Source organism: Mesorhizobium sp. M0968 (assembly GCF_040319065.1).
GTDB lineage: Bacteria > Pseudomonadota > Alphaproteobacteria > Rhizobiales > Rhizobiaceae > Mesorhizobium.
Genome location: NZ_JAMYNL010000028.1, coordinates 1 through 54,259, shown reverse-complemented (window position 1 = coordinate 54,259; position 54,259 = coordinate 1). Strand labels below are relative to the sequence as shown.

43 protein-coding genes are annotated in these 54,259 nt (G+C 59.9%); 20 read left to right on the top strand and 23 right to left on the bottom strand.

What is annotated here, in order from left to right; all coding sequences use genetic code 11:
• Nucleotides 1-409, bottom strand: a 409-nt coding sequence (locus NKH67_RS29020) for an ArsR/SmtB family transcription factor (RefSeq protein WP_353032327.1), incomplete at its 3' end; no start/stop codon positions are given.
• Nucleotides 410-658: 249 nt separating this feature from the next.
• Here NKH67_RS29020 and NKH67_RS29015 point away from each other — a divergent pair.
• From NKH67_RS29015 to NKH67_RS29000, 4 genes are read left to right on the top strand one after another with little or no spacing between them, the layout of a single operon-like run.
• A complete protein-coding gene (locus NKH67_RS29015; protein ID WP_352501364.1) occupies nt 659-1,537 on the top strand; it encodes an ABC transporter permease in 879 nt (292 codons plus the stop codon).
• Nucleotides 1,534-2,355 carry an ABC transporter permease gene (locus NKH67_RS29010; RefSeq protein WP_352501365.1) on the top strand — a complete coding sequence of 274 codons (822 nt, stop codon included), beginning with the start codon at nt 1,534-1,536 and terminating at the stop codon, nt 2,353-2,355. Before NKH67_RS29015 ends, NKH67_RS29010 begins: the two co-directional genes overlap by 4 nt.
• Before the next feature lie 22 nt (nt 2,356-2,377).
• Complete coding sequence (locus NKH67_RS29005; protein WP_352501366.1) at nt 2,378-3,520, top strand: extracellular solute-binding protein; 1,143 nt, start codon at nt 2,378-2,380, stop codon at nt 3,518-3,520.
• Nucleotides 3,513-4,688: an ABC transporter ATP-binding protein gene (locus NKH67_RS29000; RefSeq protein ID WP_352501367.1), complete on the top strand. Its 1,176-nt coding sequence runs from the start codon at nt 3,513-3,515 to the stop codon at nt 4,686-4,688. Before NKH67_RS29005 ends, NKH67_RS29000 begins: the two co-directional genes overlap by 8 nt.
• 19 nt (nt 4,689-4,707) lie before the next feature.
• On the opposite strand, the gene NKH67_RS28995 is transcribed toward NKH67_RS29000, so the two are convergent.
• The 10 genes from NKH67_RS28995 to NKH67_RS28950 all read right to left on the bottom strand — a co-directional run bounded on the left by NKH67_RS28995 (nt 4,708) and on the right by NKH67_RS28950 (nt 15,377).
• Nucleotides 4,708-5,685 carry a branched-chain amino acid ABC transporter permease gene (locus NKH67_RS28995; protein WP_352501368.1) on the bottom strand — a complete coding sequence of 326 codons (978 nt, stop codon included), beginning with the start codon at nt 5,683-5,685 and terminating at the stop codon, nt 4,708-4,710.
• Nucleotide 5,686: 1 nt separating this feature from the next.
• Entirely contained in the window at nt 5,687-6,574 is an 888-nt protein-coding gene (locus NKH67_RS28990) for a branched-chain amino acid ABC transporter permease (RefSeq protein WP_352501369.1), read from the bottom strand.
• A gap of 7 nt (nt 6,575-6,581) precedes the next feature.
• The gene (locus tag NKH67_RS28985) at nt 6,582-7,292 is read right to left on the bottom strand and encodes an ABC transporter ATP-binding protein (protein WP_353032324.1); all 711 of its coding nucleotides are present in this window, start codon (nt 7,290-7,292) and stop codon (nt 6,582-6,584) included.
• The gene (locus tag NKH67_RS28980; RefSeq protein ID WP_352501371.1) at nt 7,285-8,058 is read right to left on the bottom strand and encodes an ABC transporter ATP-binding protein; all 774 of its coding nucleotides are present in this window, start codon (nt 8,056-8,058) and stop codon (nt 7,285-7,287) included. Before NKH67_RS28980 ends, NKH67_RS28985 begins: the two co-directional genes overlap by 8 nt.
• A gap of 11 nt (nt 8,059-8,069) precedes the next feature.
• The gene (locus NKH67_RS28975; protein WP_352501372.1) at nt 8,070-9,278 is read right to left on the bottom strand and encodes an ABC transporter substrate-binding protein; all 1,209 of its coding nucleotides are present in this window, start codon (nt 9,276-9,278) and stop codon (nt 8,070-8,072) included.
• A 311-nt stretch (nt 9,279-9,589) separates the two neighbouring features.
• On the bottom strand, nt 9,590-10,582 hold the full coding sequence (locus NKH67_RS28970) for an ABC transporter ATP-binding protein (protein WP_352472483.1): 993 nt from the start codon (nt 10,580-10,582) through the stop codon (nt 9,590-9,592).
• Nucleotides 10,579-11,604 (bottom strand): ABC transporter ATP-binding protein, encoded by a 1,026-nt coding sequence (locus NKH67_RS28965; RefSeq protein ID WP_352472482.1) that lies wholly within the window; start codon nt 11,602-11,604, stop codon nt 10,579-10,581. The genes NKH67_RS28970 and NKH67_RS28965 overlap by 4 nt, the downstream gene beginning before the upstream one ends.
• A complete protein-coding gene (locus tag NKH67_RS28960) occupies nt 11,594-12,568 on the bottom strand; it encodes an ABC transporter permease (RefSeq protein ID WP_352501373.1) in 975 nt (324 codons plus the stop codon). Before NKH67_RS28960 ends, NKH67_RS28965 begins: the two co-directional genes overlap by 11 nt.
• Nucleotides 12,568-13,596, bottom strand: coding sequence for an ABC transporter permease (locus NKH67_RS28955; RefSeq protein WP_352501374.1), 1,029 nt, complete (start codon nt 13,594-13,596; stop codon nt 12,568-12,570). Before NKH67_RS28955 ends, NKH67_RS28960 begins: the two co-directional genes overlap by 1 nt.
• 107 nt (nt 13,597-13,703) lie before the next feature.
• Complete coding sequence (locus NKH67_RS28950) at nt 13,704-15,377, bottom strand: ABC transporter substrate-binding protein (protein WP_352501375.1); 1,674 nt, start codon at nt 15,375-15,377, stop codon at nt 13,704-13,706.
• Nucleotides 15,378-15,675: 298 nt separating this feature from the next.
• On the opposite strand from NKH67_RS28950, the gene NKH67_RS28945 reads away from it, so the two are divergent.
• From NKH67_RS28945 to NKH67_RS28910, 8 genes are all read left to right on the top strand, one after another.
• Nucleotides 15,676-16,401, top strand: coding sequence for a LuxR family transcriptional regulator (locus NKH67_RS28945; protein ID WP_352501376.1), 726 nt, complete (start codon nt 15,676-15,678; stop codon nt 16,399-16,401).
• Between the two features lie 173 nt (nt 16,402-16,574).
• On the top strand, nt 16,575-17,474 hold the full coding sequence (locus NKH67_RS28940) for a proline iminopeptidase-family hydrolase (RefSeq protein WP_352501377.1): 900 nt from the start codon (nt 16,575-16,577) through the stop codon (nt 17,472-17,474).
• 501 nt (nt 17,475-17,975) lie between these two features.
• On the top strand, nt 17,976-18,224 hold the full coding sequence (locus tag NKH67_RS28935) for a hypothetical protein (protein ID WP_352501378.1): 249 nt from the start codon (nt 17,976-17,978) through the stop codon (nt 18,222-18,224).
• 252 nt (nt 18,225-18,476) lie between these two features.
• A complete protein-coding gene (locus NKH67_RS28930; protein ID WP_502893824.1) occupies nt 18,477-21,215 on the top strand; it encodes an AMP-binding protein in 2,739 nt (912 codons plus the stop codon).
• Nucleotides 21,212-22,195, top strand: a complete 984-nt coding sequence (nadE, locus tag NKH67_RS28925; protein WP_352501441.1) for an NAD(+) synthase — start codon at nt 21,212-21,214, stop codon at nt 22,193-22,195. The genes NKH67_RS28930 and nadE overlap by 4 nt, the downstream gene beginning before the upstream one ends.
• Before the next feature lie 3 nt (nt 22,196-22,198).
• On the top strand, nt 22,199-24,220 hold the full coding sequence (asnB, locus tag NKH67_RS28920; RefSeq protein WP_352501380.1) for an asparagine synthase (glutamine-hydrolyzing): 2,022 nt from the start codon (nt 22,199-22,201) through the stop codon (nt 24,218-24,220).
• Nucleotides 24,217-25,773, top strand: coding sequence for a class I adenylate-forming enzyme family protein (locus NKH67_RS28915; RefSeq protein WP_352501381.1), 1,557 nt, complete (start codon nt 24,217-24,219; stop codon nt 25,771-25,773). The genes asnB (NKH67_RS28920) and NKH67_RS28915 overlap by 4 nt, the downstream gene beginning before the upstream one ends.
• Before the next feature lie 56 nt (nt 25,774-25,829).
• Nucleotides 25,830-26,096, top strand: a complete 267-nt coding sequence (locus NKH67_RS28910) for an acyl carrier protein (RefSeq protein ID WP_023675628.1) — start codon at nt 25,830-25,832, stop codon at nt 26,094-26,096.
• A 99-nt stretch (nt 26,097-26,195) separates the two neighbouring features.
• Here NKH67_RS28910 and NKH67_RS28905 read toward each other — a convergent pair whose 3' ends face one another.
• The gene (locus tag NKH67_RS28905) at nt 26,196-26,888 is read right to left on the bottom strand and encodes a N5-glutamine methyltransferase family protein (protein WP_352472474.1); all 693 of its coding nucleotides are present in this window, start codon (nt 26,886-26,888) and stop codon (nt 26,196-26,198) included.
• Between the two features lie 399 nt (nt 26,889-27,287).
• Between NKH67_RS28905 and NKH67_RS28900 the strand changes: the two genes are divergently transcribed.
• Together NKH67_RS28900 and NKH67_RS28895 are read left to right on the top strand one after the other, a co-directional pair.
• Entirely contained in the window at nt 27,288-29,039 is a 1,752-nt protein-coding gene (locus NKH67_RS28900) for a type I secretion system permease/ATPase (protein WP_352472473.1), read from the top strand.
• Nucleotides 29,040-29,278: 239 nt separating this feature from the next.
• The gene (locus tag NKH67_RS28895; RefSeq protein ID WP_352472472.1) at nt 29,279-30,577 is read left to right on the top strand and encodes an HlyD family type I secretion periplasmic adaptor subunit; all 1,299 of its coding nucleotides are present in this window, start codon (nt 29,279-29,281) and stop codon (nt 30,575-30,577) included.
• 58 nt (nt 30,578-30,635) lie between these two features.
• Here the strand turns inward: NKH67_RS28895 and NKH67_RS28890 are convergent, their stop codons facing one another.
• From NKH67_RS28890 to NKH67_RS28865, 6 genes are all read right to left on the bottom strand, one after another.
• Nucleotides 30,636-31,898, bottom strand: coding sequence for a polysaccharide biosynthesis/export family protein (locus tag NKH67_RS28890; protein ID WP_352501382.1), 1,263 nt, complete (start codon nt 31,896-31,898; stop codon nt 30,636-30,638).
• Nucleotides 31,885-33,159, bottom strand: coding sequence for a hypothetical protein (locus tag NKH67_RS28885; protein WP_352501383.1), 1,275 nt, complete (start codon nt 33,157-33,159; stop codon nt 31,885-31,887). Before NKH67_RS28885 ends, NKH67_RS28890 begins: the two co-directional genes overlap by 14 nt.
• On the bottom strand, nt 33,156-34,160 hold the full coding sequence (locus tag NKH67_RS28880) for an SDR family NAD(P)-dependent oxidoreductase (protein WP_352472469.1): 1,005 nt from the start codon (nt 34,158-34,160) through the stop codon (nt 33,156-33,158). The genes NKH67_RS28885 and NKH67_RS28880 overlap by 4 nt, the downstream gene beginning before the upstream one ends.
• A gap of 74 nt (nt 34,161-34,234) precedes the next feature.
• Entirely contained in the window at nt 34,235-34,909 is a 675-nt protein-coding gene (locus tag NKH67_RS28875) for a sugar transferase (RefSeq protein ID WP_352501384.1), read from the bottom strand.
• Nucleotides 34,906-36,042, bottom strand: coding sequence for a DegT/DnrJ/EryC1/StrS family aminotransferase (locus tag NKH67_RS28870; protein WP_352472522.1), 1,137 nt, complete (start codon nt 36,040-36,042; stop codon nt 34,906-34,908). The genes NKH67_RS28875 and NKH67_RS28870 overlap by 4 nt, the downstream gene beginning before the upstream one ends.
• Before the next feature lie 53 nt (nt 36,043-36,095).
• Nucleotides 36,096-36,818: a nucleotidyltransferase family protein gene (locus NKH67_RS28865; protein ID WP_023675619.1), complete on the bottom strand. Its 723-nt coding sequence runs from the start codon at nt 36,816-36,818 to the stop codon at nt 36,096-36,098.
• Nucleotides 36,819-37,329: 511 nt separating this feature from the next.
• On the opposite strand from NKH67_RS28865, the gene NKH67_RS28860 reads away from it, so the two are divergent.
• On the top strand, nt 37,330-38,007 hold the full coding sequence (locus NKH67_RS28860) for a LuxR C-terminal-related transcriptional regulator (protein WP_023675618.1): 678 nt from the start codon (nt 37,330-37,332) through the stop codon (nt 38,005-38,007).
• A gap of 183 nt (nt 38,008-38,190) precedes the next feature.
• On the opposite strand, the gene NKH67_RS28855 is transcribed toward NKH67_RS28860, so the two are convergent.
• A complete protein-coding gene (locus NKH67_RS28855) occupies nt 38,191-39,930 on the bottom strand; it encodes a PAS domain S-box protein (RefSeq protein ID WP_352501385.1) in 1,740 nt (579 codons plus the stop codon).
• Nucleotides 39,931-40,216: 286 nt separating this feature from the next.
• On the opposite strand from NKH67_RS28855, the gene NKH67_RS28850 reads away from it, so the two are divergent.
• The 5 genes from NKH67_RS28850 to NKH67_RS28830 all read left to right on the top strand — a co-directional run bounded on the left by NKH67_RS28850 (nt 40,217) and on the right by NKH67_RS28830 (nt 46,214).
• Nucleotides 40,217-40,927, top strand: coding sequence for a helix-turn-helix transcriptional regulator (locus NKH67_RS28850; RefSeq protein ID WP_352501386.1), 711 nt, complete (start codon nt 40,217-40,219; stop codon nt 40,925-40,927).
• A 278-nt stretch (nt 40,928-41,205) separates the two neighbouring features.
• On the top strand, nt 41,206-42,309 hold the full coding sequence (locus NKH67_RS28845) for an NAD-dependent epimerase (protein WP_352501442.1): 1,104 nt from the start codon (nt 41,206-41,208) through the stop codon (nt 42,307-42,309).
• Between the two features lie 459 nt (nt 42,310-42,768).
• On the top strand, nt 42,769-44,019 hold the full coding sequence (locus NKH67_RS28840; protein ID WP_352472465.1) for an oligosaccharide flippase family protein: 1,251 nt from the start codon (nt 42,769-42,771) through the stop codon (nt 44,017-44,019).
• On the top strand, nt 44,016-45,065 hold the full coding sequence (locus tag NKH67_RS28835) for a glycosyltransferase family 2 protein (RefSeq protein WP_352472464.1): 1,050 nt from the start codon (nt 44,016-44,018) through the stop codon (nt 45,063-45,065). The genes NKH67_RS28840 and NKH67_RS28835 overlap by 4 nt, the downstream gene beginning before the upstream one ends.
• A 99-nt stretch (nt 45,066-45,164) precedes the next feature.
• Complete coding sequence (locus NKH67_RS28830) at nt 45,165-46,214, top strand: class I SAM-dependent methyltransferase (RefSeq protein ID WP_352501387.1); 1,050 nt, start codon at nt 45,165-45,167, stop codon at nt 46,212-46,214.
• A gap of 295 nt (nt 46,215-46,509) precedes the next feature.
• Here NKH67_RS28830 and NKH67_RS28825 read toward each other — a convergent pair whose 3' ends face one another.
• From NKH67_RS28825 to NKH67_RS28810, 4 genes are read right to left on the bottom strand one after another with little or no spacing between them, the layout of a single operon-like run.
• Nucleotides 46,510-48,726: a GumC family protein gene (locus NKH67_RS28825; RefSeq protein ID WP_352501388.1), complete on the bottom strand. Its 2,217-nt coding sequence runs from the start codon at nt 48,724-48,726 to the stop codon at nt 46,510-46,512.
• 1 nt (nt 48,727) lies between these two features.
• Nucleotides 48,728-50,722: an asparagine synthase (glutamine-hydrolyzing) gene (gene asnB / locus NKH67_RS28820; protein WP_352501443.1), complete on the bottom strand. Its 1,995-nt coding sequence runs from the start codon at nt 50,720-50,722 to the stop codon at nt 48,728-48,730.
• Nucleotides 50,723-50,726: 4 nt separating this feature from the next.
• Entirely contained in the window at nt 50,727-51,983 is a 1,257-nt protein-coding gene (locus NKH67_RS28815; RefSeq protein WP_352472460.1) for an O-antigen ligase family protein, read from the bottom strand.
• Entirely contained in the window at nt 51,980-53,200 is a 1,221-nt protein-coding gene (locus NKH67_RS28810) for a glycosyltransferase (protein ID WP_352501390.1), read from the bottom strand. Before NKH67_RS28810 ends, NKH67_RS28815 begins: the two co-directional genes overlap by 4 nt.
• Between the last annotated feature and the right edge of the window lie 1,059 nt (nt 53,201-54,259).

The window sequence follows — 54,259 nt, the reverse complement described above, 5'->3', positions numbered from 1 at the left end:
CATCGAGCAGACCGATGATGCCGTCCGGCGAACAAAGGCCGCAGGGCGCGGTAACCTCGAAGCCGGTATAAAGCCCGATCGGCATCGACACTTCGATCGCGTCGTTCTTGACCGCACGATATTCGCTCTTGAACACGACGAGCACTTCTTCCGCCATCGGATAACAGATTTTCTGACTGCCTTTCTTCGCTTTCAGGTTCTCGGTGCGGATCAGCCCCGCATCCTCCAGCACCTGGATGTTGGTCGAGACGGTCGACTGCGGAAGCGACAGCACGGCGGCGATTTCGTTGACATTCATCGGCCCCTTCTCATGCAGCAGTTTCAGCATCGAGATCCGCGCCGAGGAGGCAAGCCCCTTGAGCACGGCAATGCCTTCCTCAGGTTCAATCACCAGAAAATTGCGACTCATGAAATTGCCCGGCCCATGTAAAATCCATATCCGAAATTACCCTGTATATCGGGATATCTGATTTAATCAATGTGCAGGCGGAACGTCGGGCAATTTGTTGAATCCGGCAGGGCGAGGGTCGCGCGGGGGCCCTGCACAGAATTTGTGCAGGAGCCATATGCAGAGTGGACACCTGAACGCCGATCGCCCAATCTAGTCCGGAGCCGAGCCCGGTGATGGCGGCTTGCACATAAAGCGGTTGGACGGGTCGTGACCAAAGGGTGGAAATTATACGATCAGCGACTGGCCTGGGTCCTCGTCGCGCCTGTGCTTTTACTGCTTACCCTGCTTCTCCTGCTGCCGATCGCGATGATGACGGTCTACACGTTTTTCACCTTCGTCACCGCGGGGGTGGAGTCGGCGGTGCTGACCTTCGACAACTGGAAGGAATTCCTCACCGACAGCTACTATCACGGTTTTCTTTGGAAGACCGTTCGCGTCGGCGCCATCACCGCTGTGATCTGCGCGATCCTTGGCTATTTCCCCGCCTATTTCATCTGGGCCACGACCTTCAGGCACAAATGGCTGTTGTTGCTGCTGCTCATTGTGCCGTTCTGGATCAGCTTCACCATCCGGACATTCTCGTGGATCCATATTCTCGGCGAACAGGGGCTGATCAACGTCGTGCTCATCGGGCTGGGGATTATCAACGAGCCGTTGCCGATGCTCTACACCGAGGGCGCCGTCATCATGGGGCTGCTGCATTTTCTGCTGCCCTATATGATCCTGAACGTCTATGTCAGCCTGGAAAGCATCGACCGCACGCTGATCGCCGCCGCCCGCTCGATGGGCTGTACCAGCGCGCAGGCGTTTCGCGAAGTGACCCTGCCGCTATCGATGCCGGGGCTGGGCGCCGGGCTGCTGCTCTGCTTCGTGCTGGCGGCCGGCTCCTATGTGACGCCGCAGCTGCTCGGTGGCAGCCGCGATGCGCTGTTCGGCAACTTGATCTACGACACCATCATGGGGCAGCTCAATTGGCCGATGGGCGCCACGCTTTCCATCGTCCTGTTCGTCCTGCTCGGCGCGGCCGCGGCCGCCTATAGCCGCTATATGGGCCTATCGCAGATCATGAAGGGCCTCAGTGCATGAGAGCGGATCATCCCGATCGCGAAGGCAGATGGGTGTGGCGGCTGACCGGCGCGATCACGGTGTGCGTCTACGTCTTCATGTTTGCGCCGATCCTCGCCACGGTCGTGCTTTCCTTCAATGCCTCGATGTTCGGCGGCTTTCCCCTCACCGGCTTCAGCCTGCGATGGTACGAAAAGCTGCTCACCAACGAGCCGGTTCTCGACGCCTTCCGGACATCGATGTGGATTGCCCTGGTGACGGCAACGGTGACGACGCTGCTCGGCATCATGGCGGCATTGGCGCTGGTGCGCTTCGAGTTCCGTGGCAAGCAGGCGATCAACACGCTTGTCATTCTTCCCGCGCTGGTCCCCGAAACGATACTCGGCGTCGGCCTGCTGGTCATGATCAAAGCCGTCGACCAGCCGCGCAGCATGACGCTGCTGGTGCTCGGCCACATTCTGCTCACGCTCCCCTACGTGGTGCTGATCGTCCAGGCGCGCATGGTCGGCATAAAACGTTCCTATGAGGAGGCGGCGCTGTCGCTCGGGGCGCCGCGTGTCTCGACGTTCCGCGAAATCACGCTGCCGCTGCTCATTCCCGCAGTGCTTGCCAGTGTTCTGCTCGCTTTCACCATTTCGTTCGACAACACCTCGGCCAGCCTGTTCTGGCGGCCGGCGGGCGTCGAGACCATGCCGACGCAAATCCTTTCGATGCTGAAGATCTCGATCAGCCCCGAGGTGAACGCGCTCGGAACCGTCATGATCCTTTTGACGATCGGCATTCCCTTGGCTGGCGGGCTCATCCTGCAAAGCCTCACCTGGTTCAAGGCAAGCAAGTGAAGATGAAAATGGGAGAATGGAAATGAAACTGACAACCGCCAAACGACTGGAACGGCTCAACGAACGCTATGCCAATGGCGACATCAGCCGGCGATCATTCCTGACGCTGACGGCCGCCGCTGCCGCCGCCACCGGGCTTTCCATGCCTTGGATGGGACGGGCGCTGGCCGCGGTTTCGGAAGTGCGCTTCGACGGATGGGGCGGCGTGGTGCAGGAGGCGATCGATAAGTACGCGTTCCAGCCTTATACCGCCAAGTCCAAGGTCAAGGTCGTCCAGGGCACCTTTGGCGACGAGAACGAGATCATCACCAAGATCAAGACGTCGAAACCAGGCGACTTCCAGATCGTCCATTCTTCCGGCGTCAACTACTACATCAAATACGTCAATGGCGGTTTCAATTCGGAGATCAACGAGGCAAACATTCCGAACATGGCGAATGTCCTGACCGCCATGATCGAGCCGTTCCGCAAGATCACGCCGAAGCTGTCGGCAGTGCCATATGATTACGGCACCACCGGCATCGCCTACAACAACAAGGTCATCTCGCCGGAGGAAGCCAAGGAAAAGGGCGCCAACCTGCTTACCGACAAGAAATATGCCGGCAAGATCGGCGGCTACGCCGATATGACGACGCGCGTCTGGTATGCGGCGCTGCAGACGAAACAGGACCCCAACAACATCCAGGACATGGACGTCGTCTGGGCCAAGGTTCGCGAGACCCGCGATCTGGCCAAGAAATTCTGGAGTTCCGGCGCGGAACTGATGGACCTCCTGTCGCGCAACGAGATCGTCGTCACCGACGCCTGGTCAGGACGTGTCGCCGCCCTGCAGCAGCAGGGCCAGCCGATCGGCTATCTCGACCCTGCCGGCTCATACGCGTGGATGGAGGACATGCTGGTGCTCAAGGGTTCGCCGATGGCCGAATGCGAGGAACTGATCAACTTCATGCTGGATCCGGCCACCTCGATCGCCGTCGCCGAGGGCCAGAACTATCCGCCATCGCTTGACCCCACCAAGGTGAAGCTGACCGACAAGATCGCGGCGCTTCCGGCCTTCGACCCGACTGGATCGATGAAATCGCTGACCTTCGCCGATCCGCTCTACTGGGCCAAGAACGAAGACGCCTGGACCAAGCAATGGGACAGGGTGTCGAAAGGTGCATGACGACAACAGCCACGACCATCAGCCCCGGCCGGCTTCGGCCGGGGCTGATGGCGACCCGCTCGCCCAGAGCGAGCGGCAGCCGATAGAAAAGCCTGCGGTCGAGTTTCGCGACATCGACATTTTCTACGGCAAATTCGCCGCTGTGCGCGATTTTTCACTGGCAATCCGCAAAGGTAGTTTCGTCACCTTGCTGGGGCCGTCCGGGTGCGGCAAAACGACCATCCTGCGCTCGATCGCGGGCCTGGTCGACATCTCCAGTGGCCAGATCTCGATCGGCGGAAAGCGGGTCGACGACATCCCGATCTATAAGCGCAACATTGGTCTGGTGTTCCAGAACTACGCGCTCTTTCCGCACAAGAACGTCTTCGACAACGTCGCATTCGGCCTGAAATACCGAAACGTGCCGAAACCGGAAATCGTGCGCCGGGTCAAGAAGGCGCTGGATATGGTGCGGCTGCCCGGCAGTGAGACAAAGCTGCCGTCACAGCTCTCGGGCGGCCAGCAGCAACGCATCGCACTGGCCCGCGCCATCGTCTTCGAGCCGGAAGTGCTGCTGCTGGACGAGCCCTTGTCGGCGCTCGACGCCAATATGCGCGAGGACATGCGCGTCGAGATCAAGAAAATCCAGAGGGAGACGGGCATCACTGCTATCTTCGTGACGCACGACCAGGAAGAAGCCTTGTCGATGTCCGACCACATCGTCGTGATGAACGCCGGCCTGATCGAGCAGATCGGCTCCCCCGCGCAGGTCTATGACCAGCCGGCCACCGCATTCGTCGCCAATTTCCTGGGCAAGGCCAACATGCTGCCCGGCAGCGTGACCGTGATGGACGGCAAGATGGCGACGATCGCGCTGGCCACCGGCCATATCGTAAAGGCGGCCGCGCCGAAGGCGCTCGAGACCGGCAGCGTGGTCACCGTCGTCGTTCGCCCGCAGAAGCTTACCGTCGGTACCGCCGGTGCTGCCAACAGGCTGGCGGGACGGATCGCCTCGACCTCCTATCTCGGCGGCAATGCGGTCTACGAGATCGACATCGGCGCCGGCACGCTGGTGCGCGCCAACACGTTGATCGACGGCCAGCCGCTGCGTGAAGGCGAAGCGGTCGATGTCTGCTTCGACCCGCTGGGCTGCGTGCTTCTCGACGCGCAAGGCTTACGCATCGCCTAGCGAGGCGGAACTGAGCCGTTCAGTCTTTCGCGTCACCCTTTGGCCCGAGAAACCGCGCATAGACCTCACCGACAATACCGCGCCGGAAAACCAGCACGCAGACCATGAAGGTCAGGCCGGTGGCGATGGTCACCGGAAAGTTCGAGGTGGCGAGCATGTTTTCCAGGCCGACGACCAGACTGGCGCCGATGATCGGCCCGGCCATGGTGCCGATGCCGCCGAGGAGCGTCATCAGGATCACCTCGCCCGACATCTGCCAGGTGACGTCGGTGAGCGTGGCAAACTGAAAAACGATCGCCTTGAGCGCGCCGGCCAGCCCGGCCAATGTTGCCGACATGACGAAAGCCGCCAGCTTGTAGTTGGCGACGGAATAGCCCAGCGAAATGGCCCGGCTCTCGTTTTCCCGGATAGAACGCAGGATCATGCCGAAAGGCGAGTTGATGATGCGCCAGATGGCGAACACGCCGATCAGGAAGACCGCCAGCACGAAATAATAGATGTTCATCGAGACGTTCAGGTCGAGCATTCCAAGCAGCCTGCCGCGCGGCACGCCCTGGATGCCGTCCTCACCTCCGGTGAACGGCGCCTGCACGCAGAAGAAGAAGAACATCTGCGACAGCGCCAGCGTGATCATGGCGAAATAGATGCCTTGCCGGCGGATGGCAAAGAAGCCCATCACAAGGCCGAGCAGCGCGGCACCTAGGACACCGAGCAGGATGCCCGCTTCCGGTGGCCAGCCCCAGACCTTGACCGCGTATGCGGTGAAATAGGCCGCCCCGCCGAAGAATGTCGCATGGCCGAAGGACAACAGCCCGGTGTAGCCGAGCAGAAGGTTGAACGCGCAGGCAAACAGCGCAAAGCACAGCATCTTCATCAGAAAGATCGGATAGACGAAGAAAGGCGCCACCAGCAGCGCCAGGATGCCGAGCCCGACCAGCGCCCATTCAAGCCGTGCCGAATTCTTGGCACGCGTCTCGCGAAGTGTCAGTTCGGCCATCTCAGGCATCCCTTCCGAACAGGCCGGCTGGCCGGACCAGAAGCACGATTGCCATGATGACGAAGACCACCAGATTGGAGGCTTCGGGATAGAAGACCTTGGTCAGGCCTTCGGCGAGGCCAAGCATGTAACCGGTGACGATCGCCCCGAGGATCGATCCCATGCCGCCGACCACGACGACGGCGAAGACGACGATGATGAGGTCAGATCCCATCAGCGGGCTCACCTGATAGATCGGCGCGGCGAGAACCCCTGCAAGTCCGGCAAGAGCGGCGCCGAGGCCGTAGGTGAGGGTCAGCAGCAACGGCACGTTGACGCCGAAAGCCTGCACCAGGCCGGGGTTCTCCGTCGCCGCGCGCAGATAGGAGCCCAGCCTGGTCTTCTCGATCAGCGCCCAGGTGCCGAAACAGACGATCATCGAGGCGACCACCACCCAGCCGCGATAATTGGGCAGGAACATGAAGCCGAGATTGGTTCCCCCGGAGAGCAGCGGCGGCACGGAATAAGGACTTCCCGATACGCCATAGTAGTAACGGAACACCCCTTCGAGCACGAGCGCGAGGCCAAAGGTGAAAAGCAGCCCGTAAAGCGGGTCGATGTCGTAAAGCCTCGACAGCGCCAGGCGCTCGACCACGACGCCGAAGCCGCCGACGATCAGCGGCGACAGGATCAGAGCCGGCCAGTAGCCGATGCCGAAGCGGGTGAGAAGCAGGTACCCGACGAAGGCGCCGAGCATATAGAGCGCGCCGTGGGCAAAATTGATGACGCGCAACAGGCCGAATATGACAGCCAGGCCCAGGCTCAACATTGCGTAGAACGAGCCGTTGATGAGGCCGACCAGCAATTGGCCGAGGAATGCCTGAACGGGTATCCCGAAGATCATCGTCATGGCGCCATCATACACCCAGCACTTCATGCAGCAGCGTCATGCGATCCGGCAGTTCGCCGACCGGAAAGCCCGCCACGACCTTGCCGTGCTCCATCAGGTAGAAACGGTCGGTGACGCGGCTGGCAAAGCGGAAATTCTGCTCGACCAGCAGGATCGTCATGCCGCGCTTTTTCATCGTCGCCAGCAGATCGCCGATGCGCTGCACAATGACCGGAGCCAGGCCCTCGGTCGGCTCATCGAGAAGCAGCATTTTCACGCCGGTTCTGAGCATGCGCGCGATCGCCAGCATCTGCTGCTCGCCGCCCGACAGCTTGGTGCCCGGGCTGTTGTGGCGCTCCTTCAGATTGGGGAAAAGATCGAATATTTCCTGCACGCTCATGCCGCCCTCGGCGACGATCGGCGGCAGAACCAGATTCTCGTCCACGGTCAGCGTCGCAAAGATGCCGCGTTCCTCTGGCACCAGGCCGATGCCTTGATGCGCGGTCCGGTGCAATGGCAGGCGCATCAGATCCTTGCCGTCGAAAAAAATCTGGCCGGTCCGCTGGCGGATCAGCCCGATAATGGCGCGCAATGTCGTAGTCTTGCCGACGCCGTTGCGGCCCAGCAACGTCACAGTTTCACCTGGAAAGACCTCAAGATCGACGCCGCGCAGCGCATGGCTCTCGCCATACCAGGCGTTGAGGCCGCGGACTGCGAGAAGCGGCGCGGCGTCACTCATCGGCGGTGCCCATATAGGCGATCCTCACCCGCTCGTCGCGGCTGACCGTGGAGTAGTCGCCGGCGGCAAGGATTTCGCCGCGCTGCATGACGGTTATCCAGTCGCAAAGATCGGCTACAACAGTCAGATTGTGCTCGACCATCAGCACCGCACGCTCCCTGGCGACCGAGCGGATGATGTCGGAAACCGTGCGCACATCCTCATGCCCCATGCCGGCCATCGGCTCGTCGAGCAGCAGCACTTTCGGGTCGAGCGCCAGCGTCGTGGCGATCTCGAGCACGCGTTTCCTGCCATAGGAGAGATCGGCGGCGGGCCTGTTCTTGGCATCGTCGAGGCCGACAGACCGTAAAAGCTCCTCGGCGCGCGGCGTCAACCGATCGAGCACAGACAGCGAGCGCCAGAACTGAACGCTGAGTCCGGCCGGTCGCTGCAATGCAACGCGCACATTGTCGAGCACGCTGAGATGCGGAAACACCGCCGAGATCTGGAACGAGCGCACCAGGCCCATCCGCGCGACCTTGGCCGGCGAGGTGCGGGTGATGTCGTGGCCGAGCAGTTCGATCCTGCCGCTGGTCGGCGGCAGGAACTTGGTGAGCAGGTTGAAGACGGTGGTCTTGCCAGCGCCGTTGGGTCCGATCAGCGCGTGGATATTGCCGTGGTAGAGGTCGAGATCGACATTCCTGACCGCAACAAAGCCGGCGAAGTCACGCCGCAAACCGCGGGCGGAAAGCACTACCCGCGGCCCATCCGGTCCAGGCGGCGCCATCGGTCCGCCAATCACTCGCCTGCCGTGGGACAGCCGCTCTCCTTGGGGCTCAGAAACGCCTCGTTACCGGGGATCGTGGCGAGCGGTTTGTAATAGTCCCACTCCTTGGTGCTCTCGCTCGGCGACTTGACCTGATAAAGATACATGTCGTGAACCATGTTGCCGTCGGCCTGCACTTTGCCGTTCGCCGTAAAGACATCGTTCACCGGCATCGCATGCAATTCCTTTGCGACCGCCTCGGTTCCATCGGTGCCGGCTTTGTCGATCGCCTTCAAATACTGGGTCACCGCTGAATAGGTGGCGGCCTGGATCATATTCGGCATGCGGTTGGTGCGCTTGAAGAAGCGCTGGGCGAACTCGCGACTCTTGTCGTCGCGATCCCAGTAGAAACCTTCGGTCAGCACCACGCCTTGCGCCGCCTCGAGACCGAGCCCATGCACCTCGGCCAGCGTGAACAGAAGTGCTGCAAGCCGCTGACCACCCTGCACGATACCGAATTCGGCCGCTTGCTTGATCGAGTTGGAGGTGTCGAGGCCGGCATTCGCCAGGCCGATAACCTTGGCGCCCGACGATTGCGCCTGCAGCAGGAAGGATGAATAGTCGGTCGAGCCGAGCGGGTAACGCACCTCGCCAACCACCTTGCCGCCATGGCTCTCGACGAACTTTGCGGTCTGCTCCTTCAGCGAATAGCCGAATGCATAATCGACTGTGACGAAGAACCAGCTGTCGCCGCCTTGCTGGACGAGAGCGCCACCAGTCCCCACTGCCTGCGAATGCGTGTCGTAGGCCCAGTGGAAGCCATAGGGCGAGCACTGTTTACCGGTTAGCTCGGTGGTCGCGGCGCCGGTGACGATGTTAATTTTTTTCTTTTCCTTGGAAATTCCCTGGACGGCGAGCGCCACCGAGGAGGTGGTCAGTTCCATGATGGAATCGACCTGTTCGGTGTCATACCACTGCCGCGCAATGTTGGAGGCGATGTCCGGCTTGTTCTGGTGGTCGGCGCTGACGATCTCGATCGGCGAGCCTTGTACCTTGCCGCCGAAATCCTCGACCGCCATCTTGGCGGCCTCGACCGACCACTTGCCGCCGAAATCGGCATAGACGCCCGACTGGTCGTTGAGAATGCCGATCTTGATCTTGCCGTCGGAAATCTCGGCGGCTGCGGCAGGCATCGCGGTCGCTGCAAGAAGCGCGGCCGAGACCAGGTACGATATCTTCATTGGTGACTTCCTCCCTTATGGTCGACAACCGAGCAACATGTCGGCGGCAGCCTGCTGCAGCACGAAGAGTGGCCTCCCACATTCCGTCCTCGCCGGCGCAAAATCACGCAGCGCTGTACGGCCGCCGTCCTTCAAATCGTAGCATCGCTCGGCAACGCGAGAACAGTTACTTTAGTATTAGGCATCCGCGATGCCCGGCCGCCGAAGCGCAACATAGCGCCGGATCGTGCGGCGTCCAGATCGGCCTCTATTCTCGCCGAAGCAATGATTACGGCTGACGGTCCGGATATCGTTGAACGAGAATTCCCTCGTCAACCGCCGGCTGGATGATGGCAAGCAACCAGGCGGCCCTCGCCAATGCTTTGGAGAAGCGGGCGCTCGCTGCGGCAGATCGGGGTGGCAGCTGGGCAACGGGTGTGGAACCGGCACCCCGAGGGTGGGTTCATCGGGCTGGGCAGATCACCCTTGAGCACCAGCCGGCCGCGCCGCGCCCGGTCGATGCTGGGTATCGGCACGGCGGAACGCAGCGCCGCGGTGTAATGATGTCTGGGCGCCGCAAAGACCTCGTCGGTCGGCCCGCTCTCCACGATTGACCCCAGATACATCACCGCCACACGGCTCGAGATTTGACGCACCACGGAAAGATCGTGGGCGATGAACACATAGGTCAAGTTGAACTCCTCGCGCAGGTCGGCGAGCAGATTGACGATCTGCGCCTGGATCGACACGTCGAGCGCCGAGACCGGCTCGTCGGCCACGATCAGCCGTGGCCGCAGCGCCAGCGCGCGGGCGATGCCGATACGCTGGCGCTGGCCGCCGGAGAATTCGTGCGGGTAGCGCGATGCGTGCTGGGGCGACAAGTCGACCCGGCGCAGGAGCTCGGCCACGCGGTCCGCCATTTCCGATGCCGAGAGGCGTTCATGGATGCGGAACGGATCGGCCAGCAGATCGCCGACCCGCCGGCGCGGATTGAGCGAAGCGCTGGGATCCTGAAAGACCATCTGCATCTGCCGCCGCAACGGACGAAGCTGGCGCTGGGAGGCGTCGCTGATGTCGCGGCCCTCGAATTCCAGCGACCCCGAGCTGATTTCGGTCAGACGCACCAGACACCGGCCAAGCGTGGATTTGCCGCAACCGGACTCGCCGACGATGCCGAGGGTCTCCCCGGGCCAGATGTCTAGCGACACCGTATCAACCGCATGCACGGTCCGGCGCTGCGCCGGGAAGATCGAGCGGCCGACGCTATAGCGCTTCGACAGGTCGCCGGCACGAAGCAGCGGACGTTCGCGTGGCATGGCATTCATCGTTGCATCTCCACCACGCCGCCAGGCCTCTGGGCAGCGAATTGTCTGCGCGTAGGCTCCGGCAACAGGCACGCGGCGCGATGGCTCTCGCCTTGCATGATCGGCAGTTGAACCAGACAGGCGTCGTGGCGAAAGGCGCAGCGGGGGCTGAAGGCGCAGCCTTTCGGCAGGTTGGAGAGCGACGGCGGAATTCCCGGAATGGCAGCGAGCCGGGCTGGACGTGGTCCCTCCATCGGCGGGATCGAGCCGAACAAGCCCCATGTGTAGGGATGCAGCGGCGCCCGGAACACGCTGCTCTTGCCGCCCTCCTCGACAAAGCGTCCGCCATACATAACCAGTACCCGGTCCGCGACTTCGGCGACGACGCCAAGATCATGCGTGACCAGGATCACAGCGGAACCGAACTGGTCGCGCAATCGTCCGATCAGTTCGAGGATCTGCGCCTGCACGGTAACATCGAGGGCTGTAGTCGGTTCATCCGCGACGAGCAGCGCCGGGTTGCACGAGAGCGCCATGGCAATCACCGCGCGCTGGCGCATACCGCCGGAAAGCTGGTGCGGGTAGCTGTCGATGACCCGATCCGGATTTGCGATGCCGACCGCATCCAGCAATTGCACGGCCCTCGCCCGTGCCGCTTTCGCCGACACCTTTTCATGCGCGCGGACCTGCTCGCCGATCTGGTTGCCGATCGTATGCACCGGGGTGAGCGCAGACATCGGATCCTGGAAGATCATCGCGATTTGGCGGCCGCGGATGGCATCGAGCGCACGCCGCTTGAGCCCGATCAGCTCCTGTCCCATGAAACGGATCGAACCGGAGACGATAGCGTTGGGGCTGTCGATCAACCCCATAATGGCGAGCAAGGTCTGGCTTTTGCCCGAACCGGATTCGCCGACCACACCGACGATCTCGCGCTGCTCGACGGAGAACGAAACACCTCCCACCGCCCGCACCAGGCCTTCGTCGCTGCGGAAGGAGACAGTGAGGTCCTTGACCACCAGAAGGGGAGCATCAGCCGACATTGCGCGCCCTCGGGTCGATTATGACGAAGACGACGTCGACGACGAAGTTTGCCATCACCACGAAGAAGGCGGCGTAAATCACCGTGGCCAGGATCATCGGCAGATCGAGGGTCTGCAGCGCCTCATACGTCAGTTTTCCGACACCCTGCAATCCGAAGACCACTTCGGTCAACAGCGCGCCGCCGCCGACCAAGGCACCGAAATCGAGGCCGAACATGGTGACGAATGCGACCAAAGAGGTCCTGAGGCCATGATGCAGCAGCACCCGGCGTTCGCCGATCCCCTTGGCCCGGGCGGTGCGGATGAAATCCTCCTGCATCATTTCGATCAGGCTTGCCCGCAGCACCCGGCCGTAGAGGCCGACATAAAGGGTTGCCAGCGTGAACCACGGAATGACGAGCGCCTTGAACCAGCCCCAGGGATTCTCGGTCAGGGGGATGTAGCCGAGCGGAGGAACCCAGGAAAACAGCCAGTTGTCGTGCCAGCGGCTTTGCGTCAGCAGGTTGGCGACCTCGCCCAGCCAGAAGACCGGGATCGACACACCTACCAGGCTCAGGATCATCAGCGCGCGATCAATGAATGTACCGCGCGTTGCGCCTGCGATCACACCGACGATCAATCCGCCGAGCACCCACAGCACTGCCGCGCCGCCGACCAGCGACAGCGTCACGGGAATGGCGCTTATCACGGTCGGAATGACGCGCTGCCCGCGATTGACGAAGGAGGTGAGATCGCGGCTGACGAAAAGCCGGTTCATCATCAGCCCATATTGCACCGGCAATGGCCGGCCGAGACCGAAATCGTGGCGCACCTGGATCAGCGTCTCTTGCGAAGCATTGCGGCCAGCAATGCGCGCCGATGGATCAGCGCCAGGCGTCGCAAAGAAGATCAGGAAAGCGACGACGCTGATACCGAACATAACCAGCACCATCTGGCCAAGCCGGAAGCTGAGCGCGGCAACCACTAGACGCCCCTCGGCGAGGATTTCGGATCGAGCGCGTCGCGCACGCCATCGCCCAGAATGTTTAGGGCCAGCACCGTGATCACAATGGCTAACCCCGGCGCCAGTGCCACGACCGGCCGCGAATAGAGCAGGCCCTGGCCGTCCTGGATGATCGTGCCCCAGCTGGCATCCGGCGGCTGCACGCCGATCGACAGGAACGACAGCGAGGATTCCGTCATCATGTTGAGCGCCAGGATCAACGGCACGAAAACGATGATGCGGGTCACCACATTGGGCATGATGTCGCGCAAAAGGATGCGCCAGGGCGACGCACCAAGGCCGATCGCTGCGGTCACGAATTCGGCATGCAACAAGGTCAGGACATGGCCGCGGATCGGCCGCGCCACATAGGGCACATAGACGATGCCGATGATGAAGACCGGTAGCCACAGGCTGCCGGAGCGGATTTCGAACGGACCGATCTGGATACTCTGCGCAATCAGCACGATCGACAATGAAATTGCCAACAGGAAAATCGGAAAAGCCCAGAGCACGTCGAGAATGCGCGACAGGCCGATGTCGACGATGCCGCCGAAGAAGCCGGAAACGACCCCAAGGAATGTCGCGAGGACAAGGCACAGCACGGCTGCAGCACCCGAGATCAACAGCGAATCCCGTCCGCCGTAAAGCAGCCGCGCCGCGACGTCACGGCCCTGGTTGTCGGCACCCAGCATATAGGGTCCGATGCGCCAGGTCGGCCCGACCGGCGTCATGCCGAGGCCAAGGCCTTCGGTGGAGGGCTGCAGCACCGGCTGGGTCACCCCATCGACGACGATCTCGCCATTGAGATTGGTCACAAATGGATCGGTGCCGGAGACGTACCGCGCATAAAGCGGCGCCGCGAGCGAGGCGATCACGATGACGACGAGCACGGCGAAGGCAGATATTGCCGAACGATCGCCTTTCAGCTTGCGCCAAGCGGTGCGCCACGGGCCATCGGTGGCCCGGCGAACCGGGATGGCAGGCTGGTCCGCAATGACATTGACCATGAACAGGATTGCCTGGGAAAAATCGCGGCCTGGAAGATGCGCTGATCCGCCGGAAAAGGAAATGCGACGGAGAGCCAGCGGCACTCCGTCGCATTGGCTCCGGTCGGCTATTCCACCCAGGACTGGCTGACAATCCAGTAGAATTGCGGGCTGAAGGTGAAGTTCTTCAGCCTGGAAGAGATCACATCGACGCGCTTTGGCGTGAACAGGACAGCGACCGGAGCCTTGTCCGTCACAGCCTTGTCGATGGCGGTCCAGAGTGTCGCGCCCTTGCCCGGATCGGCGATGGTGGCTGCCTCTGCCTCATCCATCGATGCGTCGATCGACTTGTCGCAGAACCCCGAAATATTGACCGAGGCGTCGGAGCCCGGCGTAAACGAGGCACAGCTGAACAAGACCTGCAGGAAATTCGATGGCGCCGGGTAATCCTGGAACCATTGCGAGATCGAAATCTGCACCTTGTTATTGGTGTTCTGGATGTAGGTGAACTGTATGTTCTGCGAGATCGGCTTGACCGACGTCTTGTAGCCAAGCTGGTTGAGCACATCCTGCAGGTAGACGCCGATCGCTTTGGAGACCGTGGTGTCCTCGGTGATGATCGTCACCTCCTGACCTGCGGTTCCCGATTCAGCGACCAATTGCTTGGCCTTGTCCATATCCGGTGCTGACCACTTCTCGCCCGGATTGGCGGTGAACGGGCAATAGGCCGCAAATGACGGGAAGCCCGGTGGCAGGATCTGGCAGGCCGGCTGCGCCAGATTGCTGCCGCCGAACAGCTTGACCATCGCGGCGCGGTCGATCGCGAAGTTCACTGCCTGGCGAACGCGGATGTCGTTGAACGGCGCCAGATTGGTGTTCATCGGCGCGTACCACATCGCTGTCAGCGGATGAACCGTGACCTGCTTGGCATATTTGGTGCCGAGTTCGGCGAGACGGTCGGACGGCGGCGGGTCGAACATCCAGTCCGCCTGGCCGTTCTCGACAGCGGTCACCGCCGCCTCGTCGGTTAGGCCGAATTCGTAGTCGATCTCGTCCGGATATCCGGCCGGCTGCGCTTCCTTGCTCCATTCCTTGAAATGAGGGTTGCGCACAATCTTCATCAGCTTGTTGGGATCGTAGCTGGCGATCATGTAGGGTCCGGTGCCCGGGATCGGATCGGTGCCGGCGTCCTTCAGCGGCGCGCTCGCCGGCAGGATCGACGCGTGCGGAACAGCCAGCTTCTGCAGGAACTCGGCATCCGGCTGGACCAGATTGAAGGTAATGTTTCCGGCGGCGTCGTCGACTGACAGGCCACCTTCGAGGGTACACGTCGCAGGCGTCTTCAAGCACGCATCCGCGCCGACGATGCCTTTGTAGAAGGTCCCGGCCGTCGGCCCGCTGATCTTGAAGATACGTTGGAACGAAGCCACCACGTCCTTCGTGGTGACATCCGAGCCATCCGCGAATTTGATGCCCTTGCGCAGCTTGAAGACGTAGGTCTTGCCGCCGTTCTCGACCTGCGGGAGGCTTTCCGCCAGGTCCGCGACGACTTCGAAGCCGGTCTTGTCCCCGGCCTTCTTGTAGGTCACCAAGCCATCGTAGAGGACATAATTGATCTGGAAATACTGCAGCGTGTAGTTGATGTGCGGATCGGCGGTGCCTGCCGCGGCATTGGCCAGCAGTCGGAGTGTGCCGCCTGGCTTGCCCTCGGTGGCCAGGGCACTGTTTGCCGGCGACATCATGGACACGCCGAGCAGAGCCAGGCAGGGCATCAACGCTGCAAATGCTTTTTGGGGTCGCATATTTGTTCCCTCATGGAGGCGTCTCGGCTTTTGCCGCGCTGAGCCCGGTCGATCGACCATTGCGCGGCTGAAACAGTCTGGGTTTGCGAACGGTGTCCGCTACTTGGCCCAATCGCAAAAGACTACGGCGAGCGAAGCCGGACGGGATAGCTATTAAGATTGATAGGTCGGACAGGCTTATCCCCGCCTATTTGTTGAGCAGCCGGCCGACATGGCTATTTGACAAGCAATCATCAGCGGGTAAGCTTGCCCGATGCAAAGCCTTCCAGGCGATCTAGAGAGCCGGTTCCAAACCGGAATGAGCATCGACGCTGCCATGGCGGTGGCAACGGAGGTGCTGGAGCCTATCGGTTTCACCGCATTCATCTACGACTATACGCCCGTGCCGGTCAGTCACAAGGGCGAGCTTATCACGCCCTCGTTGATGGCTCTGCGCAACGTGCCGCGCGATATGCAGGATCTCTGGTGCAAGGGCGGATATTATCAGCTTGACCCGGTGCAGGAGGCCGCGCTCACCGTATCGAGACCGTTTCTCTGGTCGCACAGCGGCGTTCAGAGCACCGTCATGCAGCGCGTGCTCCAGTCCAAGCACGATCCTGTGGTCAGCTATTTGCTTGACACCAGGATGACCTGCGGCGTCACCGTACCCATTCGCCTTGCCGGCGGCGATCTCGCCACCTTCACCGCGATCCGTGCCGATCCGGAGGCCGGGTTCGAGCTCCAAGCCAGACCCTTGATCGCCGAGATCGGAGATCTGGGTCATCTGCTGCATGACTCCGCCTACGCCGGTTTCGATGCCGGAATCCGCACCTGCCAACATGTCCATCTGACGTCGCGCGAACGTCAGTGCCTGCGCCTTGCCGCTGCCGGACTGACGGCCAAGCAGGTCGCGCGTGAGATTGGCCGCGCGGTGCCTACCGCAACGCTGCACCTCAACGCGGCGACGCGAAAGCTTGGTGCGCGCAACCGTTTCCATGCCATCGCGCTCGCCGCCCATTACCGGCTGCTCGAACCGGAGCATTGAGGCTCGCGACCTGCGGGCGATCGGCCTTGCCTCGGGCGAACCCATAACCGGCGAACCTATAAATAGTGCTAGCTGTAAATGCGCTGGGCCGCTTAGTACCGTCGGCCGCAAACAAGGCTTGGGAGGGGTGCACCAAAGTGGCTCCTGCCGCGCCATGATGCGGAGCTTGGACTGTGACGGCACATGCGATCACCGAAGGATTTAGCGACTACAAGGGCTATCGCACCTGGTACCGTGTGACCGGGGACCTCGGGTCGGGCAAGCTGCCCCTGGTCGTCGCTCATGGTGGACCGGGCTGCACCCACGACTATGTGGACTCATTCAAGGAGCTTGCCGGAACCGGGCGAGCCGTCATCCACTACGATCAGATCGGCAACGGCAAATCGACCCATCTGCCGGACAAGGGCGGCGACTTCTGGACCGTCGATTTCTTCCTGGGCGAACTCGATGCGTTGCTCGCCCATCTCAGCATTGCCGGCCATTATGCCCTGCTCGGCCAGTCCTGGGGCGGCATACTCTCGGTCGAGCACGCCGTGCGCCGCCCTGAGGGGCTCAAGGCATTGATCCTGGCCAATTCGCTGGCCTCGATGGCGCTGTGGGTGGAAGGAGCCCGGCAATTGCGCGCCGAGTTGCCAGCCGATGTGCAAAGTGCGCTCGACCGGCACGAAGCGGCGGGAACCACCGATCACCCCGAATATGTTGCGGCGACGAAGGCTTTCTACGACCGTCATGTCTGTCGCGTCGTTCCGATGCCGCCAGAGGTCGCCCGGACATTTGCGGCAATCGAGGAAGATCCGACCGTCTATCACACCATGAACGGTCCCAATGAGTTCCACGTCATCGGCACGATGCGGAACTGGACCATCGTCGACCGCCTGCATCGGATCGAGGCGCCGACCCTGGTTTTCCGCGGCTTCTACGACGAAGCGACCGAGGCCTGCGTCCAGCCCTTTCTGGATCTTATCCCGTACGTTGAAGGCCTGGTCTTCCCGAATTCCAGCCACATGCCGCATGTGGAGGAAAAGCACGACTGCCTCAGCGCCGTCGGGCGCTTCCTGGCCAAATACGATTGACGTTCCAGCACCAGGCCTTCTGTTCCAACGGATCGTCGACACGACGCAGTCGTCGTGAGGCACGTTCAGAAAACCTCGAACCGTCCCATTTCTCCGCCGACGCATATTGTTATGCCTCGGTGATGGCGACGCCACGCTATGTGGATGTCCCGCAAAGGCCTGCAGGGTCGTCCGATGAGGCCAAATCACGGGCAGAATGCCAGGTCACGGACAGCATACACGGACAGCATAAAGGAGCCCATTCGAGCGCCTTTTCCATTGCCCGCGGAGGCGGAGGCCTAAACGTTGCGGCGCAGATTGGCATGTCGCCGGCATGGCCGCAATCAGCCTGCCTTCCCCTGAACTGGCATCCCGTCGCTGAAAAACCTGACGGATACGGAGGACCAAGTTGCCGGTGGGTACGGAAAGTATCGGACCCAAAGTTTCGCCAAGCAGTTGCAACCGAATTCATTAGCCGGCGTTAAAGTGCGGGTGATCTAGCGGGGGCATGGGGAGGCTTTCATGCAGACGTATCTCGTCGAGCGTATGGACGGCGACGATGTTATCTCGGTGCGCGTTGTCAACGCGCCGAGTCCGTTCAGAGCCGCAGCCATGATGACGGACGGGCGTATTACCTTCCGAACGTGGGAAAAGGATTGGATCCGCGTGACCGACGAAAATCGGGGACAGATCTATGCATATTGTTTCGTCCCCGGCAGCTATTCCGATACCGAAGCATCGCCGGTATCGCGCGGGAGAACCACCGAATAGGCAATATGCCTGAATAGCGGCAATTCCATCTTCGACCCCACCGTGGTCTTCGAGCCCGCCTTGGCATGTGTCCGTGTCATGCGCACCACAACAGCCAGCGAGCCCGGCATGATTGGTTCGGCCGGTGGCTTGCGAAACAGGCGAAGTGACTAACCAAGCGTCCTTGAGGAAGATCGGGGCATCATCAGAATGATCGATGAAAAGATTGGGGCGGGGGGCGATAAGTGACCCTAATCTTAGCGTAGGCAACTCATGTCTTCGGCATATTTGGGATCAGAAATCGCGGATCAGGATCTAGCGGTGGATTGTCAGACAACGACCTCCGATAATTGGTCAAGTGTCCCACAATACGCACTGGATCAGGGTGGTCCCGTACTGCGTCCATTTCAAAGATTGGGCGTCGATTTTACCAACATTGCGGCCTTCGATCACCTGAGAAATGTCGTCCGCCAGTACCCCGACAAGCTTGCAATCAGCGACGGCGCCAATCGTCTGACCTATTCCCAGCTCCTCCGGTCAGTCGAGACGCTGTCCCACCAGATCGCGGCGGCCGTCCCAGACGGACAGGCGATAGGGATTCTTCAGGCCAACTCGGCCTGGTATCCCATTGCCATGCTGGCAAGCATGACGGCTGGGCGGCCTTCGGTGCCACTCAACGCGCGAGATCCTAGCTCGCGTATCCTTGAAATCGTGGCCGGGGCGCGGCTCTCAGCTGTCCTGGGCGAGGGCAATGTCCGACCCGATGGTTTGCCTCACCTGGTCAGTTGGATCGATGTGTCGACCAGGGCGGCCTCGCAGGCTGGGCAAGTGCCTCGTTCTTATTCCGTCTCGGTCGATGCGCCCGCCATCGTGCTTTATACGTCAGGGAGTACGGGCCGGCCCAAAGGCATCGTTAACAGCCAGCGCAGCTTGCTGTGCCGGGTCCAGCAATATGTCGATGCGTGCCACATCAACTCGGATGATGTTTTCCTGCCATTGACAGGACCGGCCACAATCGCCGGGTGCCGGGAGATTCTTGCTGCTCTTCTCACCGGCGCCACCTTGCATCTGGTCGAAGTCGAAGCGGTCGGCTTGCGCGCCGTTCAACGCCTGGTGCGATCCGAAAACGTGACAATCACCTATCTGGTGCCGGCACTGCTTCGCGCGCTTATGGCAGACGGACCTGCAGAAGCGTTCCATTCACTCAGAGTCGCCCGGATCGGTGGCGAGAAGGTGCCCTGGACCGACATCGCCCTGCTGCGCAAGGCCGTCTCCGATACGTGCCTTATCCAGATCGGTTACTCGTCAACCGAGACCACCGGTTCGCAATGGTTCCTGCCGCGAGACTGGCCAGAGCATGGAGATTCGGTTCCAGTTGGCTGGCTGCTGCCTGGAATCACCTTCGCAATTGTCGACGAAGCGGGCCGCCGCGTTCAACCGGGCCGTAGCGGAGAGCTTCTGATCAGGAGCCCGTATGTCTTGCTTGGCCATTGGGAGGACGGGGCGGTTGTGCCGGCAACATCAGACCCGCACGATCCAGGCCTTCGGATTTTCGCGACAGGTGACCTCGTTCGACTTGATGATCAAGGCCTGCTGCACATCGTCGGTCGCAATGGGCGCCAGGTAAAAATCAACGGTCGACGCGTCGAGCCAGCCGAACTCGAACGGGTGCTGCGTTGTGCACCCTCTGTCGCGGATGCCGTGGCAATCGTCACGGCCGCGAATGAGCTTGTCGCCTTTGCTATTCCTCGGCGCTCGGCCGAAGCGACCTTTTCGGACGAGCTTCGCCAGCTTGTCAGGACCAATCTGCCGCCGCCGCTGCGTCCCTTGCGGTTGCACACGATCGCCGAGATTCCGCGTCTGCCGAGCGGCAAAGTCGACATCACGACACTTGCAGAGATGGATCTTTCAGCCAGAGAGACAGCGCCGACCGCGCGTCCGCTCGAGCCGCAAGGCAAGCTGACCGCGCAGCAGGTCGTCCAGCGGGCATGGACCAGCATTCTCAATACGCGCGTGGCGGCAGGACGCTGGGATGACGCCGGAGGAGATTCGCTGAAGCTGCTGCACTGCGTCATGGAAATCGAAAGCGCCATCGGGCAGGAACTCGGCCTTGAGGCCTTCACCGTCGGGATGAGCCTGGAGCAAATGGTCAAGGCGGTCGTGTCCGCCCAGGCAGGCGATCAAAGCGCGCGCGCCCAGAAGCACGACCCTCCCGTTCTTTTTCTGTTCCCGGGGTCCGTCGGCTATGGCCCGAGCCTTGCTGCCTTTGCAGCAGCGATGGGCAAGGTGACCCGTGTTGCCCCGATCAGGTATCCGGCCCTGGCTATGATACTGCGCGGACAAGACAGCCTCGCCGATATGGCCGACGCCGCCGTCGACCAGATCCGCCGCGCCCAACCCTCGGGCCATGTACGACTTCTCGGCCATTCGCTCGGCGGCGCTGTTGCCTTCGAAGTTGCGGCGCGGCTGCTGGCAGCGGGGCGAACCGTAAAGTTCCTCGGCATCCTCGACACCAGCCTCGTCGGGGAGCGAAGCGCCCGCTGGGAGACGTTTACGCGCACAGTCAATCGAATCCGAACCAACCGCGTGTCCGCTTACCGGATGGCTTGCCGCGCCCTCGCGAAAGTTGCCGTGGCAATGAAGCGCGAGGCACAACTGGTCCAGTTTCTCGACCGCTTCGCTCAAGGACAGTTCAACGCGACGAGCTTTAGAACCAAACTGGAACTGCAAGAGGTTTTGCGCGCGCAAGCCTTCTTCCAGTGGGTGGCCGAGCCAAAGCCGGCTCTGCCGATCACAGGCACCCTGTTCCGCTGTGCTCGACCCGGAATGCCTCTGGCAATCGGCTGGGATAGCGTCTTCGCCCATCTGGACGTGATTCCGATCGTCGGCAGCCACATCGATCTGGTTGTAGAGCCTCACCTTACCACCAATCGTCCCCTTATCGAGAAAGCGGTGGCGAAAACCTATTCGCCAATCGAGTCTCGCAAACTGGAGTACAAGCCATCGACCTGATCTCATCATTCGGCAAAGACGCCCTGGTGCTCGACGCTGGCGCGGAAGCCGATCGCATCGTCCAGATCTTGCGCCAGCAGGTCCTTGGCACGCTGCGACGTCGAGGCGTGGTTGTCGGCCTCTCAGGCGGCATCGACAGCTCCGTCGTTGCGGCGTTGTGTGTTCGCGCCTTTGGGAAAGGCAAGGTCCTCGGGATATTCATGCCGGAGCGCCATTCCTCCGGCGACTCACTGAGGCTCGGCCGCATTGTCGCCGCACACCTTGGTATCGAAACGATCCTGGAGGATATAACGCCGGCCCTGGAAGCGACCGGCGCCTATAGACGGCAGACCGAAGCAATCCAGACCGTCGTTCCCGAATATGGGGACGGCTGGAAATGCAAGCTGGTGCTCGCCTCGGTTCTCGAGAGCAACGGTCTCAACATCACGCGCCTCACGGTTCAGGACCCCGAGGGCAGGACCGACACAGTGCGCCTGCCGTCGGCAGCCTATCTGCAGATCGTCGCTGCAACCAACTACAAGCAGCGCCTGCGCAAGATGACCGAATACTACCATGCCGACCGCCTCAACTACGCGGTAGCGGGCACGCCGAACCGCCTGGAGTACGACCAGGGCTTCTTCGTCAAGCAGGGCGACGGAATTGCCGACCTGATGCCAATCGTCCACCTCTACAAGACCCAGGTCTACCAATTGGCCGAATATCTTGGGGTGGACGAAGAGGTCCGGCGCAGACCGCCCACCACGGACACCTTCTCGATGGCGCAGAGTCAGGAGGAGTTCTACTTCGCGCTTCCTTATTATCTGATGGATCTGTGCCTCTACGGCTTGAACCATGGGATCGCCGACGAAGACGTCGCTGAGGTAACCAGCCTCACGGTGATGCAGGTCCAGAAGGTTTTCAAGGATATCGACAGCAAGCGGCGCGCCGCACGTTATCTTCACGCGCGGCCGTTGGTGTCCTCTTCAATGGGCGAGGGCTAGGCGATGTGCGGCATCGCCGGAATTGTGTCGCTGAGCGCCGCAGCGGCGCCCCCTTCCCGGGATGCGCTGATACGTATGGCGGGCGCGCTGGCGCATCGCGGCCCGGACGAGCGCGGCCTTTACCGGGACAGACGTGCGGGATTGGCGCATGCCCGCCTGTCCGTCATCGATCTCGCAAGCGGCCAGCAGCCACTCGCCGGCGCGGGCGACACGATGTGGATCGTCTTCAACGGCGAAATCTTCAATTACGTCGAGCTGCGACAAGATCTGGTCGCGCTCGGTTATCGCTTCCGCACACGCAGCGACACCGAGGTCATCGTCCATGCCTATCATGCCTGGGGCGAGGCCGCCTTCGAGCGAATGAATGGGCAGTGGGCAGTCGCCATCTGGGACTCCGTGGCAGGTCGTCTCGTCTTGTCTCGGGATCGGTTCGGCATCTGCCCGCTGCACTTTTGCGAGCATGGCGGGCGGCTTTACTTCGCCAGCGAGGTGAAGGCCATTTTCGCGGCCGATGCGGATATACCCCGCGCCTTCGATCCAGCCGGCATCGATCAGACTTTCACACTCTGGACTGTCGCGCCGCCACAAGGCGTGTTTGGAGGAGTAAGCGAACTCACGCCGGGGCATGTCCGCATTTATGACAGCGGCGTCGTCCGGGAGCGGGCTTTTTGGAAGCCTGACTATCCAGAGGTTGACGGACCCGGCGATGATGAATTCACCGGCTCGCTTGATGACGCGGTGGAGGAAGTGCGCAGCGCCCTGGAAGCCGCGACGGCGCTCAGGATAGTACGCGCCGACGTGCCGGTCGGCTGCTATTTGTCCGGCGGGCTCGACAGCTCGCTGGTCGCCACGCTGGGGAGACGCTTCGCGGGCGAGCGCTTCCAGACTTTCTCGCTGCGTTTTGCCGACGCCGAGTATGATGAGACGCATTTCCAGCGCTTGGTTGCCGGCGTGGCCGGCAGTGACCATCATGAGGTGGTTGTTTCGCGCAGCGATATCGCTGGCATCTTCCCTGAGGTGATCTACCACACCGAGCGGCCAATCCTCAGGACCGCGCCGGCGCCGCTGTTCCTGCTCTCGAGACTGGTGCGCCAGCACGGCATCAAGGTCGTGCTTACCGGCGAAGGGGCCGACGAAATGTTCGCCGGCTACGATTTGTTCCGCGAGGGCAAGGTCCGCCGCTTCTGGGGACGCCAGCCCGCCTCGACGCGACGCTCGCGGCTGCTGGAGCGCCTCTATCCCTATCTCAGCCGCTCGCCGGTGCAGCAGCAGGCAATGGCACGCCAGTTCTTCGGGCGCGACATTCACGCCTGTGACGCGCCAGGTTTTGCGCATGGCACGCGCTGGCGTACCACAAGCGCCATCAAGCGGCTGTTTTCGGCAGACATACGCGCCCAAACGGAGCGCCGCAACGCCGTGTCCGAACTGCTTGCCCGCCTGCCGCCGGAGTTTTCGCGATGGGGCTCTCTTGCGCAGGACCAGTACATAGAGATTCAGACGCTGATGTCGGGATACCTGCTTTCCTCACAAGGGGACAGAATGCTGATGGCTCATTCCGTCGAGGGGCGCTTCCCGTTCCTCGATCATGAACTCGTGAGACTCGCGAATTCGCTTCCGGCCGCCTACAAGCTGCGCGTGCTCGATGAAAAGCATGTGCTGAAGCGCGTAGCGCAACCGATCGTGCCGTCGGAAATCGTCACCCGCAAGAAGCAGCCTTACCGGGCTCCCAACGCGCTTTGCTTTGTCGCAGATGGCGCTCCGGCCTATATTCGCGAAGCACTTTCGGAGGCGGCGCTGCGCGAAGCGAACGTCTTCGATCCCAAGTCGGTCACCCGGCTCTTGAGCAAGTGCCAGGCCAGCGCCGGCGGCGGCGACCTGTCCAACTCCGACAATATGGCGCTGGTCGGAGTGCTGTCGACGCAGCTTCTCCATCGGCAATTTATCGCGAGCCGTCCAAATGGGGCCCGCACGCTCAAGCTCAGCATCGATATCGACCGCGAACACCGCGAAGAGGTGCTCGCATGATGCATGGCGCCGTACCGCTCCTGCACGACTATCTCACCCACTCTGCCAGCCGGCTCGGCGAGAAGGTGGCCCTGGTGTGCGGCAATCAACGCGTCACTTATGGCGATCTCGATATGCGTTCGAACGCCATAGCGCACCATTTGACCGATGCCGGAATTGCGCGTGGCGATCGCGTGGTGGTCTTCGCCGACAACACTGTCGAGGCCGTCGTTGCGTTCTGGGCGGTGCTAAAGGCCAACGCCGTGGTGTGCATCGTCAATCCGCTCACCAAAAGCGACAAGCTTGATTATCTGCTCAACGATTGCCGCCCGACGGCACTGATCACCGACAAACACCTGCACTCGATTTTCAGCGAGCCGGCGCGGAATTGCCCATCGTTGCGCCGCATGATCGTCTCCGGGCCGATCGAACACAGCGACCTGCAAGAATTGCCGCATGCTGTGCGCTGGGACACCGCGGTCGCGGCAGCCCACAGCACGCCGCCCTGGCGCCGCTGCATCGACATCGATCTCGCTGCGATCATTTATACGTCCGGCTCGACGGGCGAGCCCAAGGGCGTGATGCTGACGCATCGAAACATGATCGCCGCGTGCGCCTCGATTTCCTCATACCTGGCGCTTGCCGAAGACGAGGTGATCCTCAATGTCCTGCCGCTCGCCTTCGACTACGGTCTTTACCAGATGATCATGGCATTCGGCGCGGGCGCCCGGCTGGTGCTTGAGCGCTCATTCGCCTTCCCGGCGCAGATCCTTGGGCTGATCAAGCAAGAAAGGGTGACGGGTTTTCCCGGCGTACCGACCATCTTCGCCGCACTCGGGGAGCTCAGGTCTCTCAGGGATCAGGATTTTTCGAGTATTCGCTACGTCACGAACACTGCGGCCGCCCTGCCGCTCAAGCACATTCTCCTGCTGCAGGAACTGTTTTCTGGCGCCCGCATCTATTCGATGTACGGCCTTACCGAATGCAAGCGCTGCACCTACCTGCCGCCGGAGGATCTGGAGCGAAAGCCGTCGAGCGTCGGGATCGCCATCCCCAATACGGAAATGTGGATTGTCGACGAGCATGACAGGCGGGTCGGCCCCGGCATCGTTGGTCAGCTCGTCATCCGCGGAGCGACGGTGATGAAGGGCTATTGGGGCAAACCGGAGGCGACAGCCAGGAAGCTCAAGCCCGGCCTGCTGCCGGGTGAGCAGGTCCTATACACCGGCGACTACTGCCGGATGGACGCCGAGGGCTACCTCTACTTCGTCGGTCGCGGCGACGAGATCATAAAATCGCGCGGAGAGAAGATAGCGCCGAAGGAGGTGGAAAACGTGTTGATGAACATTGCGGGCGTACGGGAAGCCGCGGTCATCGGCGTTCCGGACGAACTGCTCGGGCAAGCAGTGAAGGCATTTGTCGTGATGGAGCAGGGAAGCATGATCGGTGAAAAGCAGTTGCAGAAAGAGTGCCAGAGACGGCTGGAAAACTTCATGGTTCCGAAGTCCATCGTCATCGTACCCAGTCTGCCGATGACCGACACGGGTAAGCTCAAAAAAACGGCCCTGTCATGAGTCGGTACCAGGGCGAAGTTGATCAGCATTCATCTTTTGTACCGGAGGCGAAATAAATGTTATCTACCAAGGATAGAACCGATACCTGCAGCGAACAAATTCGCGCTTTCCTGGCCTCGAATTTCTATATAGCCGATCCCGAGAGCCTGGAGAGCGACACCTCGCTCCTCGACCAGGGCATCGTGGACTCGACGGGTGTGCTCGAGGTTATCGGCTTCATCGAGGAGACCTTCGGCATCACGGTCGAAGACAGCGAGCTGCTGCCGGAGAATCTCGATTCCATCGAGGGAATTGCGCAATACGTCATGCGCAAGAGAAACTGACGCAAGAGAAACTGATTTCCGAAATCTCGCGCAACTCTGTTTCAACTTCCCGGCCGTTTCTAGCCGCGACAGCGCGTCTACCTGCCGCGGCTGCGATGCTTACGCCTGCGCCCTCGTATGTCCCACAACCACCCTGACCTCACCGGCCTGGTTGGTGACTGCCCGGATACTCTCATAGGCCTTGGAACGCTCGAGCAAACTCATGACCTGCCGATCCTGGCCAAGCCCCACTTCGAAAAGCAGGATGCCTCCGCGCCGCAAATAGCGCGGCGCCTCCTTGAGCACCCGCATGTGGATGCTCAGGCCGTAGGGGCCGGCTGCGAATGCTTCACGCGGCTCGAGCTCGACCAGATGCGAACGGTCGCCCTCGAGCCGTTTTTCCGAAATGTAGGGCGGGTTGCAAACGATCACGTCGATCGTGCCGTCGAGCTCCAAGCCTGAGAAGGCGCTGAACAAGTCGCCCTGAAGCACCGTTACCCGGTCCTCGATTTTAAGATGGGTGACGTTGCGGCGCGCGACCTCCACGCATCCGTCGGTAAGATCGCTTGCCCACACGCGCGCGGTGGGAGCGTGGTGCGCGATGGCGCACGCCAGATTGCCCGCCCCACAGCACATGTCGACAACGCGAGGCACCGGCAGGTTCAGTTGGCTCAGGACATCGAGAGCGGCCTTGCCGAGCAGTTCCGTTTCCGGCCGAGGAACAAGCGCACCGGGCGAGACCAGCAACTGCAATCCCATGAAGGTGCTGCGCCCCCTGCCGTAGGCATCGGCAACATTGATCTCTTCGCTCACGACACTCGCCTCCCCGATTTAGCCGGCGTTGGTGGCCGACGTACCGATGAAGTGTATCTCAAAACCGTTTAACTCTCGATCGACAAAATCAAAACCCATCCGTCGCCAGACGCTTTGAAGCCTTGATGCTACAAAGATGATCATAAGCTTCTGCCGGGTGTCATGATTAGGAATATCTCCTTACCTGACCCGGTTATCCCCAGCTTGGCGAGCCAGTTGCCGAATTCTCAGCCTGGCGTCACGATTTTGCTACATTTTAATCAAAGAAGGCACGTATGTAAGCAATTCGTAATGTTCAGCAGCGGGGCGGGGCTGCTGCTTCCCGGAAGGTTAAAGTTTGTCCCTCATCGAAAGAATCGACGAGATTGCGCGGCAATTTCGCGTCAACGAGCGCACATCATGAAGTCGACCAAAGGGCGCTCGCTCGATCTCCGCTCCGCAATGTTCGGCTGTGTGCACGGCCTCGTCGGCGTAGGCGTTTTCTCGGCATTGATAAATATCCTCGCCTTGACCGGCTCCGTCTACATGCTCCAGGTCTATGACCGCGTGCTGCCTTCGCAGAGCGTGCCGACTCTTATCGGATTTACAGTCGGGATGCTGGGACTTTACGCGGCCTATGGGCTCCTCGATTTCGTGAGGCTTCGCCTGTTGGTCCGCATCGGCAGCCGCCTGCATAGAAATCTGCAGCAAAAAGCGTTCGCAGCCTCGCTTTCCCTGCCCCTCGTCGCCGGGCCGGATGCGAACCGGGTACACCCGCTTCGTGATCTGGACCAGCTACGTGGCTTTCTTTCCGGGCTCGGGCCGACAGTCTTGTTCGACGCTCCCTGGATACCATTTTATATGGTGGTCATCTATCTGCTGCACCCCGCGCTTGGCGTGCTGGCAACGCTCGGCGCATGTGCCGTTGTGTTTTTGACGGTGGTTGCCGAGATCATCGGCCGCAAACCAGCGGCTCGTGCATCTGAGACACTCGTAGCGCAGCGGCTTCTGGCCGACTCCGGCCGCCGCAACGCAGAGGTTGTTCAGGCGATGGGCCTTTCCGCCCCGCTTAGCCGGCGCTGGAACGAGGTCAGTCATCTTTATCTGAAGAACCAGGAACGGCTCTCCGACGTCGTCGGCGCAGCAAGCTCACTGTCGAAGACGCTCCGAATGGCCCTGCAATCATGTGTGCTGGGGCTTGGTGCCTACCTTGTGATCGGCGGCGAGGCCTCGCCCGGCGTGATCATTGCATCGTCCATATTGCTGGGCCGCTCGCTGGCACCGGTCGATGTGGCGATCGCAAACTGGAGAGGGTTTCTGGCAACCCGCAAAAGCTATTCCGAGCTGGCGGCAGCCCTGGATGCTTTTGATAGCCAGCAAGAGCCAATGGAACTGCCCGGCCCGAAGGCTGAGCTTGCGGTCGAGGAATTGACCGTCGCGCCACCAAGCCTGCAGAAGCCCACCATCTTCAATGTAAGCTTCCGCTTGGCGAGAGGCGCAGGGTTGGCGGTCGTCGGCCCGAGCGGCTCCGGCAAGACCACGCTCGTGCGCGCTTTGGTCGGCGCATGGAAGCCGCTTCGTGGCACGGTAAGATTGGACGGCGCCTCGCTCGATCAGTGGAACTCAGAACTGCTCGGCATTCATATTGGCTACCTGCCGCAGGACGTTGAGCTGTTCGACGGGACGATCGCCGACAACATTTCGAGGTTCGGCGGTAAAAGCGACGCAAAAGGCGTGCTGGCAGCTGCCAAGGCTGCGGGCGTGGACAAGATGATCATGCGTCTTCCGCAGGGTTTTCAAACACGCATCGGAGAAGGCGGCGCGGCCCTTTCGGCTGGGCAGAGGCAGCTCGTCGGGCTTGCCAGGGCACTTTACGGCGATCCATTCCTCGTCGTTCTTGACGAACCAAATTCCAATCTGGATGCAGACGGTGATGCTGCTTTGGCCGGCGCAATCCTGGCAGTGCGTCGGCGCGGCGGTATCGTGATCGTCGTTGCGCATCGCCCCTCCGCTCTCGTCAACATCGATCAGGTACTCGTCCTGTCGAACGGGATGCTCCATTCGTTCGGCTCGCGCGAAGACGTTCTGGCAAATGTGGTCCGGCCCTTCCCGCGCCCGGACAAGCCAAACATTGTCGTTCCGCTGCAGCACGGTGCAAGCGGGCATGCGTGAGGTATTGCTTAGTGTCTAACGTGACCATGTCGTCATATGCTGCGGTTGGCGGCGAAGGCCCGCCGACCGGGCAGAAGCCGCAGCCGGATGGGATTCGAGCCAATCTACCCTGGGGTACTCTGGTCCGGAGCCTAGCAGCACATTGTCGTTCCGCCGCACAAGGGTGCAGCCGGGCATATGCGAGGTATCGCTCTGCTGTTGCCGTGTCATACGTCGCAGCCGGTGGCGAAGGCCGTTCGTTGGAGACGAAGCCAGAGCCGGATGGCATCCGGGCCAATCTGCTCTTGGGCCTGGCAACCAGCTTGCTGTTGATCTTTGGCGGAGGGCTCTGGTTGGGATTGACCAAGATTGCCGGCGCGGTGATTGCGCCCGCAACCGTGGTGGTCGAAAGCAACATTAAAAAAGTCCAGCATCAAACCGGCGGCACCATCGGCGGAATCTTCGCTCAGGACGGCGATCATGTGAAGGCCGGCGATGTGTTGGTCAGGCTGGACAACACATTGACCCGAGCAAACCTGCAGATAGTCACCGAGGACCTCAATCGCGCCACCATTCGTCTGGCCCGACTGGAGGCCGAGCGCCAGGGTCTGCCGGAAATGCAGACCCCGCCCGACCTTCGCGCTCAAATGGGCGACCCGCAAGTGGCGGCACTTGTCAGTGGCGAGCGTGCCTTGTTTGAAAGCCGTGCTGCGGCGCTGGCTGGCCAGAAGGCACAATTACAAAGCCGCGCGAAGCAGCTGGAACGTCAGATCGATGGCCTCAAATCGCAGCAGTCTGCAACGGACGAGTCTCTGGATCTGCTGACCAAGAACCTTGCGGATGTCGAATCTCTCTACGCAAAGAAGTTGGTGTCCAAGGAGAGGTTGAGCAATGTCAGCCTGGACAAGACCCGGGCTCGCGGCGAATCGGGACGCCTTGTCGCAGCGATAGCAGAGGTCCAAGCTCACATCAGTGAAACGGACCTGCAGGTGCTTCAGCTCGACGAACAAATGCGGAGCGACGTGACCAACGAACTTCGCGAAACGGAAGCCAAGCAGACCGAGCTCAGTGAGCGCAAGGTGGTGGCCGAAGACGAACTCAGCAGGACAGACATTCGTGCCCCGCAATCGGGCACAGTACAAGAATCCTCGGTCCATACCGTAGGAGGCGTGATTGGCGCGGGAGAGGTGCTCATGATGATTGTGCCCGATTCCGACAACCTTGTCGTCGACGCTTCCATTCCTCCGTCGCGTATCGACGAGATTCATCCCGGACAGCAGGTGTCGATCCGCTTTCCAGCGTTCGACGCCGGCACCACACCTGCTTGCGAAGGCTCGGTCAAGCGCGTCTCAGCGGATCTGATCAAGGATCAGCAACGCCAGCTTTCCTTTTTTTCGGCGCGTATCGACGTCGAGAATGAAGCGACGTGCCTGACAGGAGAGAAAATCCTCAAACCGGGCATGCCCGCCGAAGTCCACATAAGAACCGACGAGCGCAGTGTCTGGTCCTACTTGATGAAGCCCCTCACCGACCAGTTTTCCAGAGCTTTCAGGCAGTAAAGCGGTTGCCACACTCAACCGACAGTGCGGCGGCCGATTGGATCGGGGCGCAGCCGATCTATCGGGTCGCTGCATTTTCGAGAGCGCTGCTGAATCTGACCTCGATCGTGTCTCCCGGCATGACCTCGGTGTCTTCTTGGGCAAGCTGTTTTCGCCATTCTTCGCCGACCTTGCGAATGATCGTGACCTCGGCCTGGATCGTTTCGCCGGCAACCGGCAATGGCAGAGCGGCCGCTCCCGTGGGCTGCAACTTCTGGCTGGCGGCGCGAAGTCTTGCGCCAACGTCGGCAAGACGCACGTTGGTATCCTTCAACTCAGTCAGCAGACCCATTCTTCTTTGGTTGACATTGCGTTCGTGCTGTCTGGTAAAATCGTCCTGCTGACGTCGTGCTCTCATAAGCTCAACCGACGTTTCGAGTGCCCGGCTGGAAGAAAGAACCAAAGCGCGCCGGACATCGGCAAGCCGGGTATTGGTTAGATTTCCGGACTCAAACGCTTTCCTTACGCGCGCCAGCTCGTCTTCGTCCGCCTTCACTCCATCCGCTTCGGCCTGCTCGCGCTTGAGCAGGGTCTCGGTTTGTGCAGCAGCATCCTTGCCACTTTTTTCGAGAAAGCCCTGCTCTTGCCGGAAGTTGTCCAACGAGAGCTTCAGCCCTTCCGCTTCAGCCTGCGCGATCGCCGACGCAAAACTTGCCGGCAAGGGAGATCCTTGTGGTGGCTGCATGTCGAAAGTCGGTTTGTCCTGAAGTTCGGCGCGGATGCGGGTGCTATGAAAATAATCTCTCGTATATTCCCCCCAAAGCGACTCGTAATCGCGCCGCAGATCCACCGGATCCGGGCCAACCTGGTTTGCCCGGGACCGCAAAAGGCTGAAACCGCCTGACACGGCAATCGCCTGCCGCACGGTCATCAGCGGGCGGTAGGCCTGCTGTCCGGGAGTGAGCACGTCGCCGGTCACATAGATCGGCCTGTACTCCGCAACCACGGCGGTCACGTCTGTCGGCTTGATGACGATCATTTGCTCCCGCCCATCAGGCAGACGCTGGTGGAATATCTTGGTCGGCAAGATCGTCTGCATGCGCGTTTGCAGTTCAGCCGGAGTTAAGCCCCCCACCGAAACCATCCCGACTTCGGGAAGCGCGATCGTGCCGTCCATCTGGACCACCGCACGTTGCGTTCGCTCCGGGATGGAGGCAATTCCAATCTCGACGGTGTCGCCGGCAGAAAGTCGATAGGCGACCCGCGGTTCCGCTGCAGCAGCCGTATTCATGGCAGCCAGCATACCGAACACGACAAGAAGCATTCGATCAACGAGGACCATTGGCGGCAATCTCCTTCTGGTTCGACCGCGGCTCTTCCGGCCAATCGAGACGGGTGACGAATTCGTAGACCGGCCCGCCAGGCACGCCCCAGTTGCTCGACCAGATTACCTGTGAGCCGTCGGGGGATGGCGAGGCATGGGTCTCGCTCCAGTAATCGGACGGGACGTTGTGAGTTTGCGTGACGCGTCGAACCTCCCCGCTGCCGTCGAGGCGAAGCGCGATCACCTCTCGCGCATATGGCGCCCAGTCGGGATTGGCAGATATCTCTTCCGGCTTGCCGCCATAGCTTACGAACACCCAACCGCGCCTGTCCAATGCCCGCAGGGATGCATGCTCGGCTTCGCCAAACTTCATAAGTGAGGTGACCTTTCCGTCGGCCAGCCTCCTTTTGATGACGTGATATTTGTCAGGGTCGGACTTGCTGATGCCCACGAAAACTTCGCTGCCGTCTTTATCCACCGTCATATCGCCATGGCCGGGGCGATGATGGTCAGTCCACCTCTGCCGCAACGTCCCGTCGACGGAGAAAATAGCCCGCTGCTCTGTGTCCTCGTTCACATTCTGAAAGCACAGGATGTTCGCTCCGAGCGGGGAGATCGAGCAGGCGCTGACGGTTCCGGCAAGCTGAGCAAGATCGATGTCCGGAAATTTCCGGCGCTGCTTGAGATCATAGGCAAATACAACCATCGCGCCATCCCCACGGATTGCGCGCACTGCTATGCGATCGCCGTCACGGCTGGGATTGCCTTTGGACGGCCCGAACTGAAGATCACGATAATTCGGCGAAACGAACAGGACGTCTTCGCGATTGGTCCGCGGCGCCCAGGTCGAAATTTTCCGGTCCTGAACGCAGATCATCAGATCGGCATTTTGCGGATGCCATTCGCATTCAGCCGATCGAGCACGACGGAAGAGCGGGACATAGGTCTGCCCGTCGAAAAAGCACATGCCATTGCAGCCGTTGGTGATGACGAGGAGAGTCTGGTCCGAATTCCAGGCCTGGGCGCTGGAATAACGGTGGCTGCAGAATTTTTTCTCGCATACGACTCCATTCCCAAGGGCCCCAGGCTTGGTAATGCGCATGAAAATTGTCCCGAAGGCTGGGTCGGTCGCGGGTTGGAGATAATCGGGCAAGTCCATCGTCACTGGCGCAACAAATTGTCTCGACGCGCTGCTTTGCCGACTGCCTGCCACGGTCAAATCCAACGACAAGGCAGCCGCAATCAACAGCGGAGCCAATCCTCCCGGGCGAAAGCTCATGTCATGTAGCCCATTTCGTGTCGCACCCGGCCTTCGCTGAGGCGCCCTTGCCACCATCCGATGGTCCGCTCCAGGCCTTCGCGCAGGCTGGTCTGGGCACGCCATCCAGTCTTGCTTTCGAGGAGCGAAGAATCGGCCAGCAAGGCACGCACCTCGGAATTCTGCGGCCGCAGGCGGCGCTCGTCCCGGTGGATTGGTTTCTTGCAGCCACTCAACTCGATCACCAGATCCAATATGTCCGAGATCGTCACGGCGCGCTGGCTTCCGGCATTGTAGGCATGGCCAAATTCGAGCTCGGCGGAACCTGCGGTCAAAAACGCCGCCGCGGTGTCTTCCACGAAAGTAAGATCGCGGATCGGGCTTGTGTCTCCCACCATGATCGCCGGGCATTTCTTGTCGAGAGCCTGGCGTATAATGGTCGGTACTATGGCCCGCTCACTCTGGCGCGGGCCGTACGTATTGAAGGGCCGCATGATAACCACAGGGATGTCGAACGATCTGGCGTAGGACTCCGCCATCATGTCCGCGCCGATCTTGGATGCCGAATATGGTGACTGTCCCTGCAACGGGTGCGATTCGCTGATAGGCATTGTCAGCGCGGTGCCATAAACCTCGCTTGTCGAGGTGTGCACCACACGCTCCGTATCCCATTGGCGCGCCGCTTCGAGGACGTTGACCGTGCCCAGGATGTTCGTTTCTACATAGGACTGGGCCGCGGCGTACGAATATGGGATAGCTATCAGTGCGGCGAGATGAAACACGACCGCCTGGCCACGCACGATCCGGTTAAGGAAGGCGCTGTCACGAACATCGCCGCGGATGAGGTTCAACTGGCTTCGAATGGTGTCCGGCAAATCGTCCAGCCAGCCGTGGCTGTCGAAGGAATTGTAGAGAGCCAGCGCAGTGACGTCCGCGCCGCTACGGACGAGTGCTTCGGTGAGATGCGACCCGATGAATCCGTCGGCACCGGTAACCAGAACTTTCCTGCCCTTGTATGCCATGACCCAAGCGTTCCCCCTATGACGTGAGGCACTGACTTTGCAAATCCACGAGAGTGCGGGTGTTCCACCTGCTCTCAAGTTCCGATCGGCGACGGCGAAACCACCCCAAGCACCGCCAGCAAGCCGCGCACCATCCACCCAACATCGGACCCGATCGTGCGCTGCGGATAATAGGAAAGGTCGAGCCTGGCTTTGGCAGGAAACAGAACCTGGCGATAGAACAGTAGCGGGTCCATCGATCGCGGATAGAAACGGGCTTCATGCCGGAAGAGAACCTGGGCTGGACCCAGCAAGCCTGGCTTGTATTGTAAAATGTCTTCGAAGCCCCCGCGAAAACAATCGGCGAAGGCAAGGCTCTCCGGGCGTGGCCCGATGATTGCCATCTCGCCTCTGAAGACGTTCCAAAGCTGTGGCAGTTCGTCGAACTTGGTGACCGCGAGGAACCGTCCTATCGGCGTCATGCGGCTGTCATCGGCCATGGTCAGAGCCAAGCCACCGGGGTCACATTGCACGCTGAACTTGCGAAACTTGTACATGCGGAATGGGCGAGCACCGGCCCCGACGCGGGTCTGTGTGAAGAAGATGGGCCGACCGCCTTCCAGCAGCAGCGCCACGGCAATCAGCAGCATCAGCGGGGCGAAGACGATCGCCGCGGCTGCAGCAATGACGAGATCGATTGCTCGTCTCGCAGACCCATGGGCGGCGCTCGAGCCGTTAGGCCTGTGAATGGCTAGGTCCAGGGCATTCATGCGGCTGTTCCTGTCTGAGCGCAGTTATTGACCGCCGCGGCAAGAGCGACCACCACCGTTTCGACCAAAGGTGCGGTGATCTGCGGATGCAGCGGTACAGTCAGTTCGCGCTGGGCGAAATCTTCAGTGCGCGGTAAGTGAGTACCGGGAATGAGCTCACGATAGAGCGTCATCTGGTGCACCGGCGGGTAGTGGATAGTGGTTTGTATCCCTTGCCCGCGCAGTGCGTCGATGACGTCTTGCCTGTCGGCGTAACGTGGCAAAAGGATAGGCATGATGTGGTAGGCCGACGTCCGCGGCTCGTGGAACGGGATGGTCACGGCTGGGCAATGCTTCGCTATGAGACGACGATACAGCATGACCAGGATACGCCTGATCTCATTCCACTCCTGCAGATTTTGCAGCTGGACCAGTCCGATCGCAGCCCGCAATTCATCCATGCGATAGTTGAATCCGAGCATGGTGACATCATACTGAGGGGTGCGGCTGTTCAGCCTTTGACGTGTCCCGGTGGTCATCCCATGTCCACGCGCCTGGCGGATTGTCTCGAGCAGACCGGCATCCCTGGCGATCACAGCCCCGCCTTCCGCCGTGGTCATGTTCTTGTTGCCGTAGAAGCTGAAGGCGGCCGCGGCACCAAATGTCCCCACCTCCTTCAAGCCCGGCGCATGCGCGGCGTCCTCGACGATGTGTAGCCCCCGGGCACGGGCGAACCTCTGCCATTGTTCCCGATCGGCGAGGTAGCCGGCGAAATGAACGAGAATGATTGCCTTGGTGCGGGCCGTGCATTTCGCTTCGGCTTCCACGATCGACATCAGCGGCACGTCGGCTGACTCGATGTCGACGAAAACCGGCGTCGCACCGACATAGAGGACCGCATTTGCGGTCGCCACGAACGTCAAGGATGGCACCAGCACCTCGTCGCCCGGTCCGATGCCAAGTGCGTGCAAAATGAGATGAAGCGCTGCGGTGCAAGAACTGACCGCGACGCAATCCTCCGCATCATGAACGTCGGCAAAAGCTTGTTCGAAGGCTCGTACCTGCTCCCCCATGGTCAGCCAGCCGCTGTCGATGACCCTGGTCAAAGCAGTCTTCTCCGGCACACCCAAGATCGGGGCACTGACCAAGAGCATCACAACCTCCTAGACTGATAACTGTGGGAACCGGGCTCGTGACTTCATCATCATCATGCAGCCGTCGCAGTGACCTCGATCGAGGCCGACTGGTCTTCCCAGGAAATGGTCTGTGCGTTCTGAAAATCGTCGACGCGCCCGATATCGAGCCAGAGACCCTCATGCTTGTACACGTGCACGGTTGTGCCATTCTGCATCATCTGCAGCATCAGGTCGTCGAACCCAAAGGGTATGCCGGATGGGATAAACTGCAGAACATCCGGGTTCATGCAGTAAATTCCCATGCTGACCAGATGCGAAAGCGTCGGCTTCTCGCGAAAGACCTGCACGGTATTGTCGACTTCGTCGATGACGCCGAAATCCATCTTGATCAGGCGACAGGCTGTTGCGATTGTCACTGGATCGGTGTGCTTACGGTGCGCTGCTACAAATCGACTGAGGCTTAGATCCGTAAGGACATCGCCATTGAGAACGATGAATGGCTCCGTCAGTTCATCCCTGATCAAAGACAGTGGCCCGATGGTGCCAAGCGGCTCCATCTCCTGCGTATATCGAATTTTCAGGTTCCACTGCGAGCCATCTCCACACACGGTGCGGATCAAGTGGCCGAGATACCCGGTTGTAATATAAACTTCCTGAATGCCGTTGCGTCGCAACCATTTCAGAAGCATCTCGAGAACCGGCCGTGCGCCGATCGGCATGAGCGGCTTCGGCAAGACCGAAGTGAAGGGGCGGAGGCGTGTTCCCATTCCTCCACATTGAATAACCGCTTTCATCCTGGTCCTCCCTTGTTCATTCGGCCTGAACGCCATCGTCACGGGCCGGCTATCCTGCCCTGGTCAGCACCCGGGAAACGCGTTCTTGTCCCCTCAGAAGAACCGGTGAGATTTCCCGTAGAAGACCGGTGAGATTACTCCACTGTCCCCTGATCCGGACATTGCATCTGGATGGTATGTGGCCGTCAGGGTGGATGTCGTCGTGCATTCGAATGGTAACAATTCAGCCGTTTTGCTGTTCTATATCTTTAGGCCTATAGCACTGCTGAACGACCGGCCGGTCTGTCAGCTGTCCAAAAGGTCAGAACGTATGTTCGACGACGTTCGGCGGGTTTCGCTCTCAAGGGGCAAAAAAAGAGGAGCGTTTCCCGTCATTTAAGATTATATTAGAAATCTGGCGTTTGCGGTGTTGGGGGTGCCGCAGCGTCGGCTGGATGAATCGACGAGTGGATGGCCACGATTTTCAGGCCATTGCCGTTCAATCCATTCAGATAGGCGTTGGGGTAGTTCAATGTATCGAATCGTCATCGCCGACGATCACGGCTTGTATCGTCGCGGCTTGCGATTGGCACTGACCGCAGGCATTCCAGGTGTGGAGATCTTTGAAGCGTCCTGTTTCGACGCGGTGCTCAGTTTGCTGGCAGAGCAGTCGTTCGTGGATCTTGCGATCCTGGATCTGAATATGCCGGGCCTGTTCAATCAAGAAGTGCTCGGCGGGATCCTGTCTGCCTATCCGGACACGCGATTTGCGATCGTTTCCGGAAACGATTCACGCTCGGAAATACTCACAGCTCTGTCGATCGGGCTTCACGGCTACATCGTAAAATCGCAGACGGACGAAGAGGTTGTTTTGGCCGTCAATGAAATCCTCTCCGGCCGCATCTATGTTCCTGCACTTCTGTCACGCCCGGGAGCGACGCAAACAACCCACGCGCATACCCATTCCGACGACAAAGGCCCACAGAGGCGTACCGCTGGCGTCAACCTTGGCAGGCTGACTTCGAGGCAAAAGGAAGTCCTCAAGCTGATGGCGGAAGGCTATTCAAACAAGGAAATTGCGCGCGATCTGGAAATCGCGGAGGCGACCACGAAAATCCACGCTGCTGCGGTTCTGCGTGAATTGGGGGTACGCAATCGGACCGAGGCTGCCGTTATGCTGAAGACTTGGCTTTCGAGACATGCCAGCTAGAGCACCGCGCGTCCTTTTGGACGTGCAAACGGCGTCGCAAGACTCCTCATGCATTTTACTGCATATCCCAAAGCCGCGGCGCAGCTTTGGGCCGACGACATTCTTGGAAGGAACCCTGCGCATCTCAAAGGCCGCTCAGCGCGACCCGCCTTTAGATATCTGCTTTCCGATTGGAGCACTGCACTACAATCCGATTTCCTTGCGTGACAGCCGCAGCGAATACCGTAACCCTTGGTCCGATATTTCCAGCCTGGGAGAGTGACCGACAAGCGGCGCTCCATCCACTCCGATTATCATGGAACCGAAGCCATGACGGACTACGCTCGAGGTCCGCCGCCGCCCCGATTCCACCCACTCGAACGCGATCTCGCTGCCTGTGTCTTCAGGTGCGAACGTCCAGCTTACGTCGATCCGGCCTTTTGGATCGCCAAGCGCTCCATACTTCATGGAATTGGTGGCAAGCTCGTGAACGATCATCGCAAAACTCTCGGCGGCGCCTCCCGACATCGTCACGGAAGGACCGCCGACCGATATGGCGCGTGTTCCCATATATGGTTGCAATTCTTGAGCAACGAGATCGTTTAGCGTCCCCGATACGCTGCCGTTGCGTGAAAGAAGCAGATGGGTTGCCTCAAGCGCGCGTATCCGGTCGATCAGCATTTCCTTGTATTTGGCAACATTGTTTCCAGGAGCATCGACCATTTTCACGAGCGCCGTGATCACCGCGAAAACGTTGCCGAATCTGTGACGCTGTTCGAGCATGATGCGCTCCCGCTTCTTTGCCGCGGCGCGCAGCAGCGTGGTTTGTCGTCTCTCGCTCAGGTCGGCGGCCACTCCAAGCCGCTGTCCACCATCATCATGTCTTTCCTCCCTTCCGCGCAGCGCAATCCAGCGGATATGTCCGTCCGGTCGGCGGACGCGTATCTCGACATCGTAATTCGTGACCGATGGTGCGGCCTTTCTCGATGCCGCCAGCTTCGGCCAGTCCGCCGGATGAACGACAGCTGACAGCTCCTCCAAACTGCGGCTATTGGCCTGGGCCAGGCCGAGAATGTCCCAGAACGTGTCCGAGCCCGTGACTATCCCGTCTTTAAGGTCTATGCGCCACGTGGCCAAGCGTCCAGCAGACAGAGCGAGGTCCAGCCATTCCTTCTGGGCCCGAAGCGCTTCGTGAACAGCGCGTCGTTCCGAAATATCGTCGACCACCACGAAGATGCTCTCCGAGAGGCCACCCTCGGGCACGGACGAAGAAAGCGTTAGCCTAGCCCAGAATGCCGTACCGTCCTTTCGTGACAGACGCACCTCCGAAACGAACGAAGAAATGTCATTGCCCAGCCTCGCCAGCAATTGCGCCAAGGTATCCCGGTCGTTCGGATGGGCGAGCGTATCAAGCTGTAATTGGGCAAGCTCCTCCTCCCTGTACCCGGTCATCTCACAAAGGCGTCTGTTGGACTGCAGCAACTCACCTTTCTTGTTGGTGTTCGCGAATCCCATGGCAGCACGTTCGAAGGCCCAACGATAGCGGCTTTCGGTCGCCTCGACGGCAGCGAGCCTGGCCTCCGCGACTTCCAGCAACTCACGCAAGTCCTGCCGCAGACGATGGAAGGTCATGGCAATCACGCCACCCGAAACCAGAAGCAGGATTGCGCGTGCCCAGTCTCCACTTGAAATCTGATCGTGTCCTCGTGCCCACAGCCCGACAGCAACCATCAGAATGGTCGCAGCGAGCGCAGGTACGCGGTCTTCGAGATAAGCGATAATAATAATAGCCGGAATAAATTCCAGAAAACTGGCGCCTTGCCCAATATAGGCTGACGATTTTATTTCAAATATCAGTGTGGCAGCTAACACCGATGCAGACGCAATATGAGTTAGCAATCTGCCCGACGGGTTCGAATTCGACCTGCGCGACTGCGAGCTCATGGACACAGACTACAACCTTCTGACTAGCCCGTCGAGACTAGAGCAAAAAACGTACAGCTTAGTACCACTGCCGGATTGCCATACCGCTATCATAGCGCGCATTTTATCGGACGCAGCGGGGCCTAAGAGCTGCCTTAGAACTGTCGGATCATATTAAGTTTTCAAGGTGATGATGAACGTATTATCCGTCAGCGCATAGAAGACTATAATCCAGCTACACATAGAAGACTACATGAATCCCGAATACTTATTTCGGGCGTGTGAAACTTTGGGTTAGGGGTAGAAAATGAATCTGATCGATAGACAGGTCGATGCTTCTTCGAACGGTCGGTATATTGTTACGAGGACCAAGTATGATTTTGAAGCGCGGAATACGCGGCCCTCTTCTGGTCACCTTCCCGATCGCGCATCGGATCCATTGGACGCAAGGTTCGGCGAACCAAAAGGCCGCAGTCTGGAATCCATAACCGGCGTGCTTGATCGCATTGGCTGTGGCTATCTCGTGCTGAATCGCGAAAGAAAAGTAGTCGAGTGGAACGCAGCCGCCCAAACCACGCTTGAGCGCCAGGGCGAAGCGGCCGACACGGCGAGCGGACTTACGGCCGCCCTAAGGCGGCTGATCGCGAATGTTCCGGGCCAATTCCTGCCGGGCTCGTTGTCTTGGGTGGTGATCCGCAGCAGGGGCGACCGACCGGTGATACTGAACGAGAACGGCGTTATCGCTCCCGACGGAACGAGCATTGTGGCGCTGCTGGATCGCGACAACAGGTCGGGGCCAAATCCTCGGACGCTGCAAAGAATGTTTGGCTTGACGAGCGCAGAAACGCACCTCGCCTTGCGCTTGGCCCAGGGCGACGCACCTTTGGAGATCGCTCGCAGCTGGCGTCTCAGCCGCACCACGATCCGTTCCCAGCTTGCCTCGCTGTTCGCCAAGACCGAAACAAAACGCCAGGCGGAACTGGTGGCCCTTCTTGGGCGTATTTCGGTCCTGCCGTAAGGGCCGCGCAGTTGTTGGGGTCTAGTGGCGGCATCCACATGCGACGGGGCTTGGTCGACCGGTGCTGGAGGCCGTTCCAACCTAGCTTGGCAGGTCACGTTGCGCAGCGCATGGCCGGCGCCTGCTCACCTGTGCCGACGCCGACGCCCCGGCACATAACATCCCGGCACAATTGGCCGGGATCTCGGAATAGGCAATTCGACACTGTCGAGTGACGTCGAAGGGGCAAAAAATTGGATCATGATTTAAACGGTGGTTCCGTTCTTTCTGCGGAAAATATGGAAACCGCCCGATCCCGGTCAGACCGCGCCGTGAAGGAACTCGCCCCGATAGGACCGATCGTCGTCACCGGTGCTGCAGGCTTCATTGGTTTTCACGTCGCCTTGCGGCTTTTGCGTCTGGGTGTCGAAGTCGTCGGCGTCGACAATTTCACCCCCTACTACGATCCACGACTCAAGGAAGCGCGGTTTGCACGTCTCTGTGCCGAGCCGGGCTTCACTTCGATGCGAATTGATCTGGCGGATGCCGCCCGCGTTCAGTTGCTGTTTTCAGAATTTCGCCCCTCACACTTTGTCCATCTCGCGGCTCAGGCCGGCGTGCGTCATTCACTTGCTGACCCGCATTGCTATGTGCAATCGAACATAGTGGCGTTTCTCAACGTCCTTGAGGGCTGCCGGCACTTCGGCGTTAGTCATCTCGTCTACGCTTCGTCGAGCTCCGTCTACGGCTCAAATCGAAGCACACCGTTTTCTGAGCATCACGGCGCAGACCATCCTGTCAGTCTGTACGCCGCAACCAAGCGTTCAAACGAATTCATGGCGCATTCATACAGTCATTTATTCTGCTTGCCCGTGACCGGACTGCGCTTCTTCACCGTTTATGGCCCCTGGGGCAGGCCCGACATGGCAGTCTACATGTTCACGCGTTTGATTATCGAGGGGAAACCAATCGAAGTAGCCAATGCCGGCCGCGTGTGGCGAGACTTCACCTATATCGACGACGTCGCTGAGGGGGTGGTTCGAGCACTCGCTGCACCGCCGCGACCCGACCCGGGTTGGGATTTTCTTACCGCAGATCCCGCCACAAGTTCTGCACCGTACCGCGTCTATAATATTGGCAACGACCGACCGGAGGAGATTAACCGGCTGATTTCGCTCATCGAGACCGCCCTTGGCTGCCGGGCGATTCGCGTGGAAGTGCCTCTACCACCGGGCGACGTTCTGGAGACTCGCGCCGACGTGAGTGATCTTCGTAACGCTGTCGGCTTCGCCCCGGCGACAACGCTCGAGGACGGAGTGCAACGCTTTGTCGAATGGTACCGGGACTTTCATGGAACGAACATCGCAGCCAGCACACAGCAACAAACGTTAATGCATGTGTAAGCCCACCGTGTAATCCGCGCCTTGTCGGAGCGACGAATCCACGCGTCGGCCATCCTTGTCGCGGCTGCTGGTCTGGTCAAAAGATCCAGTTGGTACCGCATAACGTGACGACGACATTCCCGAGCATCGATGCCCGCGCGATCCCGCAGAAATCAGTTCATCGCGGGCAAGTCCAACGAGCGGTCTCAATTTCAGAGCTGCAGTTGTGCCCCGCCCGGAGCACAAAGAATTCGCTACATCGCCGCTCCGCCGAACGATGTCATTCAGATGGATGATGGTGACGTTCAGGCCCCATCGTAAGCTCCGGTCAACCGCATTTTGCCTCCTCGGAATCGCGAGCTCATGTCCCAAAGCTACTTTCTGAGATCCAGGACGGTTCCTACGGTCGAGAAAATAATCACCCGTGTTCCTCCAAGCCCGATCGGCAGGATTCTGCGCGCGGCAGGAGGCGTTTCGGCCATGGCGATTGCCGGTCAGTTGACTCTCGTCGCCGCTATTCCCGTTTTGGCCCGGCTCTATTCCCCGGCAGATTTCGGGATCTTCACGATTTATCTTTCGATCGTAAACATCCTCGGCGCGATCGCAGCACTGCGTTTCGAGGCCTCTCTCTATGGTGTCAAGGACAATGCGCGGGCGTATGTGACTGTTAAGCTCATTCTCCTGGCTGTGTCGGTGACGAGTGTCCTCGCCTTTGCGGCAGGACTGCTGTGGGCGAGCATCGCTCCAGCGCGGGTCGGCCACCTCGCCTGGCTCGTTCCACTTGGGATGGCGGGCGCAGGTCTCGTCGAAGCCATGAACTGCTGGAGCCTGCGCGCAGGCCTGCTACGAGACTTCGCCCTCGGCCGCCTGATCTTGCCGGCGACCATGGCCCTGCTGCAATTGATTTTTGGGCTCGCCCATTTCGGAGGTGAGTCGATGGTACATGCCCATATCCTGAGCCAATTCATTTTTATCGGACTCCTCGGCTCTCGGATTCTGAGCTGGAAGGACTTACACGGCGTCGCCCGAGCGCCGTGGCGTACCGTCTTTGCCGTCGCCAGGCGAGAATACAAGTTTCCGTTATTTGACATTCCCTCAGCTCTCGCGAGTTTCGCCATTATCAATCTTCCCGCAATACTTGTTGGTTCGCTGTTTGGCGCCGCTTTTGCGGGTTACCTGGGCGTGGCAGCGCGGCTGGTGACTGCGCCGGTCACACTGATCGCCACCCCGCTCAGCAATGTTTTTGTCTCCGAGGCGAACAAAAACAGTGATCGCAGACATCTGCTCGGCACCGCACGCGGCCTCTTGATGCTTTCAGCCTGCCTCACTGCATTGCCAATATTGGCGCTTGGCCTGGCTGCGCCATATATTGTCGTCCCCCTGCTGGGCCCGCCCTGGGTTCCCGCCGCAGACATTATGACCGCGCTGGCGTTCATGGGGGCTGCGCAGGCGTTGGCGACGCCGCTTCAAGATGTCCCAGCTCTCCTGCGCCGGCAGGAGCTACGGCTTCTCGTCGACGGCGCGCGGACGGCGCTGGTGTTTGGTCCGCTTCTTGCCGGTGCTGAGGCAGGTTGGGAACCACTCAAGGTCATTTATCTGATGGCGGCCGGCGGCGGCGTCGGGTTTGCACTGAAAACGGCGGCCTCTCTGTATATTTTGAGCCATGCCATTAAACCAGCGGGAGCTGCCATACCAAAACAAGGTCATCATCTCGAGGGAAAAGCACCATGAAACAATCGCAGCTTGATCAGCTCCAAACGACCGCTGTGGTTGACCAACATCATCGCGCTGATGCTTCGCGACTGCGCCCTTTCATTTCAGTTGCAATCCCAACCTTTCGCCGACCGGACACGATCCGTCGGGCAATGGATAGCATTCTGAGTCAGAATTTTTCCAGTTGGGAGTTGGTCGTCAGCGACGACGAGGGCCGGGACGGACCGACCTGGGCAATCGTGGCCGAGTATGCGCGGACCGAGCCTCGCATCCGAATTGTCGAAAACTGCCGGGGCCGCGGTCAGGTAGAGAATACCAACAATGCCATGCTCGCTTGCGCCGGAAAATGGATCAAGCTGCTCCATGACGATGACTGGCTCGCCCCGGGCGCACTCAAGACCTTTGCCGAGGTTTCCACCAAGCATCCCTCAGCTGCATTCATGACCTGTGCAGCCAATATAATTGAGGACGATCGGATGAAATTCCGATTGCCACCGCAGGGGCGGCAACGAATTTCCGTCTACTCAAGCCAGCAATGCCTGACGGACCTCTATCTGGTCCGCACGACGCGGAGCCTTGGGATCATCCCATCGACGCTTTTGATCAACCGCGACGTCATTCACGCGGGTTGCCTGATGCGCGCCCATAATTCAATCCCAGCTGGAGTCGACCAGCTGTTCTTTGTCGATCTGGCCTGCCACGGAGACATGGTCGCGATAAACGATGGCTTGATCTTCTACGACGCGACGAACCACCCGAGCATCACTACAACCAAGAGTTTCGATGAGGTCGATCAGGTAACGCTTGCCGTCAAAGAGCTTAACTGGAACCTCATCGAGGATCGTAAACATCTTCCCTGCCCTGAGACTCTGTTACGGGCGCTGCGGGTTGCTCGTCTTCCCAGCAGATTCCACCAGCAACCCTGGCGGGCGACGATCCGAGATGCGATGCAAATTCTTCGCCCGTCAGTTATGAAAATAGCGAGCCAGCACATTCTTACTTACGTGTTCGCGATCCGCCCGAGACTGGGTCGATTGCGTAGCCTGAGACGATTTAGCTTCTGAGCATGGCGGCATCGTCGAGCGCGACGGCGGGCGGGCTGGGGCGCATCATATACCGTCGAAGGCGGCTTTCCTTCGGTCTGGCCTTTAGGGGTAAGCGAGATGACCATTTGTCCGGCGTGTGCCAGTGTATCAACCGCGAAATTGTTCGAAGTGACAGCAGATGAGGCCTCTCGACATTTCATCAATCCGCGTCAGGACCCCGATCGCTCTCGAAAATTAACAAGCCACCTGTCGGATCTCTGGGGCAGCAACACATGCGATATCCGCAAATGCGCAGATTGCGGATTCGGTTTTGCAGATCCCTTCGTCGCTGGCGGCGTTGAATTTTATAACTTAGCCTGGGCGTACCCTTCCTATCCGACCATGAAATGGGAATATTCAAGGACTATCGAAGAGCTCGCGGGCCTGAAGACTGGCGGAAAAACTGCCCTCGAAGTGGGGTCTGGGTTCGGATATTTTCTCGATCGCATCAAGAATAAATTCTTCCATGTTTCCGACATCTCTGCGGTCGACTACAACGAAACGGCGAGGTCTGTACTGGCGTCGAAAGGCTTTAAGACCTATTCAGGCGATTTTCGGATGAACAGCTTCGATTCTATGAAAGAGTCCTTCGACTTTATTTTCATGTTTCAAGTCTTCGAGCATATGGACCAAGTGGACGACGTTTTTGCTCGATTGAAATATCTTCTGAAGGCGCAAGGATCTGCCTTTATCGCCGTGCCAAATGAAAACAGAACTTACTACATGGAGTCCCATGGCTCGCTCATAGACATGCCACCAAACCACATCGGCCGATGGACGAAAGAAGCCTTCGATGCCATATGTCAGCGGCACGGCTTGCAATTGAGCAAGTGCGAGCGGGAGCCGTTCAATCTCGCCAAATTCCTGAAACAAGACATCGTCCACAGCTTTTTCCGAAAGGGAGAGAAACCAGGTAGCGTGAGTGAGTTCGTGCGCGCCCTGCCGCGAAGCAAAGCGCAACGGATTGCGCAAGGTTTGACTGCCCTTGCGATTTCACCATCGCGGTTGCCGGCATGGGCATACGCGGTCAGGAATGCATCGACGATGGGGGGGAGCGCACTCTGGGCAAAGATCGACAAAGTCTCGTCACCTGCGCTACGGATTCATCGCCAAGCCAAGCAGCGATGAGCGGGTCCGCGTGAAGGGTGATTTCGACACCACTAGGCGCGCGGTGAACGCCAAGCAGACGAAGGACGGCGTCAGGCGCGTTGCCTCAGATGGGGTCCGGAATTCATGAATGCCCGTCCGGCGGCTCCTGGCCGTAGGTTCCGTTGTGACACTTCGGACCCACGCTCCGGATGGATCTCTCCGCGACAACCCCAGCTACTGCCGGATGGCCCGCGCCCAGCAGCCGATCGGCGCAGCGCCTAGCGCGGTGATTTTCAACCAAGCGGGAAGTGCGCAACAACAAGAGCCGCGCTCGTCATGTCCTCTCCAGCAAGAGGTCAGCGCTGTCCCCGAACCGGTAACCAGCGTGCTTCCTGAGATTAACCTTCGTGAGAACGCTTGCGACGGGGACCGAAGCTGGTGCATCGCCCGCAAGCAGGTCCAAAACGCCTCGCGCGATGCTGCGTCGCGTTTTCGCCCAGCGAACGGCGAAAAGAACTACGTCACCCCAGCCTGTCAGGAGCCTGGCCTCTGGTCCCTCAAGCCCCAGCGGTCCATTTATGATGACGACCCGATAGATCGAGTGCAGTTCATCTTTGAAAGGGGAGCCGTCGACACTGGACAGCAAGGGCAGCAGATCCTCCGACGGTGCGAGCGCCATGAAGTCGATCCCGATCGCCGACATTCCTGCTATCGCATCGTGCAGTGCACAACGGTCACTCACATAGTCTCCGAAAAAATTGTGCGGCTTACGTGCGCTGAATTCCTTCACAAACTCGCCCGTAAGGCGGTGGTCCGTGCGGTCCAGATCAATGAAGAGTACTCGCCCTCCAAGTCTGGTGGCCGCCAAGGCCATGCTCCATGCGAGCTCGGTCTTGCCATCATCCTCACCGCAGGATGTTATCAAGATTATGTTCGAGTAATCCCTTGCCTGTTGGGGCGCCGCGGCGACAAGCAGGGACGTCACGGCGCGGCTGTATCTGCACCCCTGCTGGCCTGAAACCAGCTGCTGCAGTCGCTTCGCGTGCGTTGTGGGAGCCTGGGGTATTAGCCCGAGGCACGGAACCTTGAGCGCTGCTTCAGCTTCGGCCTCTCCGCGCAAAGTGCGATCGAAGCGTTGGCGGACAAGTATGAAAATCCCTCCAATCAGGCCAAACACGACCATGCCAGGCGGAATAAGAAAAATTGGCGAAAGAGTCGTTGGATTGGTAGGGGGCCACGCCGCTGAGAGAAGCCTGACTCCGGGGGATGGACTTGCAATACGCCGCATCAAGTCCTGTTGCCGGGTCAAAAGGTCGTTGTAGCGCTGCGTCAGGATGCTGACCTGCGGCTCGAGAGCACGCAGTCCGGAAAGCCGGCCGGCTGTATCGGCCACAACCGCATCTAGGACATCCTTACGCTTTTGCAGCGCCGCAATCTGGGAGCGATAGATGTTTGCCTCAGCAGCGACGCGGGCGATTTCTTGTTCGATCTCACGATCGATCGCATTTGTGACATTCTCATCTGCCGTGCCGTTGGCCTGGCCTGCCAAGAGATCGGCCAGCAAGGGTGATTCGATGGCTTCGGCTACCGAGGCAACGGGCGCGCCCCCCTTTCGCAAGTCCTGAATGTGTTGGAGTCGAGATTCCGTTGCGGAGAGGTCCGCTTTCGACAAGGAAATTTGCTGAGTGAGTTCGGCTGTCTCCTTGGCAGCATTGTCCGCCGCACCTTGATCGACCGCGCCATGGCTCAACCGATATCTCTCCAGACGATCGGTCGCTTCTGCCAGACTGCTTTGTATAGTCGGCAGCCCGGAGACTATCGAGTCGAGTTCCAGCCTGTCCGACGCTTGGCTTTTCCTTGCCAGATCGCCAATATACACTTCGACGAACGTGTTGGCGATCAGAGCGGCTCGCGCCGGATCGTGATCTGTGAAGCCGACACTGATAACTCTCGATCGCAGCTCCTGGCCGATCCTCATACCTTCACGCAGCACCTTGAGTTCAGCCGCATCTGGCTCCGCCGGCGTGCTTCGCGGCCAAATTTTGGCCAGCAAATCGGCTGGAACCGAGCGCAAATTCAGCGGCTCGACGCCAACAAGCTTCGGAGGATGGTTTCCGGTTCGAGCACCAGCCTGTTTAGCACCATTGGCAGCATCCGTTTTGCGCAGCGCTGCCACTACGCTTCGCAGGTGGCTTTGCGATGAGAGCATGGTGATATGGTCGTCAATGCTGGAATCCAGCTGATCCTGAGCAGAGATCAAGCCGCCGGCAGGGGCTGCTCTACTAGGTGCGTCGACGATTACCTGCGTGGTGGCCTCGTATAGGGCAGGCCGTGCAAGCCCTCCAAGCGCGGCCAAGACACCGCCTGCGACGACCATGGCCAGGAGGAACCACTTTTTTCTTGAGAGGGTAACGAGGAGCTGATGGAGCGGGGTTTGCGTGTCCATCTGCTCACGCAACGGCCGTTTCATGCGCGGAGTGATTTCGCGCGCAGGCAAGTGCATTTCGGTAACGTGCGGAAGGTGGATGCGGCTAACTATGGACCCTTCCATCTTAATCTCCTGTAAGTTCGGGCACGCGAGAACCCGTTGCTGGCGGCGATGGCCGCCTTGCCTCGTTGTGCCAGGCCTGGAACATCAAAGCCGGCCACAATTCGCGAGAATGGTCGTGCCTGCCATCGACGTGACCGCGCCAGCACGCATCCACCTTCGCAAGGTCGAAAATTCCGTCTCCGGAGATGCGCATATCGGCGACAAGATCGTTTGCCCAACTGAGCAGCGGGCCCCTCAGCCAGACTGCTATAGGAACATCGAAACCTTGCTTTGGCCGCTCGATCAGTCGCTGCGGAACGTACCGGCGCAACAACTGACGAAGGATCCACTTACCTTTGCCATTACGAACCTTGGTATTCGTCGGCAGGCGCCAGGCGAATTCGACAACCCGATGATCGAGTAGCGGGCACCGCCCCTCGAGGCTGTTGGCCATGCTGGCGCGGTCCAGCTTCACCAATATATCGCCGGGCAGGTAGCCGTCCATATCGTCATACAAAAGACGGGACAGCAGCCCATCAAGCCGGTGCTCGACGTGGATTGATGAGGGGGGCTGGTGCAGGCTGAGGTTCTCCGTCGACGATCTCGTCAGTCGCCGAAACAACTCGTCCTCATCGGCTGCAGCGAGTAGCTGAGCGAGGCGATCCAGCCGGTCGCCCCGCAGCGCATGCCGTGCACCCTCCGAAAGCGGCAGCTTCCCGACGAGATCGTGACGGGCTGCACGGGCCAGTAACCCAGTGCCTGCCGCGAGCGCCCGACGCAGTGCCGACGGCAGAGTATGCTGTCGTCGCAGGCGGGCAGCCATGAAGTGGCGGGCGTAGCCGGCGAAGCATTCGTCGCCACCGTCACCCGACAGAGCCACCGTAACGTGCCGGCGGGCGAGCCGCGCCACCAGCAGAGTTGGTATCTGCGATTCGTCAGCGAAAGGCTCGTCCCAGATCTGCGGCAATTCTGGAATGACTTCGCGCGCTACGGCAGCCGAAAGGTGGAGTTCGGTATGGTCGGTGCCCAGATGCCGCGCGACTTCCGCCGCGTGGGGAGCCTCATCGAACCCGCCCTCTCCGAAAGCGATCGTGAACGTGCGCACCGGCTTGTCCGATTGAGCCTGCATCAGGGCTACAACCGTCGAGCTGTCTATTCCGCCCGACAGGAAGGCCCCGAGCGGAACGTCAGCGATCATGCGCTCCCGAACGGCAAGTCGAAGCAGGCCATCCAGTTCAGTGGTAAGTTCTTCGTCACTGCCGACGACCTGCTCCGCCCGCCCTTTGGCGGCGGTTTCGGCTAGCGACCACCAGTATCGAATACGATGCGCTAGCGAGGCGGCACTTCGCGACGCGGCGAAGTCAGCTGCCGTCACCGACAGGACCGAACCCGGCGGTAATTTGAACACGCCTCGCCAGATGCAGCTGTCATCCGGTACCCATCCGTTCGAAAGCATCGCCGCGGCCGCATTGATATCGAGCTCCTGACAAAAACCTGGAAAACGGGTGATCGCCTTCAACTCAGAGGCAAAAACAAGCGCATCACGTGTTGAGGCGACATAAAGCGGCTTTTTGCCCATTCGGTCGCGGGCGAGATGGAGCGTCCTCGTCTTCAGATCCCATAGTCCTAGCGCGAACATGCCGGCGAAGCGTGTGAGTGCTTTTTCGAGGCCCCAATTCTCAATAGCGGCAAGCATGACCTCGGTATCGCTGGTGCCCCTGAAATGACGACCTGTACTTTCCAGTTCGCAGCGCAGATCGCGGAAATTGTATATTTCGCCGTTAAACGTAATGACGTATCTGCCGCTTTCGGAATGCATTGGCTGGCAGCCCGCCTCCGACAGATCAACAATGGCCAAACGCCTGTGACCGAAGGCAAGCCCGGCTTCGCTATGTATCCAGAATGCCTCGCCATCCGGTCCGCGGTGACGAAGCGCGGCCGTCATTTGCTCTATTGCCTTGAGCGGCTTCGTGTCGGCTGAATCGGGGGCAAGAAGAATTCCGGCAATACCACACATGCCATTAACCCGGATTGTTGGAGATTGCAGAAACTGCTTTCGGAGCACCGGCGACAAGGCAGATGGTCAGCGCAAACCACACGATCGGGTGACGGATGATCAGGTGCGGCATTCCGAAAATAGCGATTGACACCACGAGCGCTAACAGCGCGTCGAGCTTCGCACGCCATACCGACACGATGGCGGCGCTGACGATCCAGACCAGCGCCAGAACCGCAATAAGTCCACCTTGAGTGTACAGGTCGAGGATCGTGTTGTGAGCCTCGAAGGGTCGTTCCAGAAATTGCGATTCGAACACTGATGGGCGCTCGAGATGCGGACCTGGACCAAGGCCCAACGACCCGGATTCCGCGCCCTTCTCTATTGCTTCGTCCCAGAGATGCACGCGGAGTGCGGCGGTTTCGGCAGTGGCCTCGCCGCCCTTGTCCTTGGTCAGGCCCTTGGCGAAGTTTTCGAGGACGCTCGCCTCCGTCACGGCGTAGGGGGTTATCGCGATCGCCAACGGAAGGATACCGACGAGCAACAGGAGGACGGCTTGCCGTGAAAAGCTGCCCCTGTTGCCACCGGTCTTGAGCCATGTCCTGATCCGCAGCCCGAGGAACGTCAGGCAGGTCAGGATACTGGTATACAAATAGGTATCGCTCTTTGTCAGCCTCCCGACATAGAAGGTTAGGAACAAGCTGGCGATCCCAAGAAACCTGCCCCATCGATTGCTGGTGGTGGTCGCAAGATGCAAGGCTAGCGGGCCAAAGATTGCGCAGTAGAGCGCGAGCTGATTTGGATTGTGCGACCAGCCGCGAAAGCGGTCCCAGTACCAGGGATCGACGCCAGCTCGGGGGATCCAGCCCCAGCCCTGTCCCAGCTGAATGGCAAGGGCCATATTCGCGATACCCACGACCCACCAGCCAGTACGACGGAGATGGCGGTCGGCGTCGGGTTCTGCAGCGGCAAGGCAGGTGACGCTGACCAACAGCAGGTAGGCCATCGTATCGTGCATCAGGCCCGTCAGGTATAGAACTGTGGTCAGATAGCCGACAACGGTGCCGACCCCCAGAGCCAGCGCCATGATCGTCCAGTAACTTGCAAGGAGTGTCAGCGCCGGCCTGGTCTCCAGGCGACCGCCGGCAAGGACGCGCGCGATCGACAGCATGATCCAAAGCACGAGGAACAGTTCGCCAATCCCCAAGGGCGACCCGGGAATGTCGAGTTGCTCCGCATAGGTCGTTGCGAGCCCGCAGGCCAGGATCGCGTCCCGGATCATCGGCGCACATCCAATCTACCGCTGACAGCATCGTCTCTAATTAAGATCGGATACGCCGGTCGGGCGAGGCCACCGTGGGATTTGGCGCCAAGGATATTTTCGTACAGATCGCAATACTGAGCGACCACCCGCGGCAGCGCGAACTGCTCACGGACGAGTTCGACAGAACGACCGCCCATGATTTTTCCGTGACTGCGGTCGGACAGGATGTCGACTATTCGAGATGCAAGGCCATCGGCGTCGTAGGGTTGGACTAGGTAGCCGTTCCATCCATCCTCGACCACCTCATTGCAGCCGGGCATCTTTGAGGCGACCATGGGCAATCCCGCCAGCCCTGCCTCAAGCAGGACGCGCGGGATTCCTTCTCGATATTGTGTGGGGAAGGCGAACACGTCGGCCATGCCAAGAAGGGCTGGAACATCGCGTCGTGGGCCTAGCGCGATGATATGAGGAGCGTGTCTATCGATTTCCGACTTGTCGACTGCAAATGGACCTTCGGACTCCCAAGGGCCGACAAGCACGAAACGCGCATTAGGCCTTTTAGAAAGGACGCGGGGGACTGCTTGGAGCAGCGTCGGGATGCCCTTCTGGCGGGTTAGCCGGCCCACAAAAATTACGATCTCTGCTGACTGGAGCCCGAGTTCCTGGCGCATTTTCGCCGCCGGCGGAGCAAGATGCCTCGCCATAGCGAACGCATCGACATCGATGCCAGAACTGCGGATCACTCTTCCGCTGCCAGGTTCAATCAATCGAAAGCGCTTGAAGAAAGCCTCATCGTCCCGATTCTGAAATACCGTCGCTGCCGTCCAGAAGGAGGCAAGCCATTGTAGTCCGCAAAAAATTGGACGTAAGGCCAGAGCCCGCGGTTCCAACGATGAGAATGTCCAGCCCAGGCCGTTGATCGTGCGCACGACCGGGACCGTTCCGCGCACCGAAATGGGTGTCAGCAGGTTAGGCTTGGTATCGAAGCTTTGGACGATGTCAGGCCGGAGTTCCGCAAGCAATTTCCGAATCGCTCTTACAGCGGTCCACTCGCCAGTGCCGCTGGCAAATCGGTCGAAACCGTAGCGGCGATGCGGAATGCCATGCCGCAAAAACGCAGCCTCATCGCCGGTTGAAACTGCCGTGACCCGGAAGCCGCTTTCGCGCAGCGACATTAGGAACGGAATTCTCAGGGCGTGATCTTCGCCTCCCACACAAACGAGATGCGGATTCATCCCGAAGCTCCCGTCCGTGCGCCGTGTTCCGGTCGCGTGAAGTAACTGCCTTTCGCATCTGCTTTCATGGTTTTGCTTCGTTACTTCTGTGCGCGTGAAAGGATACGGTAGGAGGAGGCTTGCATACTGTCCTCGTCTGTTTGAATGAGGCAAACTGCATGGGGATCACGGCCTTACGGGTATCGCGAACCGCCTCGACGGCATCTGGTGGTGCATAGGAACGGGTACGGTGATGAATTGCGCCTCGAACACTAGGGGTTCGGCCAAGCCGGACTTGCAACTGATAAGGCAACCGAAGAAAGCGCTTCCGACAGTCGAGCGTTGTACGGCTGCTCTACGCTGGGCGCGTCGGATTCCTAAGCTCCCGGTCCGGGTTCGCGCCTCAGCTTGACCCGCTTGTGCTCCCAGGCATGATAGTCGACCCCTCAGCCACAACTCCTGGCGCAACCTGCCTCCTTGCGACCAGCGGATAAGCCGATTCGGACCGTTCCGACGCCGGCGACCTGATCTGCCGACCGATTTCACGCGACGAACGCGCGGACACCTACGAATTATCCACAACTAATTGGTTGCGGGATTGAGACTGTGGAGGGGTCTGGCTCTTAGGTGAACGTCTGCCTGATCTCTCAATGCGCGGGTGAACAGTTAGATAGAAACATAATTTACAAGTTTATTTCAGCGATCTGCAAGATACGCTCTAGATATTAAACTACCTGTCTTTCAATCTAACCAGATGGGCTGGATAAAACACGGCACTTTGATGGGATCATATTCTTGTTACTTATTTATTATGTCCATGGAAGTTACTCCTTCCGTGCAGCATTCCTATTGGCGATCAACCATTCTATCAGAGCCTGCAGGTATGTGATTTGGCGCTAATATACACCCTCTAGTAGGCAGACATCCGCGGGGCGCTATCGAATCAAAATGAGGGATTATGGATGGCAACTCTGCACTATGCATCGGGTGGATCCGCCACCGAAATCGCAACCGCCGGCTTCAATCTGGCTGACGTTCAGTATGTTTCGCTGGTCGACGCATTGCCTGACGGCATGAAAG

Excerpts from the sequence above, each read along its gene's own strand:
- NKH67_RS29005 (WP_352501366.1), top strand. The coding sequence starts at position 2,378 with ATGAAACTGACAACCGCCAAACGACTGGAACGGCTCAACGAACGCTAT.
- NKH67_RS28885 (WP_352501383.1), bottom strand. The coding sequence starts at position 33,159 with ATGAGCTTTCGCCCGGGAGGATTGGCTCCGCTGTTGATTGCGGCTGCC.
- NKH67_RS29010 (WP_352501365.1), top strand. The coding sequence starts at position 1,534 with ATGAGAGCGGATCATCCCGATCGCGAAGGCAGATGGGTGTGGCGGCTG.
- NKH67_RS28870 (WP_352472522.1), bottom strand. The coding sequence starts at position 36,042 with ATGCTCTTGGTCAGTGCCCCGATCTTGGGTGTGCCGGAGAAGACTGCT.
- NKH67_RS28900 (WP_352472473.1), top strand. The coding sequence starts at position 27,288 with ATGAAGTCGACCAAAGGGCGCTCGCTCGATCTCCGCTCCGCAATGTTC.
- NKH67_RS28910 (WP_023675628.1), top strand. The coding sequence starts at position 25,830 with ATGTTATCTACCAAGGATAGAACCGATACCTGCAGCGAACAAATTCGC.
- NKH67_RS28875 (WP_352501384.1), bottom strand. The coding sequence starts at position 34,909 with ATGAATGCCCTGGACCTAGCCATTCACAGGCCTAACGGCTCGAGCGCC.
- NKH67_RS28840 (WP_352472465.1), top strand. The coding sequence starts at position 42,769 with ATGGCGATTGCCGGTCAGTTGACTCTCGTCGCCGCTATTCCCGTTTTG.
- NKH67_RS28855 (WP_352501385.1), bottom strand. The coding sequence starts at position 39,930 with ATGAGCTCGCAGTCGCGCAGGTCGAATTCGAACCCGTCGGGCAGATTG.
- NKH67_RS28975 (WP_352501372.1), bottom strand. The coding sequence starts at position 9,278 with ATGAAGATATCGTACCTGGTCTCGGCCGCGCTTCTTGCAGCGACCGCG.
- NKH67_RS28850 (WP_352501386.1), top strand. The coding sequence starts at position 40,217 with ATGAATCTGATCGATAGACAGGTCGATGCTTCTTCGAACGGTCGGTAT.
- NKH67_RS28970 (WP_352472483.1), bottom strand. The coding sequence starts at position 10,582 with ATGAATGCCATGCCACGCGAACGTCCGCTGCTTCGTGCCGGCGACCTG.
- NKH67_RS28950 (WP_352501375.1), bottom strand. The coding sequence starts at position 15,377 with ATGCGACCCCAAAAAGCATTTGCAGCGTTGATGCCCTGCCTGGCTCTG.
- NKH67_RS28825 (WP_352501388.1), bottom strand. The coding sequence starts at position 48,726 with ATGGAAGGGTCCATAGTTAGCCGCATCCACCTTCCGCACGTTACCGAA.
- NKH67_RS28865 (WP_023675619.1), bottom strand. The coding sequence starts at position 36,818 with ATGAAAGCGGTTATTCAATGTGGAGGAATGGGAACACGCCTCCGCCCC.
- NKH67_RS28980 (WP_352501371.1), bottom strand. The coding sequence starts at position 8,058 with ATGGCGCCGCCTGGACCGGATGGGCCGCGGGTAGTGCTTTCCGCCCGC.
- asnB (WP_352501443.1), bottom strand. The coding sequence starts at position 50,722 with ATGTGTGGTATTGCCGGAATTCTTCTTGCCCCCGATTCAGCCGACACG.
- NKH67_RS28990 (WP_352501369.1), bottom strand. The coding sequence starts at position 6,574 with ATGACGATGATCTTCGGGATACCCGTTCAGGCATTCCTCGGCCAATTG.
- NKH67_RS28965 (WP_352472482.1), bottom strand. The coding sequence starts at position 11,604 with ATGTCGGCTGATGCTCCCCTTCTGGTGGTCAAGGACCTCACTGTCTCC.
- NKH67_RS28880 (WP_352472469.1), bottom strand. The coding sequence starts at position 34,160 with ATGGCATACAAGGGCAGGAAAGTTCTGGTTACCGGTGCCGACGGATTC.
- NKH67_RS28810 (WP_352501390.1), bottom strand. The coding sequence starts at position 53,200 with ATGAATCCGCATCTCGTTTGTGTGGGAGGCGAAGATCACGCCCTGAGA.
- NKH67_RS28860 (WP_023675618.1), top strand. The coding sequence starts at position 37,330 with ATGTATCGAATCGTCATCGCCGACGATCACGGCTTGTATCGTCGCGGC.
- NKH67_RS28835 (WP_352472464.1), top strand. The coding sequence starts at position 44,016 with ATGAAACAATCGCAGCTTGATCAGCTCCAAACGACCGCTGTGGTTGAC.
- NKH67_RS28955 (WP_352501374.1), bottom strand. The coding sequence starts at position 13,596 with ATGGTCAATGTCATTGCGGACCAGCCTGCCATCCCGGTTCGCCGGGCC.
- NKH67_RS28890 (WP_352501382.1), bottom strand. The coding sequence starts at position 31,898 with ATGGTCCTCGTTGATCGAATGCTTCTTGTCGTGTTCGGTATGCTGGCT.
- NKH67_RS28915 (WP_352501381.1), top strand. The coding sequence starts at position 24,217 with ATGATGCATGGCGCCGTACCGCTCCTGCACGACTATCTCACCCACTCT.
- NKH67_RS28945 (WP_352501376.1), top strand. The coding sequence starts at position 15,676 with ATGAGCATCGACGCTGCCATGGCGGTGGCAACGGAGGTGCTGGAGCCT.
- NKH67_RS28985 (WP_353032324.1), bottom strand. The coding sequence starts at position 7,292 with ATGAGTGACGCCGCGCCGCTTCTCGCAGTCCGCGGCCTCAACGCCTGG.
- NKH67_RS28815 (WP_352472460.1), bottom strand. The coding sequence starts at position 51,983 with ATGATCCGGGACGCGATCCTGGCCTGCGGGCTCGCAACGACCTATGCG.
- NKH67_RS28830 (WP_352501387.1), top strand. The coding sequence starts at position 45,165 with ATGACCATTTGTCCGGCGTGTGCCAGTGTATCAACCGCGAAATTGTTC.
- NKH67_RS28845 (WP_352501442.1), top strand. The coding sequence starts at position 41,206 with ATGGAAACCGCCCGATCCCGGTCAGACCGCGCCGTGAAGGAACTCGCC.
- NKH67_RS28930 (WP_502893824.1), top strand. The coding sequence starts at position 18,477 with ATGTCTTCGGCATATTTGGGATCAGAAATCGCGGATCAGGATCTAGCG.
- asnB (WP_352501380.1), top strand. The coding sequence starts at position 22,199 with ATGTGCGGCATCGCCGGAATTGTGTCGCTGAGCGCCGCAGCGGCGCCC.
- NKH67_RS28935 (WP_352501378.1), top strand. The coding sequence starts at position 17,976 with ATGCAGACGTATCTCGTCGAGCGTATGGACGGCGACGATGTTATCTCG.
- NKH67_RS28995 (WP_352501368.1), bottom strand. The coding sequence starts at position 5,685 with ATGGCCGAACTGACACTTCGCGAGACGCGTGCCAAGAATTCGGCACGG.